Consider the following 57,671-nt stretch of genomic DNA (forward strand, 5'->3'; position numbering starts at 1 on the left):
TCATAATATTTTTTCACTTAATGATAAAATAAGAAATAAATGAAATTTATAATTAAAAATATTTTATTAATATTATTATTTTAAAATTTGGTATTCGCATTTTATCGGTTCTTAGAAGATGAAATTTATTAATTTATAGAGTTATATATCAGTCAAGATGCTATACATAGCTTCACGCTATTCAAGTACAAATTAAAGCAGATTTCTTTAGGAGCCTTATCCTTATAAATAAAGGCTGTGAGGGGGTCTTACCTGAATCATTTATTGCCCTTAAGAAAAGCAAATAAACAATACATTAGATTGTAAATACAAGATATCCAATCAAGAGACTCACAAAGTAAGAATACGAACAGGCCATATAGCTGGCATGCTAAGAAACCTTGCGAAACACTATTAAATATTAATCAAAGAAGGGAAAAATTGGGTTAGAGGTTTAATTTAATTGCCCGCCTTCACAATATTGAACTGAATAAAAATAATTTATGAAAGATATCCAATTGCTTAATTCTTAATAAAAACAGGCCAACCTGTAAAACCTTACAGGTGTAATAAAAAACACTCGCACATAAAATATAATGTGAATTTATATTTTAAACAAAAAGTATATTCATTTTTATTAAAAGCCCCAGCTAGAAGTGTCATTTCTGAATTAGCGAGTTTAAAGGGTGAATTATAATTAATCGGAGTAAGTTATGGCTGTAATGGGTACGGATAATATCATTGCAACTTTGGAATCCCACGCAAACTCAAATGGAGCTAGGGTTGCTTTCGAGTATTTAGGGCGCCAATCCGGTGGGATTCAATCTCTGACGTATGCAGAGCTGAACGAGCAAGTTCAACGTCAGGCCCAAATCTTAATGAATCTTGTCGATAGCGGTGATCGCGCCGTGTTGCTGTTTGAGCCTGGATTGGACTTTATCGTATCGTTCTTTGCCTGTTTAAAAGCTAAAATTATCGCAGTACCTGTCAGCTTGCCTTTTAACCGCAACGGTTTTTCTAATATTTTGAATATTATGAATGACTGTGAGCCAAAGATAGTACTCACAACCAAAAAGATTCTTGAGCTATCGGGTCTTATCACATTAAAAGCCCAAAACGAAAGTTTAATATTGCATGCTGTTGATGCCCAATTGCAGCGTGACTTAGTGGAAAAGGATTTTCCACATATTACTGAAGACGATATCTGCTTCCTTCAATACACTTCAGGGTCAACTGGTTGGCCTAAAGGGGTAATCGTCACCCATAAAAACATCATGGCAAATGAAGTCATGATTGCTGAAGCTTTTGGTACACAGGCCGATGATATCGGTCTTACATGGCTACCTGTTTATCATGACATGGGATTGATCGGATCAGTTTTGCAGACTGTGTATGTAGGTCTGACCTGCTATGTAATGTCACCGCTGGATTTTATTCGTAAGCCACTTAAGTGGCTGCAATTTATTAGCGAAAAAGGTGTCACGATTAGTGGTGGACCAAATTTTGCCTATGAATTGTGTCTGCATCGCATTTCGGATGAGGACGCAGCAGCGCTTGATCTGAGTCGTGTGCGTGTGATGTTTAACGGTGCCGAGCCAATCAAAGCCCATGTTATGCAAAGCTTCATGGAGAAGTTCAATACTCAGTCGAAATTGAGAATGGATACTTTCTTGCCGTGCTATGGCTTGGCAGAAGTTACGCTCTTAGTCAGTGGTGTGACTGGTCCTCTTAATGCTATTTCAATTGATCGTGAAAAGTTGAATGCCAATTTGGTGCAGACCAGTCAAGATCAGACAGCCGTGCAAATAGTAAGCTGTGGCAAGATTTCCGCACACATTGATTGTCGTATTGTTAATCCACATACCCGCAAAGAGGTAGGGGCTGATGAAGTCGGTGAAATCTGGCTAGCAGGTGAGAGTGTCACTGCGGGTTACTGGCAGAAGCCTGAGATTAACCAGGAAACCTTTGCTGCAACCATCCTTGATAAGGCAGATAAGCCTAGTCAAGTGCACTACTTGAGAACTGGTGATATGGGCTTTGTTAAAAACGGAGACCTGTATGTGACTGGTCGCCTTAAGGATGTGATCATCATCCGTGGCAAAAATTATTACCCTCAAGATATCGAGTGTTCTGTTGAAACAGCACATCCTGCTGTTCGTAAAGGCTGTGTCGCAGCAGTGAATTTCGGTAATTCTGACGGTGTCACGGTTGTGCTTGAGATTAAAAAGAAGTCGATAGACAAGACACTTAATTTTGAAACCATCAGAACTCAGGTTAAAGAACAAGTCGCGGCTGATATCGGTTTGCCTGTAGAAGGTGTTTATTTGCTGCATCAAGGTCGGATCAACAAGACCACTAGCGGAAAAATTAGAAGAAGAAAAATTAAAGAGCAGATCGAGCGCGGTCAACTGATCTGTTTAACCCATCCAAACCGTAGAACGGTGATGGCTCGAAACTATGTCAAAAATGGCTTAGAAATCATCCGTGATCGTGAGCAGCGGGGGCAACTGATTCGTTATAGCTCCAATCTACTCAACTCAATGATCAAGGAACGAGAAGTGCGCGCGCTCATTTTTAATCGATTGAAAAGTGCTTTGTTTTAATCCTTACCCTTTAATCATTTGAGCAAAAACTCATGTCACTTACATCTAATTTGCGGCAGTTTCAATCTGCTGCTCGTCTGGAGCAAATTTTAGGCTCCGTACATGATACCAATAATGATTTTTCTTGGTCCGCTGCCATTGAGCGTGATGAGAAGGAACAATACCCTCAGCGTGCTGTTGATTTTCTGAATGCCGTGGGCATGAACCGTTTTTATGTACCTTCAGAGCTTGGAGGTCGTATGGAAATTGGTGAAGAGTTGCTATATCTGCATCGTGTGCTGGCACGACGTGATCTAACCATCAATTCGACCTATAGCACGAATGCTTGGTCTGTGATTGTATGGATTGGCGGTAATGCGAACCAATGCCAAAACATTGCTAGTCGAATTTTGAGTGGTGCTGCACCAGCGCTGGCTTATAGTGAGAAAGCGCATGGAGCTGACCTTTTATCTAGTGAAGTAACTGCGCAAGCTACTGAAAGCAAGTACGTCTTGAATGGCGAAAAATGGTCAATCAATCGCGCTACTCTAGGTGACTCTTTAAGTCTGATTGCTAAAACGTCGGATGATCGTGGACCACGTAGTCTGAGTGCATTCTGGCTTGATAAACGTCATATGGTTTCTAAGGGAACTTATAGTCTGAACCGTCTGCCAACAGTGGGTATGCGTGGGTTAGATATCAGTGGTATCGGCTTTAATAATGCTGAAATTCACAAAGATGCTCTGATCGGTGAAGAAGGTCAGGGCTTAGAGCTTGGACTCAAGACGCTACAGGTGACGCGTGCATATTGCAGCAGCTTCTCTTTAGGTGCGGGCGATACGATGCTGCGCATCGCGACTGAGTTTGCTATTGAGCGTGAGTTATATAACAAAAAAGTAATAAGCATTCCGCTGGTGCGTGAGCAACTGGCTACAGCCTATGCCTATCTATTGGCGGCTGAGGTGTTGTCACTCGTTGGTGCGCGTGGGTTACATGTTTGTATCAATCAGTTCAGCACATGGTCACCGATCATTAAGGTACTGGTGCCTGAGTATGTAGAGTCACTCGCTAAGATCACTTCTTCAGTGCTTGGGTCACGTTTTTTCTTAAGAAATGCATATGCTGATGGAATGTACCAGAAAGCTTTCAGAGATCATCTGATTGTTAGTGTGTTTGACGGCAGTAGCACCGTCTGTCTAGACAGCCTGAGTTTTCAGCTCAAATCTGCCAATAAAGGCCGTAGCAAAAAAGTAAATCATCTCGACCAAGCCGAAGCTAAAGCACGCTATCACCAGTTATATGACTTACAGGTGAAGACGGATGCTATTGATTTTCGTGAGCTTGAGATTTTCAACCGCGATGGTGACTTGGTGATGGAGTCACTGGGAACGATCATCGAGATGCTCAACGATGCGGACGTTACAGAGGGAATGACTGCTGAGATTCTGTCCCCGTTACGTGAACGTGCTGATCAACTTCTTATCGAGCAGCGCACGCTAGATCAAAAAATTCAGGATTATTTCTCAAATTCAGAAGCGGCCAAAGAGTTTGAAACATTACGTTTCAGCTTGGCCCGTGACTATGCCGAGTTATTTGCTCGCATTGCTGTGCTGGGTTTTTGGATATTTAACCGTCATGGCTTAAGACCTGCTTTACAGGATGGTGCGTGGCTGATCATTTTCCTAAATGCTGCTGAAGGGCAGGCATCCCCTCCAATGACATCACTACGTGAAAGCACATTGGCAGATCTGCTAGACCGAATTTCAACCAACCATATGTTATCTGTCATCGATTTTGCACTGGCACCACGTGATGCCAAACCGGTTAAAGAGGAGATTACCCCATGAATAAAGATAAAGCTTACTGGAGCGCAATTATTCGTACGCTAGTAGCCAAAGAAATGCGCGTAGAGCCTGAGACGATTAATCCAGATCAAAAATTTACCAGTTACGGTCTTGATTCGATCGTTGCTTTGTCTGTGTCTGGGGATTTAGAAGATCTGACAAAACTAGAGCTTGAACCGACATTACTATGGGATTACCCGACAATTAATGCGTTGGCTGAATATCTTGTTTCTGAGTTGCAACAGGGAGTTGCTTCGTGAATAACCTTGTACGACTAGAACCAGAAGTTCTGTCACGTCATGCGATTTCTGCAGAACAGCTTGGCATCTGGTATATCCAGCGCCTTGAGTCGACCTGCAGTGCCTACAATATGGTGGTGGCCTTTGATGTGAAGGTCAACCAACCATTAGGCAATAAGCCGATGGAGATTCTAGAAGCGGTAATGCATGATTATCCGCTGCTACGTGTAAGTATGCCTGCCAATGATCAGGGTATTGAGCAACTTATCTGGGATCGAATCTATCCTAATATCGTCTTCTCTGATGCTCGCCATGTCGATGCATCTGATTTGACACAATTGGTCGAGCAGGATACTAAACAGCCATTTGACCTGACTCAACCACCGCTGTGGCGTATTCATTGTTATGAACGTGGTGAAAATCACTATGTGATTGCAGTCGTGATTCATCATGCCCTCATGGATTTCTGGTCGATTGGTCTCTTACTGCGTGATGTCGGCAAACGTTTTGGACTAGTTACAGAGTCAGACGTAGTGAACGGAATCGAGTTCGCACAGTATGCCGATAAGCAGCAGAGTACTGCGATTGATGATGCTGATGAGAGTCTACTTTTCTGGAGAAAAGCGTTACAACATGCACCACACGTGCATAGCATTCCGCTTGATTATCCTCGTCCGGCTGTGCAGCAACACAAAGGTAGCTCACTGGTGTTCCGTGTGCCTGAATCAGTGTCGTCTGGACTTGTGAACTTAGCGAAAGATTATGAGATCACGCTGTTTGGACTCGTACTATCTGGCTTCTATATCCTGCTACACAAGCTATCAAATGAAAATGAACTCGTTATTGCCACACCTGTAGCTGGTCGACTTGAACGCTCGTTGCGCAATGCGCTGGGGCAGTTTGTCAATACGATTGCTATTCACATGGATATCGATGCTGACCAGACTTTACGTCAATTTACACAGCAGGTTCAGGAACAATTAAGACAGAGCCTCAAGCATCAAAAAGTTGCCTTTTCCAGAGTAGTTGAAGCTGTTTCACCAAAGCGTGATGGCAGTATTAACCCATTAGCTCAGGTGGGAATGTTCTGGGAACGTCTAGGTGGCATGGATGAGTTTAAAGAACTACTCTTGCCAATACAGACCCCAGCGACTTTGGTCGGCCAAGACCTGACCTTAGGAAGTTTTCCAGTTCGCCAGCAAGAAGGTCAATTAGATCTTACGCTGGAAATGGGCGGTGAATATCAAGGCGAACTGGTTGGTGTATTGAAATATAACTCCGAGCTATTTTCTGCACAGTCTGCCGAGAATATGGTGCAACTGCTGCAAGCTGTACTATCAGAGATGGTGGCTCATCCTGAACGTAAGATCGTTGAGTTAGATATTGCGCCTGATTATAAAAATGGCATTCAGTTCGATGCCCTACGTGGACAGGCGACTGATTATCCTCAACATGATCTATTAGGAATGCTTTTAAAGCAGATTGATGAGCGTGGTGACAATCATGCTTTGACCTCGAAGGATCATGCGGTTAGCTATCGTGAGTTAGGTCAACATATCGCTGGTATTGCTGAATATTTGCGTGCGCATGGCGTTACCCGTGGCGATCGTGTAGGTCTGATGTTAGATCGTACAGCTTTATTGCCAGCAGCAATCCTCGGGATCTGGGCGGCAGGAGCAGCTTATGTACCGCTAGATCCTAATTTCCCAAGTGAACGTTTGCACAACATCATCGAAGATGCTGAACCTAAAGTTATCTTAACTCAAACCGAGTTGATGGATGCTCTTAACATTTCTGTACCGCGTTTAGATATCAATCAAGCTGGCGTTGTGCCATTAGAGCAAGTGCGCGAGACGCTGGTCTTTGGTGAAACCGCTTATGTGATGTACACCTCAGGCTCGACAGGTAAGCCTAAAGGTGTGCGTATTGGGCATCCTTCAATCATCAATTTCTTGCTATCTATGAATGATAGGTTGCAAGTAACGACTGAGACTCAGTTGTTAGCAATCACCACTTACGCATTTGATATCTCGATTCTTGAGTTGCTCATTCCGCTGATGTACGGCGGTGTAGTACATGTTTGCCCACGTGAGGTATCACAAGACGGCAATCAATTGGTGGAATATCTAAATACTAAATCTATCAATGTTTTGCAGGCAACACCGGCTTCTTGGAAAATGCTCTTAGATAGCGAGTGGAGCGGCAATGCAGGGTTGACTGCACTCTGTGGAGGCGAAGCACTAGATACTATTCTTGCAGAAAAACTGCTGGGTAAAGTCGGCTGTCTTTGGAATGTCTATGGACCGACCGAAACTACAGTGTGGTCTAGTGCAGCTCGTATCACCGATGCAAAGTGTATTGATTTAGGTGAACCACTAGCGAATACCCAGCTTTATGTGCTTGATGAACAGCAACGTTTAGTCCCACCGGGCGTCATGGGAGAGCTTTGGATTGGAGGAGATGGTCTAGCAGTTGATTACTGGCATCGACCTGAACTGACAGATGCTCAATTTAGAACTTTGCCATCTCTACCAAATGCTGGTCGACTCTATCGTACCGGAGATAAAGTTTGTCTGCGTACGGATGGAAGTTTGACTCATCATGGACGTCTAGATTTCCAAGTCAAGATTCGTGGATTCCGTATTGAACTAGGTGAAATCGAGAATGTTATCAAACAGATCGACGGTATCACCGATGCAGTTGTACTGGTTAAGAGCACAGCCAGCAACGACCAGAAACTGGTGGCTTATTTAACCGGCCATGAGATTGATATTGCTAGTTTGAAAAAGACGATGCAAATCCATCTACCAGCTTACATGGTACCAAATACGTTTATGACGTTGGATGAATTTCCAATGACGGCCAACAATAAGTTGGATCGTAAAGCGTTTCCTGAGCCTGTATTTGAACAAAGTAACGATTATGTTGCACCACGTGATCCGATTGAAATTGAACTCTGTACTACTTTTGAGCAGATTTTATCGGTTAAACGGGTTGGTATACATGATGACTTCTTTGACTTGGGTGGACATTCGTTACTTGCTGTGAAGCTTGTTAATCACCTTAAAAAAGCATTTGGCACCGAACTATCAGTTGCTTTGTTGGCCCAATATTCCACTGTGGAGAGTTTGGGTGAGATCATTCGTGAAAATAAAGAAATTAAGCCTTCTATTGTAATTGAACTACGCCGTGGAACTTACGAGCAACCACTGTGGTTGTTCCATCCAATTGGTGGTAGCACCTTCTGTTATATGGAGCTTTCGCGCCATCTCAATCCGAAACGTACCTTGCGTGCTATTCAGTCTCCTGGACTGATTGAGGCAGATGCTGCAGAAGTGGCAATCGAAGATATGGCAACCCTCTATATTGCTGAAATGCAAAAGATGCAGCCTGAGGGACCTTATTTCCTCGGTGGATGGTGCTTTGGCGGTGCGATCGCATACGAGATCAGTCATCAGTTGCGTCAAATGGGGCAGCAGGTCACAGGTATTGTCATGATCGATACCCGAGCTCCAATTCCAGAGAATGTGCCTGAAGATGCTGATGATGCGATGCTTTTATCTTGGTTTGCCCGTGATTTGGCTGCGCCTTATGGCAAGAAGTTGACGATCCCAGCGCAATACTTGCGTGAATTGAGTCCAGATCACATGTTTGATCATGTGCTTAAAGAAGCTAAGGCTATTAATGTCCTACCTTTAGATGCAGATCCATCAGATTTCCGACTTTACTTTGATACCTATTTAGCGAATGGCATCGCACTCCAGACCTATTTCCCAGAGCCTGAAGAGTTTCCGATTCTTTTTGTGAAAGCCAAAGATGAACCAGAAGATTTTGGGGAAAGCTTAGGTTGGGATCAATTGGTCAAAGACACCTTTAAAAAGGTGGATCTGCCTGGCGATCATTCATCAATTATGTACGCTGAGAATGTCGTGGCTGTTGCCCAGACAATTGATCAGATGTATCCAATTCCCGCATAAGAAATACAAGAAGGTAGAACCACTATGGTGACCATAGAACATGCTTTCCTCATACCGGCCGAGATTGACAAGGTGTTTAACTATCTTGCAAACCCGGCCAATGATGCAGGTTGGCAATTGTCGTGTAAGCATTCTGAACTGCTAGACAATACTCCACGTGTGGGCAGCAAGTATGAAATCGGTTTTAGCTTTATTGGACGTGAGATGTCCTTTAAAGGTGAAATTACACATCTAGTACCGAATGAATTGTATGCGTTTAAAGTAGTGGAAGGACCCTTTCACTACACTGGGACTTACCGTTTCAAACCACATGCAGAAGGTACCTGGATTGAATGGGTGTTTGAGGCAGAGCCAGGCAGCTTTTTTGGTGTATTGCCCCCAGCACTGCTAAAAAAGATGGTTCTTGCTCAGTTTAAAAAAGATGTTGCTAATCTTGAAGCATTGGCTCAGAAGGGTGAAGCCTATAAGTCGGTTGGCAACAATGGTAAGCAAACGCATGAGACCAATAGTAAACCACTTCGTAAAACTCATCAGATGATGGAACAATACGCGCGTTGGATTCTCAGACATCGCCGTATTGTACTGACTGTGGTGATGCTTTTAACGATTGCCTTGGCATATCTCGCATCTGGCGTAAAAATTATTATTGATCCAGATGCGCTTGCCCCCAAGGGACATCCTTATATCACCTCGACCAAGCTGATTGAAAAGAAATTCGGTTCCAAGTACATGGTCGTGATTGGTATTACACCAAAGCAGGGTGATATTTATCAGCCGCAAGTGTTAGAGAAAGTCAAACGCATTACCGAAGAAGTTGATAATGCTCCGGGCGTGGTTCGATCTACTCTAATGAGTCTGGCTGCACGTCAGGCCAAAGGGATCACCGCTAATTCGGATGGATTTGATGCCAAGAAACTACTGCCGAATAGTTCTGTGACCGAGAGTGATGTCGATCACCTGAAAAAACTGCTGGCACTGAATCCGATCTATATGAATTCGGTAGTATCTAAAGATCAGAAAACTGCTGCTATTTTGCTTGAGCTTGAGGAAAGTCCAGAGGGCTTCCAAAAGATGATGGGCCCGATCAACAAAATCGTAGCGGCTGAACAGTCTAAGGATATGACCATCAGTGTTGGTGGTAATCCAGTCTATTTAGATAAGGCCGAAGATTACTCTAAGCGTATCAACATCTTGTTCCCAATTGCCGTGTTGGTGATTGGATTATTGCACTTCGAAGCATTCCGCAGTAAACAAGGTTTGATCCTGCCATTAGTTACAGCATTATTGTCTGTAGCATGGGGTATGGGCATGATGGGGCTGTTTAAACAGCCAATGGATATTTTTAACTCTCCTACACCAATTCTGATTCTGGCCATCGCGGCAGGGCATGCCGTGCAGTTGCTCAAGCGATACTATGAAGATTTTGATCGCCTGATTGCCCAAGGGATGGAGCCTAAAGCTGCAAATAGCGAAGCCGTGGTGCAGTCTATGGTTCGTGTTGGTCCGGTTATGATACTGGCTGGCGGAATTGCAGCGGCTGGATTCTTCTCTCTGTTGACTTTCAATATTCCGACCATCCGTTCATTCGGTATTTTTACAGGAATCGGGATCATCAGTACGCTGATCATTGAGATGACTTTTATTCCTGTACTTCGCTCAATGTTACCACCGCCTTCGGTTACCAAGGTTGCACGCAAAGGTTTACCGATCTGGGACTGGATTCCAAAACGCATTGGTGATGTGATTTTGTCAGTTCGTCCGCGAATGATGCTAATGACTGTGATTGCAGTACTGGGCGTTTTTCTTGCTCTCGGCACGAGTCGTATTGTGGTGGATAACGATAGTCGCAACTTCTTCTCGCGCGATCTACCAATGCAGCAAGACGACAGATTCTTGAATCAGTCTCTTGGTGGCACAAACAGTCTCTACATCATGGTCGATACCAAAGTTCGTGATGGTATTGAAAACCCAGAAATCCTAAAAGCGATTGATAATACAGAGAAGTTCGCGAATTCAATTCCAGAAGTTGGTAAAACCATCTCTATCGTGGACTATATCAAAAGAATGAATCAGGCAATGAATGCCGATCAGCCACAGGCATTTCAGGTTCCAGCAACTAAAGATGTGGTTGCTCAGTATCTGCTGTTGTATTCAATGTCTGGTGAGCCGACTGATTTTGAATCTTACATTGATACAACTCAGCGCTATGCCAAGATCACGATTCTGTTAAAAACAGGTAGTAATCACCGTATTAAAGAAATCCTTGAGTCGCTAAAAACATATATGGCGGGTCAATTGGGTGATAAAGCTGTTGTGAGTTTCGGTGGTGATGTGACTCAGACCATTGCTTTAACTGAAACGATGGTTCACGGCAAGCTGATGAATATTCTACAGATTTCATTTGCCGTATTCTTTATCTCTGCGCTAGTTTTCCGTTCGTTCTCTGCTGGACTCATTGTCCTGACACCACTTCTATTCTCGATTCTTGCGATCTTTGGTGTGATGGGCTGGCTCGATATTCCGCTCAATATTCCGAACTCTCTGATCTCAGCCATGGCGGTTGGTATTGGTGCAGATTACGCCATTTACTTCCTCTATCGCTTGCGAGAAATCTTGAGTGAAGAGGGCAGTGATATCAAAGATGCTATTCGTAAAACTTTAAGTACTGCTGGTAAGGCTTCGCTTTTTGTTGCGACTGCTGTTGCTGGTGGGTATGGCGTATTGTCCCTATCGCAAGGCTTCCATGTGCATCAATGGCTAGCGATGTTTATTGTGATTGCGATGCTTTTCAGTGTATTTGCAACCTTAATTATGGTACCTACAATGATTCTAATGTTGAAACCTCGTTTTATCTTTCCCTCAAATAAGAAGAACATTACCGTTGCACAAACTGTTGTGACAAGTCTCTTGTTGGGTACGGCGCTCACAATGTCGATGCCTAAAACATCTCATGCAGATGAGGTTCAAGACATTGTTAGCCGTAGTGATGATGCCTCTAAGTTCTTGTCTTCAAGTGCTAGTGCTAAATTTGTGCTGACATCTAAAAGCGGCGAGCAACGCGTACGTTTGACTAAAAATATGACTAAGCTTGCTGGAAATACTCAGAACAATATGCGTTTGACTGAATTCATCTCACCAGCAGATGTACAGGGAACCACGACGCTGTTGATTGAGAATGCAAAAGGCAGTGATAGCATGTTTGTCTATTTGCCTGCATTGAAAAAAGTACGTCGTTTGGCATCAGCGAATAAGGGCGATGCTTTTATTGGTACGGATTTTAGTTATGGTGATGTACTTGGCTATAAGCTAAGTGACTGGAAGTACACTAAACTGGCAGATGGCAAATTTAATGGTAAAGATTGCTACACGATTGAAGCAACGCCAATCAATAATACTGTGAAGAGTGACTTTGGTTATAGCAAACGTCGCATGTGCATCCTCAAAGACAACTTTGTTACAGCAACCATCGACATTTGGGATACTGCAGGTAAACCGTTAAAGCATATTGAGTTCACGGATATCCGCCCTTACGGCAAAGTGAAACCAAGATGGCAGGCCATGAAATCTATGGCGAAAAATCTGCAAACTCAGCATATGACACAAGTGATCGTCAATGATTTTGTAGCAGAAAAAACCTTATCCGATAAGCTTTTCTCACCGCAGAGTCTTGAAAAATGACACAAGGTGCCTATTGGGTATTTGCATGCTGCAGTAGCTTTATGCTACTGCAGCATGCTCATGCAGATGACAGCGAAATTAGTTTTGTGAGCCAGAACTCAGCCAGACTCGATGTGTGGTCATCAGATCGTGATTTAAGTTCGTTAAAAAACATTGGACAAGCAAGCTTCTGGTCCAATGGTACCCTCAAGTTTAATCCAGAGTTTAAGATCCATTACGACATAAATATTGGAGACGAAACGGACCATACTGTAAACCCAGATCAGGTGAGTAAGGTAAATCGCAACTTACGTGAGTTGTATGCCTCTTATAACTGGGATCAGACAGTCTATGTCGATGTTGGTCGCCAGATTGTGGTTTGGGGGAGAGCTGATGGGATTAATCCGACAGATAATCTATCACCCCGTGACTATACGCGCCTAGTGCCCGATGAAACAGATCAACGTCTTGGAAATGATGCAATCAAATTGACATATATTCCTGAATCAGGAACCAATAAATGGACAGCATTGTGGTATCCGCGTAGCCGTTCAGATGTGATTCCATTGCGCCAGATTTCTGGTGTCCAGTATGAAATAGATAAGAAGAGTCGTCCTGCATTTGCAATGCGCTGGGATTATTCTGTAGATGGTCTCGATGTTGGCGCATCGTATTTCTCAGGTTTGGATCACATGCCCGATCTGTCAATTCTTTCTGCATCTCCAACAGGGGAGGCAACATTGCAGCTGAAAAATAATCCTATTTCCGTCTATGGATTTGATTTCAGTTATAACCATAACGATATCGTATGGCGTGGTGAAGCGGCATATACCCACACTGACTCGAATGGTAGTGAAGATCTTACGCACAAAAAAAATAATCTGACCGTGGTCATGGGTCCAGAATTAGCATTGAAGAATTCCACGCTAAGTTTGGTTGGCGTATATAAACATACGGAGGACTTTAGATCTGCCGACAGCTTAATAAATCCAGTATTGAGAGAAGTTTACCGTTATCAGCAAACGATCAGTGACCAATATGAGCAGGATCAGTATGGAGCTATGCTGCGCTATGCACTTAACCTACTGAATGATAATCTGAAATTAGAAGTAACAGGATTCTACTTTGCACCAGAGCCTAATGAATTGTTGAGAGTACGTATTAATTACAGCCTTGATGATCACTGGCAATTGAATGTAGGTGGAGATCGCTTCTGGGGTAGACATGATACGGTGTTAGGACAATTTAGAGATAACAGTCTGGTGTATGCCCAGGTTCGATATAATTTTTAAGATAATTCGCTCCAAAACAATGCTGGGAGTGCCCAGTCCCTAATAAGGTGATTTATGGATAATTTAAATAACGCAAAAAAAGATAATTTTTCACGGAAGACCATATTAGTAACAGGTGCAGCAGGTTTTATTGGTAGCAGACTGATCGTTGATCTTCTGCATGAAGGTCATCAGGTGATTGCTGCGCTGCGTAATGCCGCAACCAAGAAAGATAAGCTGTTAGGTTTCATTGCAACAGAAGGGCTGGTCGATCCGTCTATTTCGTTTGTCGAATATGATTTAAGCCGCGATTTTAAGCTGGACTCTCTGCTAGCGGATGCTCAGGCAAAGATCCATGTGATTTATCATCTTGCCGCATCCTTTAATTGGGGCATTAGTAAAGCTGAAGCTGAGCGTACCAATATTAAGTCAGGACTTGCCTTAATTGAATGGGCTGCAACATTGAAGCAGCTTGAGCGATTTATCTGGATTGGTGGATATCGTGTGGCTGCTCCGCCGCAAGAGTCAGCTGATGAGTTGTATTGCAAACATGGTGGCTATGAAGCTTCAAAAATTTTGGGTTATCAAGCTTTCATTGAAGCGTGTAAGCGTTTAAATGTGCCATGGACTGCAATAAATCCAGCGACAGTCATTGATGGTTTTTATAACTATGGCGATATGCAATATATCGGTATTGCTGACATGATTGATAAGCTCTATCAGGGACGTCTGCTGGCATTGCCAGGTGGTCGTGACACATTCCTGCCACTATGCAATATGCAGTATATCGTGAGCTTTTTGATCCGAACGATGTCTTATCCTGAGACTATTGCTCAGGAGTATATGTTGCTTGATCCTTCGACGCCGAAATTTCATCGTCTCGTTCACCTCGCTGCCGAGCATTTGGGAGTCAGCACACCACATTTGCAAGTACCCAAAGGCCTATTAAAGAAATTACCTGAGGTACTGCTTGACGGTTCCAAAGAGCAACTCTCTTTCATTTCTACCGAGCACTACAATGTCGCTGGGGCAGAGGTGATGGCAGCGAAAATGGGCATTGCGGACCTGATCAATATCACTCCTTATTTTTCTCGTTGGATTGATCGTTTGGTGCTTACACGCTTTGGTCGTATGCAAGTATTAACACCTAGTCATTTCAGCTATCAGAATCGATATTGGACAGAAATCTATAATAAACAGATGGTTAGTTCTGATACCTCATCTGCATTATTTTTACATGGGATTCCATTCGATAGTGCATGTTGGTCTCCAATCATCAATAAAATCACATACGATCAGGTCGCTATGATGGATCTGCCGGGACTTGGGCGTTCAGGCAGTTATGAGATGATGGAAGACAACAACCATCAATTTATTGATGCCGCTGCAAAGCTTTTAGCACCAAATAGTGTTGTTATTGCGCATTCGTTAGGATGTCTTTTTGCATTGAATCTTGCAAAGAAATATCCAGATAAAGTTGCACGCCTCATCCTCATATCACCTTATTTTGTTCAGGCGCAAGCCGCTAAAATGTTTCAGATACAAGCTATATCTAATCTGATTTTCCGTTTTGTGCCAAAAGATATGATTGCTAAAGACCTACATCCAGATGGACAACAAAATCCGTCTGTTGGTTATGCGATGGATTCATTACGTCGAGTGTCGGTAGCCAAGCATATTAGTGAGTATATGCACCGTATTAGTTTGCCGCAGCAGCGAGCAACTCAGACAGCTTTGTTAAATGAACTTAGTTCTAAAGTTGAAATCATTGTGGGAGATAAAGATCCAATTGTTACCACAATAAGCGCAGATATCCCTATACATATTATCGCTGGCGCAGGCCATAATCCACACATTACACATGTAGATGCGGTTTCTGACTATCTCGCACCTGTTCTAATGAAATACAACAGCACTACCGCTTCCTAATGTCTGATCGTGCCCAAGTGCAGGTTTATGTCTGCCCAGTTTCACGGGTACCAAAAAACCATATGGTATTGAGTCATTATCTCGGCTTTCTCAGTTCGGCAGAGAAGCTGAGATATGATCAATATCATCCTAAGGCGGCTCGCCTTTTCTTGATCTCTCGAGTATTAGTGAAGACTGTCTTGGCGGATAAGCTAGGCATCTCACCTCATCAAGTTAATATTCAATTACATCCCAACGGCAAGCCTTTTGTACAAGGCAGCAAGGCTGTGTATTTTAATCTTACTCACTCAGCGGACGTTATTATCCTCGCTGTGACTGAAGAAGGGGAAATAGGAGTGGATATTGAACAAGTGGATCGTGAGTTCGAGTGGATGCGTGTTGATAGTGTGTTAGCACCGACCGAAATTGAATGGATTAAAGAGAATGAACTCACTGATCCATTCAGTGTATACCAGCGATTTTTTCAAATATGGACCTTAAAAGAGGCTTATATCAAATGTACTGGCGAAGGAATGAGCCGTCATTTAAAGAAGCTCAACTTTCATGTGTTGCCTAAGCATATACAGTTTCTCGACTCAACCAATGATGCTCAAAAGACAGAACAGTATTATTTTGAAAGCTATATATATGATTCTAACTTCATCTTTTCTATCTGTTTACAACAAAGTTGTAGCCTAGAGCGCTTTAACTTGGACTGTTTTCAATTATTACCTTTTATATCTACGCATCGAATAACTCCAACGCCTTGTAAATATAGCTAGATTGAATCGTTATAACTGACAATTTAAAAATATGAATCTAGTAATGAAATATTTAGCTTTGAGCTGGGCCATTCTCAATGAATTATGCTGTCAATAGATAGACCATAAAAAAATTATGAATCAATGAAAAGAAAAAAGCCCCAGTCTTTCGACTAGGGCTTTTTAAATTTGGAGCGGGAAACGAGACTCGAACTCGCGACCCCAACCTTGGCAAGGTTATGCTCTACCAACTGAGCTATTCCCGCATATATAAGCAGTTTTTACGAAAACTTTCTCAAAAAAAACCAATTTGGAGCGGGAAACGAGACTCGAACTCGCGACCCCAACCTTGGCAAGGTTATGCTCTACCAACTGAGCTATTCCCGCGTGCCGCTTATAATACATTAAGCGAAACATGGGTCAACAACTTTATGCAAATAAATATGCTGATTGCATAAAATAAAAACAGAAATGAGCAATTAGATGTATTTTTATCGTTAAGTTGCCGAATAAATAGACATTTTGTTTGGAGTCAAAGCATACAAGAGCAACTTTTGTTTGTGTGTAGACAGGGTATACTAGGTTCAAATATACGAATAATCGTAAAGGAAAAGCTATGAGCCTTGAACAACAATTGATTGAACGGTTACAAACCCTTGCACCTAGCCATTTGGAAGTTATTAATGAGTCGGCTGGACATGGTGGTTATTTCCCAGGTAAAGAGTCACATTTTAAAGTGATTGTAGTGAGTGAAGAATTTAACGGATTACGTTTAGTTCAACGTCATCAAAAAGTTTATGCCTTAGCTTCAGACTTAATGAATCCAGGTCAAATTCACGCTTTAGCAATTCATGCCTATTTACCAAGTGAGTGGCAAGGACAAGCACCTGCTAGCCCAGAATGTGCACATGCACCTAAAAGCTAAGGGCTAATTTCATGGATGCACATTTACTCACTAAAATTATTCATATGACTGCCGTGGCTGCCGCACTTATGGTTTTTGTCTTACGTGCTTCAACTCTGTTTGTAGGCGTGCAAGGGGAGCAACCAAACCCAGCGGGACGTAAAATATTAGTTGCCTTACAACATTTGTCGTTTACCGTAGTTTTTATTACGGGCGCAATTTTATTGGTCATGAAAGACTTTCAGGTACAGCCGTGGTTTTACGCTAAAATTATTCTATTTTTAGTCTTGTTATCTTCTCTGATGAAAGCCTTTAAAAAAGATGACACTCTTTTATTGGCACAACGTAGGGCGGGTTTAATCATTAGTGTGATCGCATTTATTGCTATTATTATTTTAGTGATTGTGAAACCTGTTTTTGCTTAATTGTTCTACATTCTTTGCCTTTTTGCTTAAGCTCTAGGTTAAACTGCGTACAGTAAAAAAATATGCAGAGGGAAACATGTTAACTCGTGTGGTGTTTAACCAAAAAGGCGGTGTAGGGAAATCAAGTATTACTGTAAATTTGGCCGCAATTAGTGCCAAACATGGCTTAAGGACATTGGTCATTGATCTCGATCCTCAAGCCAACTCTAGTCAGTACCTTTTAGGAGATGACGCAACCTATTCTGCTGAAAAATCAATTTTAGAACCAAATATTGAAAATTTCTTTGATGATGTGTTGGGAAACAATCAACAAAAGGGTTTAATCGGTAATGCATTAGGTTCGATTTTGAAAGCCCCACGAAATAAAGATATTGATAGCTTTGTACACTCAACTCCCTTTGCAAAATTAGATGTGCTTCCTGCTAGCCCAACACTTGGTGCTCTTGAGCATGCACTTGAAAGTAAACATAAAATTTATAAATTACGTGATTCAATTCAAAATTTAATTGGACGATATGATCGTATCTATATAGATACACCACCTGCATTTAACTTTTTTACTTTATCGGCACTCATAGCAGCAGATAAAGTCTTAATTCCCTTCGATTGTGATGTCTTTTCAAAGCGCGCGTTACAAACATTGATTGAAAATGTTCTCGAAACGCAAGATGATCATAATGATCGCTTGGAAATTGAAGGAATTGTCGTCAACCAATTTCAAGCTCAAGCAAAATTACCTCGGGAAGTGGTTCAGCAGTTGAAAGATGAAGGGTTGCCTGTACTTAATAGCATGTTACCGCCTTCGGTTTTAATGAAAGAATCACATCAGAAAAATTTACCTTTGGCTCATTTGGCACCAGAACATAAATTGACTCAAGCTTATGAGACATTGTTTGGTGAAATTGAGCCAAAACGATAAGAGAAAAATGATGAAAGGCTTATATATTGCGCCTTTGGTGGCAGCCACTTTATTACTCGGCGCTTGTGCTACGACGGTAAAACCGACTTACGTGTCTCCGACTCAATATCAATCTTTGGGCTGTCAGCAGCTACAAAGTGAATATAACCGTATCCAACAATATATCGATAATGGCGTACAAACTCCGAAAAGTACCGGTATGGGTGTTGGACTTGGACTCGGCGGTGGCTGGGGACGAGGCGGTTGGGGATTCGGTCCATCTATCTCTGTAAATATGGGACAATCTTCTTCAACGAAAAATACCGAACTTTCACGTGTTTTAGGTCAGCAAGAAGCAATTGTTCAGGCTGCTCAGTTTAAAAATTGCCCAATTATTGTTCGAAAAAAGACGAATTAATAGACAATTTTGCATCACAATATGCTAATTAAGGCATATTGTGATGAATAAAGTTTAGCAAAATGTTTCATAATAAAATTAATATAAATCAATGCATTTTAAATTTTAAAGCTTAATAAATTCTGTATTTTCTATAATCAAAAGCCCTCACAAACTTGCTATATTTTGCCTATTTCGTTTAAGGTGGCCCCATCTTGGATATTGTGGAAATTTTATGATTGAGAGTTGGTTTTTTGTATTGGCAATGTTGGCTGTTTTGCTCATTCCGGGGCCGACAAATGCTTTACTTGCAACCGCTGCTCATTCTCAAGGTTTATCTAAAGCATTCTGGCTTATCCCAATGGAATGGTTAGGCTATGCCTACGGTATTAGCTTTTGGGCTGTATTTATTCATTTAGCTGCTCCAATTTGGCCAGCACTACTGCTCATTTTGCATATCACGAGTGTATTTTATGTATTCTGGCTTGCTTTTCACTTATGGAAGAACACCCATTTACAACAGTTCAGTCAAAGTCATCGTAATATTCGGCCACGTCAATTATTCTTATCAACCTTAAAGAATCCTAAAGCTTTGCTATTTGCAGCCGGTATCTTTCCTGTTGAAGCATGGAATTCGCCTGAAAATTTTCTTATTGTATTTGGTGTTTTTACATTAATCCTGATTCCGGCAGCAAGTTTCTGGATGCTTTTTGGACGAGCGTTGTTAGCGGGTCCAATCAAAAAAATAAAAGCCGATCATTTATATAAAGGATCGGCCATGTTGCTCATTTTATGTATGCTTCCGGTGGTATTCCGTTTCTTCTAATTAGTCTTGAACATTGGCTTTTCGGTTTTTGAGTTTTTCACGTATAAATCCGATGATGCCTGGTAAAACACTAATAATAATGATGCCGAAAATAAGATGGGTAAAGTTATCTTTAACGATTGGCATATTTCCAAATAAATAGCCTAAAGTTACAAAAGAAGCGACCCAACACAATGCTCCAATCAGGTTATAAGTTAGGAAAAACTTATAGTTCATGCTACCAGCCCCAGCAACAAAAGGCGCAAAGGTGCGGGCAAATGGAACGAAGCGAGCAAAAATAATCGTCTTGCCGCCATGGCGAGCAAAGAATTCTTGAGTTTTAACTAAGTGCTGTTTATTAATGAATCGGGAATTCATTTCAAACACACGTGGACCGATAAAACGTCCAATATGGTAGTTTACTGTGTCACCTAAAACGGCAGCAATGAAGAGTAGAGTGCCCAGTACCCATGGATCCATCGCACCTGTAGATGCTGCTAAAGCACCAGCTGCAAATAGCAAACTATCTCCCGGCAAGAACGGCATAACCACTAAACCGGTTTCAATAAAAATAATTAAAAATAGAATGCCATAAATCCACGTTCCGTAATTTATAATAAATTCGGCGAGATGTTGATCAACGTGTAGAATAAAATCAATAAGTTCCATGATAAGAGCAAGTGGTAAACCGTGCTCAAATCCTAGCAGTGAGCCTATAGAAAGTCAGTATAAAGCATCAAAAAAATACAAATTGATCATCTCGTTTATGCAACGATATATATGGATTTTGAGTATTTAATTATCAATGTCCCAAACCTAGAATGAGCTCATCAATAAATAAGCATTTAAATAAAGGTGGCAATATGTTTAATCCAAATGTAGTGGTCAAAAATATCGTAACGCAATCAGGCGCAGACAGTTTCATTAGCCTTATTGCGCGTCTTCTTATCGCCTATATCTTCCTTGTTGCAGGTTGGGGGAAAATTACTGGTTATGCAGCAACTGCTGGATATATGGAAGCAATGGGGGTTCCAGCAGGAATTCTTCCTTTAGTGATCTTGGTTGAGTTTGGTGGTGGTTTAGCCTTGTTATTTGGTTTCCAAGCACGCTTTGCGGCTTTTGGACTTGGAATCTTTAGTATTCTTACTGCATTTTTATTCCACCAAGGTGGTGCTGATGCAGCGGCGCAATATAACAATGGCATCCATTTCATGAAGAACCTTGCAATGGCAGGTGGTTTATTCTTCCTGATGCTTCATGGCGCTGGACGTATTAGTTTGGATCATGCAATCGAGAAATAATATTCAAGACAAAATAAAAACCGGATGATCAACTCATCCGGTTTTTTTTATTTCTAGGGACGTAAAATTAGAGCATGAACTGGATTTGTAATTCCCCAACAACAAAACCAAGTACTGCACCTACTGCAATGAGTGCCCACTCATCTTCTTTAAACGCAGGGCGCAACATACCTTCAAATTCAGATGGTGTTAATTTTTGCATACGTTCAATTAAAGTACTGCGAATATTCATAGCATCTTCTGCATAAGATTCTACGTATTTCATCGTCTCTGGAAGCCGTTGCATAATACGTTCAGCAACTTGCGATTTCATATCTTGATATTTTTCTCCGCCAATTGCGTAAACAACAAGTGGACGAATTACACCTGCTTGCATATCAATTTCTTGTTTGACATGACGGTTAACCAGATCAATAACACGTGCAGAATGTGTACCAGAAAATAATTCTTCCATCATGTGGCGAGAAGTTAAAAGCTGTTTGGAAATTAACGCTGCGTAGTCAGCGGCAACTTCATTTTGACGTTTAATAAACAAACCTTGCCACGTATAGCCCAATATTTTCTTAGGGTATAGTGGTCGAAACATCATTTGTAATGCAATCCAGTCACTGAAAAAACCCACAAAGCCGCCAAACATTGGCAGCATCCAAGGATATTTACCTTGCGTGATAATCCAGCAAAGCATCTGAATCACACCAATACCGAAGCCAAATACAAATCCGACATTACTAAAAAATTTAAATTCTTGTTTGCCCACTCGTTTAAAAATATTGTTGAGTAGGCGTTTGTCTTTAAGCAAGTTGCTGATAACAAGATGTTTAATATCAAAATATCGGTTCACATCACGTTGTACTTCACTCATGATGTGTTCAACAATCTCGGGTGCTTTTGATTGCACACGACGAATGAGTCTTTGACGCGCAAACTCTGGCATGCCTTCCCATAATCCCGGCTGATACTCTTGCGCAACATCACGGGTAATATCTTCAGCTGCGGCAAGCAGTGGTTTTTCTATTTCTTTGGCAATACGTTTAGGATCTAGGCGTGCAAAAATTTCTTCAGGTTTAATGAGTTTGGCTGTCATGAGCTCAACAGCAATTGTTGCCATTTTCTCGGCTTTGCGTGGCACGATGCCTTGCCAACCTAGAAATGGTTTAATGCCTTTAAACTCAAGTGGCGAAAACATCATCTGAATGGCGATTACCTTGGTGATGTAGCCAATTAAACCACTCATAAAAGGAATAGAGATATACAACCAAAAATGTTGCTGGAAATCTGCAATCATAGTTTGAAGCATTGTTGTTCCTTAGATTTCTATTGATTTTGATAGGGGGCAACAAGCCATAAAAATGGATAATTGTTTAAGCACAGACAAATATCGCTTATGGTATTTACCTTTCCATGGTAATGCCTGTTTTATCGGCTCATCTTAACATCAAATTCATGGTGATGTTGCATAGAATGTGATGAATTTATCAATACGTATGAAGTTTTTAAGACTAATCCAGATGTTTGATAAATATAAGTAAATATTGATTTATGTCAAAGAATTCAACGATAGAAATGATTCAGAAATGAAAAAAATAAGATATATGATGATTTGCGGTGCGCCGAAGCGTGAAAAATGTTAAAATGGCGCGCTTAATTCTTTTGCCATTTAGTGGTTTGTCATGACTACCAATACTCAAATTACTGAAGATCGTATCCTGATTCTGGATTTCGGCTCTCAATATAGCCAGCTCATTGCACGTCGTGTACGTGAAGCCGGTGTTTACTCTGAAATGTATGCTTTTGATATGTCTGAAGAAGACGTTCGCGCTTTTAAGCCAAATGGCATTATTTTGTCAGGTGGACCTGAGAGTGTGCATGAAGAAGGCAGCCCACGTGCACCACAAGTAGTGTTTGAGTTGGGTGTTCCAGTATTGGGTATTTGCTATGGCTTGCAAACCATGTCTGAACAGTTAGGCGGTAAAGTTGAGCCGGGTATTGTACATGAGTTTGGTTATGCCGAAGTTGATATCGTTAAACGTGACCAACTGATTGGCAACTTACAAGATCGTGAAGACCAACTTCATGTCTGGATGAGCCATGGCGACAAAGTGAGCCAGATTCCAGAAGGTTTTAGCATTACTGCAAGCACACCAAGTTGTCCTGTTGCTGCTGTAAGTGACGAAACACGCCGTTTCTATGGTGTGCAATTCCACCCAGAAGTAACGCACACGGCAAAAGGTGAAGAATTACTTGCAAATTTTGTTCATAAAATTTGTGGATGTGGTGGCCTTTGGACACCTGAACACATCATCGACTTACGTGTAGAACAACTACGTGAACAGATCGGTGATGAAAAAGTTCTTTTAGGTCTTTCTGGTGGTGTTGACTCATCTGTAGTTGCTGCGCTTTTACACAAAGCAATTGGTGACCAGTTAACATGCGTATTCGTTGATAACGGTTTACTTCGTTTAAACGAAGGTGACCAAGTAATGCAAATGTTTGCTGAAAATATGGGTATTCGTGTTATTCGTGCAGATGCTGAACAACGTTTCCTAACTGCATTGGCTGGTGAAGTTGATCCAGAGAAAAAACGTAAAATCATTGGTCGTGAGTTTATTGAAGTTTTTGCTGAAGAAGCACGTAAACTTGATGGCGTGAAATTCTTGGCTCAAGGTACGATTTACCCAGATGTAATCGAATCTGCTGCAAGTAAACAAGGTAAAGCACACGTTATTAAATCTCACCACAACGTGGGTGGCTTACCAGACGATTTAGAGTTTGAGTTAGTTGAACCTTTACGTGACTTGTTTAAAGATGAAGTTCGTAAATTAGGTACGACACTTGGCTTGCCACACAGCATGATTTACCGTCATCCATTCCCGGGCCCTGGTTTAGGTGTTCGTATTTTGGGTGAAGTGAAAAAAGAATATGCGGATATTCTTCGTCTTGCTGATGATATCTTTATGCAAGAGCTTCGCGACAGCGGCTGGTATGACAAAACTGCTCAAGCCTTTGCCGTATTCCAACCTGTTAAGTCAGTTGGTGTAGTCGGTGATGGTCGTCGTTATGCATGGGTAATCGCACTTCGTGCAGTTGAAACAGTTGACTTTATGACAGCTCGTTTTGCACATTTACCATACGAACTAGTTGATAAAATCTCAACACGTATTATGAATGAAATTAAAGATGTATCACGTGTTGTATACGACGTGTCATCTAAACCACCAGCAACGATTGAGTGGGAATAATCTTTCCTTGTTAGTTGGTAAAGAAAAGGACGCGTTAGCGTCCTTTTTTATTACTTAACTTTTAAAAACTAAAATTAATTTTAATAACTATCAAAATGATAAATCTATTCTTATTGCTTATACTTGATAAAAGATATATTAAGATATATCTTAATAAATATAAATTGATCATTTTTAGGTTTTAAAAGATGAAACAACAATCAGAACATCATCATGCTGAACACAATGAGCATCACCGAGAACATCACCGTTCGGGGCGCCGTGGAAGACTTTTTGAAGCTGGACGCATGAAACTTTTAGTACTTTATCTCATTCAGCAAAGCCCAAAGCATGGCTATGAAATCATTAAAGAAATAAGTGATTTGGTGGGTGATGGCTATACGCCAAGTGCAGGAACAATTTATCCAACGCTAACCGGTCTTGAAGAAATGAACTTAATTAATTTGTTAGACATAGAGCGTAAACAATATCGAATCACAGAAGTCGGAGAAGCCTACTTAACTGAACAACATGATAAGTTGAATGAGCTATTGGAAAAATTACGCCTTAGACGTGAAATTCACAGTAATGATGAATTAATCGAAATTCATCGTGCAATGGAAAACTTAAAGACTGCCTTACGTTTGAAGTTGAACTCGGCAGGTTTACAGCAAGAGCATATTTATCAAATTGCCGAAAAAATTGATCAAGCTGCGGTTGCGATTGGGCGCCTATAAATCGACCTTAAACAGGTTGAAATTATTCAAAGTCATTAATTTTAAATAGAGAATTTATAGATGAAACAACATCAATATCATGTCACTGTACAACATCTAAAAAATGCGAAAGGAGAAGCCTCGACCTATACTGAACGTCTTGAGTTCTATGCGGGAAATCATGACGATATCTTTGAAATTGTCGAACGCTTAAAAAAAGCAGATTTTTTTGATGATGAAACTACAAAATCCTTTGGAGTTGGGCTAAAACTTTTTAGCGAAGTCATGTTGGAAAATCGAGACCATCCGCTATTTCAAGAGTTTTTCCCACAATTTGGGCAATTTATGAAAAACTTAAAACAGCTCGTTAAAACTCAATCATCTTAAGCTGCTCAATGCAGCTTTATTATTTTCTATAATTAAAAAAATGATTGTCTCATTCATAACACCCTGTGTATTACTAAAAGACTATATTGAATAATGAGTGTATTGTTAAGATTATTAGAACAACTCATTGCAAAAGCATAGGTAAAAGAGAGTAATATCATGAGCAATAATAATGATTACGATATTTCTGATTCAAAGGATTGCGAGAAATTTGCCAATCAGTTCATTCAGGAATTTCCAATTCGCTCTGCTGAAATTGGACAGGGGACAGTCATTAAGCGGGCTTTACCTAGCCGACAAAAACGAATGATTGGAGCATGGTGTTTCTTAGATCATGCAGGCCCAGTCACCTTTCCTGCGGGTGATGGTTTAGATGTGGGTCCTCATCCTCATATTGGTTTGCAAACTTTCACTTGGATGATTGAAGGGACCATGATGCATACCGATAGCTTGGGTTCAAAACAACTTATTCGTCCTAAGCAAGTGAACTTAATGACAGCAGGTCATGGTATTTCACATACAGAAGTTGCACCTGATACAGAAACTCAAATGCACGCTGCGCAGCTTTGGATTGCTTTGCCAGATCAAAAGCGCAATATGGATCCGAAATTTGAACATTATCCAGAGCTACCTGTTGTTGAGAAAGACGGACTAGAATTTACCGTGCTTGTGGGTGAATATTTGGCAACTACTTCTCCAGTAGTGGTTCATACGCCGTTAGTGGGTGTCGACTTAATTGCTACCGAAGATACTAAAACCCGTATTCCATTAAATCCTAATTATGAATATGGCTTTATGGCATTAGAAGGTGTTGCCCATGTAAATGGTCATGAGTTAACTGCTGACAACATGGTGGTTTTGGATACTGGACTGAGTGAAATTGAGATTGAAGTAAAAAAAGGCAATCGGATTTTATTGATTGGTGGTGAACCGTTTGAAACGCCAATTTTACTCTGGTGGAATTTTGTTGCACGCACTATGGATGATTTAAAAGAAGCGCGCGAGCAATGGATTAACCATGATGCACGTTTTGGTGAAATTCCAGATTATGTTGGTGCACGTTTAGAAGCCCCTGTTCTTCCAGATCAAATGAGAGCATCAAAATGACAGCAGTAATCGCAAGCAGTAAAGCAAAGCCCCTTGCTGAACAATGGAAGGGCGAAATCACCAGTGGACGTCATCAATATTTTTGTGATGAGCCTGAAAAACTTGAAGGGCAAGACCAAGGCCCAGCACCCTATGATTTGCTCACCGGAAGTTTAGCTGCATGTACGCTTATTACTTTAAGAATGTATGCGAAGCATAAGGGTTATGATTTGGGTGAGTTCTCGGTTGAAATTGATTTTCATACCAATAGAGAGCATGAAGAACATATTGAACGTCGTATTGTTTTTAAAGACTTACCAGATGAAGAACTTCAGCAAAAAATCTTAACGGTAAGTAGTAAAACGCCAGTTACTAAAACTTTGTTACGTAGTTTAGACATTCATACTGTGCTTGTTACAGTGTAAAAATGCTATTTTGTGGAGGTGGATGATTTTATATCCATTCCACAAATGGAATAAAACAGCATGTTCACATGCTGTTTTTTATGTAAAAAGAAAAATAAAAGCAGGCAATAACATGATTAGTGTACACCACCTGGAATGTTCGCGATCGTTTCGAATCTTATGGGCTTTAGAAGAGTTAAGCTTAGATTATGATATTCATTATTATCAACGCTTACCTAACTATTCCGCTCCAGAAACATTGAAATGTATTCATCCTTTAGGTAAAGCTCCGATTTTGACTGATGATGAGCAAGTCATTGCAGAATCTGCTGTGATTTTGGAATATTTACAGCAGCGTTATGATCAGAAGCAGCAATTTAAACCTACACAGCCCCAAGATTTACAGCAGTATATTTATTGGATGCACTATGCTGAAGGTTCACTTATGCCATTATTAGTCATGACTTTGGTCATGAATAGCGTAAATAAGCATGTGCCATGGTTAATTCAACCCGTAGCAAAAAGAATCACAGAAGGGGTGAAGGCAAATTTTGTTCGCCCACGTATGAAAGATCATATTAGTTTTTTAGAAAACTATTTGGCAGAGCATGAATATTTCGCAGGCGATTTTTCATTTGCTGATATTCAAATGAGTTTCCCACTGGAAGCTTTGCAATCACGTTTGCAAGGGAAATACCCTAATATTCAGGCTTTTTTACATCGTATTCAGCAAAGACCCGCATTTCAGAAAGCGAAACAAAAGGGAATGGGTACTAATGAAAGGAATTGTGCTGATATTTAAAAGAAAAGGAACAATTATTTGTTCCTTTTTTATTTGCCGGTTACTTGCGTTTGATCACGATAGAATCAATGCCACTGTGTTGTAATGTTTGTTGAGCGGCTAATGCAGCATCTTGGGAGTCATAAGGACCTGAAATAACACGGTACCATATTTGCCCATTTTCACTACTTTTGACTACATCTGCAGATAAGCCATTCAAAATGATTTCTGCACGGCGAGCGTCAGCCTGATCGGGGTCGTTATAGCTGCGAACCTGTAAAATATAGGTAGGCTGCTGAGGAGCAGTGGCTGATGGGTTAGCATCAATTCCTGCACTTTCTGAAGCCGCTGGTTGAGCTGCACTTGGTGCCTCAACAATCATGGCTGTACCTTGATTTTTGCTCTCAGGAATTGCTTGTTCCGGAATAGGGGTTACTTGTTGTTGAGGTAATAGATCGTAGAAACGATAGTCTTTATTGGTATCTTCTTCTTGATAGTGTTCAGAGGTAATCTGATTTTTTGCGGGAACAGGTTGCCAAGGTTTCCAAAGCATAAGCACTACAGCGATACATAAGACCGCCAAAATAGCGACAAGTGTCCCTAACCATTTAGGAATTAGGGGCTTTTTAGGCTTGTTAGGTCTTTCAGATACACCGCGTTGCGTTTTGCCAAACACGTGGATTATTCCTCTGTATTTTGATTGTTTTAATTCGAGTTTGAGTCTCGTATTACGATGCTGAAACAGTGGTTCGTATCAGCTATTTTAACTCTACAAACCACTGCTTACTATATATTGCATGACCTTTATTTACTGTCATGCAATATAATTTTTACATAGATTCTGGTGCAGATACACCAAGCAATTCTAAACCATTGCGCAACACTTGTTGTACATTGATTGAAAGTAATAAACGTGCTTGTGTAAGCTCGGCATCATCGCTTAATACTTTATGTTCATTGTACCAACCGTGGAACAAGGCAGCTAACTCTTTCAAGTAGTTACCAACCTGGTGTGGTTCATAAGCATTTGCAGCTCGCAACACTGCATCTGGATAAGCTGCTAATTTAGCAAGAATCTCAGTTTCCGCATCAAGAGACAAGCGTTCCGCATGTGGGCGAGCAGTGTTTACATCGAATTCTAAGTTTGTGCTTGCTGCTTTTTCTAACATGCGGCAAATACGTGCATGTGCATATTGGATGTAATACACAGCATTGTCTTTACTTTGTGACACAGCAAGGTCAAGGTCGAAATCGATGTGTTGTTCACTCTTACGCATTACGTAGTAGAAACGAGCCGCGTCATTGCCCACTTCTTTACGCAAGTCACGTAAAGTCACGAACTGCCCTGAACGAGATGACATTTGAACCATCTCGCCACCACGCCATAGACTTACGAACTGAACTAAAAGTACAGTTAATTTTTTAGAGTCGTAACCCATCGCATCAATTGCCGCTTTTACGCGAGAAATATAACCGTGGTGGTCAGAACCCCAAATGTCGATTAGGTCCGTATAACCACGTTGTAATTTATTCAAGTGATATGCAATGTCTGATGCAAAGTATGTAGTTTGACCATTACGACGTTTAACAACACGGTCTTTTTCATCACCAAATTCAGTTGATTTAAACCAGATGTTGCCATCTTTTTCATAAAGAAAGCCACGTTGATCAAGTGTTTCTAATGCTTCATCAATTTTTGCATTAAGAGATGCTTCACTAAACCATTGATTGAAAGTTACACCGAAGTCAGCAAGGTCATCTTTAATGTCATCTAAAATGGCATGAAGAGCAGCTTGGTGGAATACACGGTAGCCTTCACCTAACAACTGTTGTGAGTTGGCAATAAGGCCATCAATATGTTTTTCTTTGTCGCCAGATAAAACGACTTTATTGCCGTCGCTATCTAATTCTTCTGCATATTGTACGTCTTCTGGCACATCTTTATAGACATCAGCCACTTCACGAAGGTAGGCATCGCCATCTTTATCAATAATAGTCTGTGCGATTTCTTTAACGTAATCGCCTTGATAAGCATTTTTTGGAAATACAAGGTTTTGACCAAGTAATTCTAAATAACGTAAATAAGTAGAAGTCGCCAAAATATCCATTTGACGGCCAGCATCATTCACATAGTATTCACGGTCAACTTTAGCACCTGTTGCTTCAAGTAACGTGGCAACAGTCATACCATATGCAGCACCACGGCCATGTCCTACATGTAGACTAGACGTTGGGTTGGCAGAAACAAATTCAACTTGGATCTTTTTCGCCGCATTAGCTTGGCTGCGACCAAAGATTTCTTTTTGTGCTTGAATCTGATCAAGAATAGCAAAGCGCTGGTCTGCATTTAAAAAGAAGTTAATAAAACCAGGTCCTGCGATTTCAGCTTTGCTGATATCTGCAACTTCTGGTAATGCAGTTAGAACTTTCTCAGCTAAATCACGTGGTTTCATACCAGCAGCTTTCGAGCCGATCATGGCAATATTAGAAGCAAAGTCGCCATGGCTTCGGTCTTTGGTGCGTGTTAAGTTGCTTGTGTTTTTCCAGTCGGAAGGAAGCACCCCTTCTTGTTGAAGAGTTTGCACTGCATGGTCGAGAGCTGCTTGTATTGCCGTATTCATATCAATCGAAAATAGATGTCGCAGAAAAACGTCAAATATAGCAAATTTCCTAGGAGTTAGGGGAGTGGATTTAATATTCGAGTAATTCTTTTTGTGCCACTTACCGAGTATTATTTTTTAAATGAATATTGCAGGGTGGACTGTCTCATTATTCTAAAAACAAATAAATACAAGCCTTCTGTGATTTTCTAATCAGTAAATGACACTAAAAACCTACCATTATTTCTTGGAGAAATATATGGTAGTATTAAAATATATGGTTTAGGCCGCTAAAATTAAAATAATAAAAGTTTTTTTAAAAGCATAAAATTATTAAGATATTGATATTTATTGTTTAATTTTATACATGTTTTAACTAAATAGTCTTTAATTTTACCATCACGGTTTAAAATATCTATTTTGAACGAATTAGGCTTAAGCTTATACGCACAAAGAGTTTTAGAGACCATACAAAAACGTGTTTTTCTCTACTCTAAGCTGGAAAATGAGATAGGCAATGATATCAGGACACCCAAGTAAACACCCCCTTTATATCCCATATGCAGGTTTTACACTTTTAGAGTTACCACTTTTAAATAAAGGTTCTGCTTTCACTGAAGAAGAAAGAAGTAACTTTAACTTACACGGTTTACTCCCCCATATTATTGAAACTATTGAAGAGCAGAGCCAGCGCTCTTATCAACAATATTGCGCTTTCACTGATGATATCAATCGACATATCTATCTGCGTAATATCCAAGATACCAATGAAACTTTGTTCTATCATCTAATCGAAAATCATCTTGAAGAAATGATGCCGATTATTTACACCCCAACAGTAGGTGAGGCATGTCAGCGTTTCTCTGATATCTATCGTCGTCATCGTGGTGTTTTTATTTCATATCCAGATCGTGATGTGATTGATGATATTTTGCAGAACGTAAATAAAAATAATGTAAAAGTCATCGTGATTACTGATGGTGAACGTATCTTAGGTCTTGGTGACCAAGGTATTGGCGGAATGGGGATTCCTATTGGAAAACTTTCGCTTTACACAGCTTGTGGTGGGATTAGTCCAGCTTATACATTACCAATCACAATTGATGTAGGGACGAACAATCCACAACTGTTAAATGATCCGATCTATATGGGCTGGCGTCAGCCGCGTATTAGCGGCGATGAATATTACGCATTTGTAGATATGGTGATTGATGCTGTGAAGCGTCGTTGGCCAAAAGCATTAATCCAGTTTGAAGATTTCGCACAAAAAAATGCGATGCCACTTTTAGAAAAATATCGCGATAAAATTTGCTGTTTTAACGATGATATTCAAGGAACAGCAGCAGTATCGGTTGGTAGTTTAATTGCTGCGAGTCGTGCAGCGGGTAAGCAATTAAAAGATCAAAAAATTGCTTTCTTAGGTGCAGGTTCGGCGGGTTGTGGTATCGCGGAGCAAATTGTTGCTCAAATGGTTGCTGAAGGTCTAACCGATGCAGAAGCGCGTGCTCGCGTTTATATGGTAGACCGTTTTGGTTTGATCACTGAGAATCAGCCAAACTTGCTCGACTTCCAACGTAAGTTGGCGCAAAAAGCTGAGGTAGTTGATCAGTGGGGCAATATTGAAGAAGTGATTTCACTGCTTGATGTTGTTAAAAATGCTAAGCCTACAGTGTTAATTGGTGTTTCTGGTCAGCCTGGTTTGTTCACCGAAGAAATCATTAAGACCTTAGCGGCAAACTGTGAACGCCCAATAGTCATGCCATTGTCAAACCCAACTTCACGTGTTGAAGCTGTACCAGCTGATATTGTGGAGTGGACTGAAGGTAAAGCATTAATTGCAACAGGTAGTCCTTTTGCTCCTGTGAATCATCACGGCAAACTTTACAATATTTCACAGTGTAATAACTCATACATTTTCCCAGGCATTGGCTTAGGTGTAGTGGCATCGGGTGCTAAACGCGTTACTGAAAATATGTTAATGGCGTCAAGTAGTGCTTTAGCAAATTGCTCTCCATTGCTTAAAGATCCACAAGCTGATTTGTTGCCGCCGTTGGGTGAAATTCAACAAGTTTCTAGAGTTATTGCATTCGAAGTTGCGAAAGCAGCTATGGCTGATGGTGTAGCTGTAACGATTAGTGATGATTTGTTGAAACAGAAAATTGATCAATCATTCTGGAAACCTGAATACCGCAAATATAAGCGTATTCCTTTCTAAGAATTAGAATCTAAAAAGAGGAGCTTTATGCTCCTCTTTTTATTTTTAGTCTTCTATAGAATTTCTTCTAGCAATTCTTCACTTGGTGCAAAGTAATAAGCACCATCAAGTGGTGTCACGAAGTGCAATAAACGATCATGAATACCATCTCCACTTGTGCCGAACATACGCTTTAACATGGCATCAATAATGCTGAGATCTTTTGTGTAAGCAATGAAAAATAAGCCCTGATCGCCTCGACCATCGCCATAAGGTAGGCTATGGCGCAAGATTTCCATTTCTTCGCCTTCATCATCCTCAACAACAGTGCGGGCAACATGGGCATTTTCTGGCTTAACGTCATCATCTAATTCAATAGATTCAAGTTTGGTGCGACCTATGACATTTTCTTGCGCATCAACTTTCAATTTTTTCCATTTTTCTAAATCATGAGCATAGCGCTGCGCGAAAATGAAACTACCATCGGCAAATACTCCAGCCTCTTCAGGTAGAAGAGCTGTTTCTGCACGATCATCTGGGAACTGAGGGTTTTCAGTACCGTCTATAAAACCTGTAATATCTCGTCCATCGAAATAACGGAAGCAAACACGCTCATCAAGAACTTCGACTTTATCTTTAATACCTTCAAAAAATGCTTGGCTTAATGCAAAACAAATATCAGAGCGCATGCTGGCAATATGAATGAGTACATCTGCTGGCACAGCTGGCATGTTGAATGCGCCTTGTTCTGGCTCAAGCTGTTTAAATCCTACAGGAATTTGCGAATAGAGCTGTTTCCATAGTTCAGGACCAAAAGCGACTGCTGTTTTAATTTGAGCATCAGAATGCTGAGTAATTAGACGGTCTCTTGCTTCAAATAAAGCCCCAATTTGTTTTTTTAATTCATCAATTGATAAGTCTTTTAAACGAAGAACAATGAAGCGAGCATGATCTGATGGCAATGGCAAAATGACGGATTGAGCAGTCATTGGAAGGTATCTCCTCAATTATAATTTAGTATGAGCTTTTAATTATTGTGCCTGATGCGAAGAGCCGTTAGTAGTCTATTTGTTGATTTTATTGTTTGAATTCTGACTAAGATAGCTTTATAAAACAGTATAATTCCACTTTTATAGTCTATTTTTTGTTATGTCTCTGCAAGTTTGGTTCGCTTATATGTTGGCCTGTTGGGTTATTAGTATCTCACCGGGTGCAGGAGCAATTGCTTCAATGTCGAGTGGTCTAAACTATGGTTTTAGGCATGGCTATTGGAATGCGATTGGTTTGCAAATCGCTTTGCTACTTCAAATTATGGTAGTTGCAGCAGGTGTGGGAGTTTTATTTGCAACGACACCTTTGGCTTTTCAGTTTGTTAAATGGTTTGGTGTGATTTATTTGTTATACCTTGCTTACTTACAGTGGACAGCACCTATAAAAGATATAGAAATCCAACAAGAAAAAAGAGATAAATCTGTATTCGCGCTATTGTTAAATGGCTTTGTGGTCAATATTAGTAATCCCAAAGCGATTGTATTTCTATTAGCTGTTTTACCCCAGTTTCTAGATTTGGGTAAGCCTCAATGGATACAGTACCTGATTATGGCTATAACAATGATTACGATTGATTTGATTGTAATGGCTGGATATACAGGGCTAGCATCAAAGGTTCTAAGATTACTTCGCTCTCCTAAGCAGCAAAAATATTTGAATCGGGGTTTTGCTGTAATGTTTAGTTGTGCGGCTTTATTATTAAGTACAGTTCATCAGGCGTCCTAATTTAGGCCGCCTGTGTCTGATTTTTTAGCTTTTGAGTTATGAAAATAACGGCGAAAGTTAAGGCCATGCATAAAACAATACTTAAGCCGGTAGAGATGTTGAGTGCTGCGCTTGACCATAATCCCACACTCACCCCAAGCTGAGCTAACACAAATGCCCAAACGACCATTTGCTTTGGTGAGTTTGCTAGTAGGCGAGCGCTTAAAGCTGGTATTACGAGTAATGCACCCATAAGCAAAGAACCTACCGCACGTAAGGCTAATACAGTAAATAAAGCCAATAACAGCATGAAAATAAGACGTTGCCAGTTCGCATTTACCCCTTCACTAATTGCAATGTCTGGATCAATTGCAAACTGTATTTGTGGCTGCCAAAAGCGATAAAGAATTGCGAGTGATAGTGCAATGATTAAAGTGAAAACAGGTAAGTCAGGCCAATCAATACTCAGTAAGTCACCAAATAAATAACTTAAAAGCTCAGGTCTTAAACTTGGAACATGTTGAATAAACAGAAGGCCACTACAAAGTAATGTCGCTGAACATAAGGCTAAGAGCGCATCATTGGGTAAGCGATTGTCATGTAGGGCCCATAAAATTGCGACCAGTAAAACCGCAGTGCCTGCAACACCAAGCCAAAGAGGAAGGCTTAAAGCACCTGCGATAGCAACCCCAAGTAGTGTTCCGTGTGCCATGGTGTCAGCAAAAAAAGACATGCGTCTCCAAAGCATTAGACAACCCAGAGGTGCGGTTAAAAACACCAATAAGGTTCCCATAATCCATGCGGGTAACAATAATTGTAACCATTCCATCATGGCTTAAGCTTCCGGTTCTGGGTGGATGTGAGGACGGTCATTATAAGGGCAGGGGTGTGCTGCATCACCGTGAGCACAATGATCATGATGATGTTGGTAGAAAACTCGTTGAGTTCCAAAGATCGCCTGATATTCAGGATGTTGTTGAATATTCTCGGGTAACCCACTACAGCAAATATGTTTATTTAAACACACTACGCGGTGTGTTCCTTCCATCACCCATTGTAAGTCATGAGAAACAATTAAGATTGCACAACCATATCGTTCTGGCAGACTACGGACATATTCATAAAGTTCAGCTTCTGACTGAATATCTAAACCTTGCATCGGTTCGTCAAGAACTAAAATATCTGGCTGACGAAGTAGAGCACGCGCTAGTAATACGCGTTGGCGCTCACCACCGGAAAGTTGTTGTACTTTTGATTGTTGTAACTTGGAGATGCCTGTGTCTTGAGTAATTTCCTGACGAAGGGCAGGGCTACACTTTTCTAAATCAAGTAGATCCTGAACACGCAAAGGTAGACTGTGTGAAGGATTAAATTTTTGTGGCACATACGCCATTTTGAGTTTTTTATAATTAACAATGCGTCCACTACTCGGTTGGAGAATACCAAGTAGAACTTTAATCAGTGTTGATTTGCCAGCACCATTTGGTCCAATTAAAGACACAATTTCATTTTGATGCAGAGCAAAATCAACTTTTTTTAAAATTTCCCGATTATCACGATGAACAGAAACCTGCTCAAGCTGAATTAATACAGGATTTAACGAGTTGTGCGGCACTGTTGGCATTTCCCCGAAATTTCAATAATGCTGTGTTGAGCCACGAACTCATCTGACGCTGCAAGTTGGTCAAGCTGGTGAGTTAAACCTTGAGAAGAGGCTTCTTTAACCATGTGGCATTCGGTGCAGATTAGGAATGCTGCTTGATGACCTTCGCGAGGGTGGCAACAGGGAATATAGGCATTAATAGAAGTTAGGCGATGGATCAAACCTTTTTCTAATAAAAAATCTAAAGTTCTATAAACAGTTGGAGGAGCAGCCGGACGATCAGTTTGGCTTTTTATACGTGCGAGTAAGTCATAGGCGCCCATTGGACCCGAAGCATTTAAAATGAGTTCCAAAACTTCTTTGCGCAAAGGCGTAAGTCGTGCGCCAGTCGCAGAACATAAATTTTCTGCTTCAGCTAAACGGTTTGCGACATTATGGTGATCATGCACACCATGCAAAGAATCATGATGTTCATGCGAGCAGGAACTCATAGAAATAACCTCGAATTTTTAACGGAATATTAGCATGAAGCGATGCTTCATTCGATTAATCTTAGGTATTTTTGTAACTTTGTTATATTATAACATGCTTCGAGCTAATTTAAATTGATGGTCTGTCATGTTCCGTTTTTTTGTTTTCAGTATGTTCTCTCTTTTGAGTACGTTAGGGTGGAGTCAGGGTTTGGTGGTTTCTACACACCCGATCTATCTGATTGCAAAAGAAGTCACTCAAGGTATTGAGGAACCACAACTCTTATTAAAGGGACAAACTGGGCATGACGTACAATTAACCCCAGCGCACCGTAAAGCAATTAATGATGCATCATTGGTCATTTGGTTGGGTAAGGCTCATGAAGCACCTCTAAATAAATTGTTAGGTAATAATAAGAAAGCAATTGCCTTATTAGATAGTGGCATAGTTTCTGTTTTACCCCTGCGTAGTACACGCGGTGTAGCGTTACCTAATACAGTAGATACTCATGTGTGGCTAGAACCAAACAATGCAGTTCGAATCGGTTTCTTTATTGCAGCTTTACGTTCTCAGCAGCATCCTGAAAATAAGGCTAAATATTGGAATAATGCTAATATCTTTGCTCGCAAAATGTTTCAGGCAGCACAAGCTTATGACAGCACAAGTAATGGTAAGCCATATTGGTCATATCATGATGCCTATCAATATTTAGAACGCTCTTTAAATTTAAAGTTCGCAGGCGCTTTGACAGATGATCCTCATGTTGCACCAACAGCAGCTCAAATTAAGTATCTTAATGATAATCGACCAAAAGATCAGATGTGTTTGTTAGCGGAAAGTTTTACCACTAAAAGTCAGTATCAAAAATTAGGTAACATTACTTTTCAACCCGTAGACGAGAGCATGAATAACGAGGATGATTTCGTCACTGCATGGAAGAAACTGGCTATAAAAACAGATAAATGTGTATTAAGTACGCAAAAGTAAGATAAAAAATAAACAAAGGCTGACTGTAGCGTCAGCACCACCTGTCATGAAAAACCCCGACTAAAGTCGGGAAAAGATTGCATGTTCAGGGGTGTAACTCTATAATGCCTGCGATTAAAAGCGATCATCAGCTAAACTTGTCAAGCATTTATGCTGTGAGTGGATAAATAATGAGCCAAACTAGTCGCTTGATTGACCGACGATTAGCAAAAGCTTTGGTCTTCTTACAAGCATGTATGATCCCTGTTTCCGCCTTAGTGGCGTGGAGCATAAAAGACATGACAGCAGCATTAAGTGCGGCACTTGGTGCACTGGTTTGCTGGCTTGCTATGAGTTATTTCTCGTGGCAATCCTTCAGGACAGCAGGTGCGAGAGCATCAAAACAAGTGCTGTCTAACATGTATAGGGGCATGTTAGGCAAATTTGCAATCATGATCGTTGGATTTATTTTGATTTTGAGCAATGTTAAACCTTTATCACCGTTAGCATTGCTGTTTGGTTTTATTCTCGTTCAGACAATGTCGTGGGTCGCTCCGTTTTGGGTGTCACGTCTACAAAAACGGGTGTAGAAACAAGAAGAATTGAAGATTTTTTGGAGGGTAGCGAGATATCGACAGTGCGCCGATGTTCGTTTCCCTTCTTTTTAGTAATTGACATTGACCAGGTGTGATTTATGGCTGCTGAAGAACATGCCCTCACTTCGACAGAGTATATCAAGCATCACTTGACCAATATGACCTATGGCAAAATGCCAGACGGTACATGGAAATTGGCTGAGACTGCTGAAGAAGCTCATTCGATGGGGTTCACTGCAATTCACTTGGATTCAATGGGTTGGTCAATTGGCCTTGGTGTTATTTTCTGTTTGATGTTCTGGATCGTTGCGAAAGCTGCTAATGCAGGTGTTCCAACTAAATTCCAGTCTGCAATTGAAATGATCATCGAGTTTGTTGACTCAAGTGTCCGTGATACTTTTCATGGCAAATCACGTTTAATCGCTCCGCTTGCACTCACTATTTTCGTGTGGATTTTCCTCATGAACTTAATGGACTTGATCCCAGTTGACTGGATTCCTCAAGTTGCAGCGTTTGTAGGTGCAAACGTATTTGGTATGGACCCTCACCACGTTTACTTCAAGATCGTTCCATCTACAGATCCAAACATTACTTTAGGTATGTCTTTATCTGTATTTGTACTTATCTTGTTCTACAGCATCCGCGAAAAGGGTGTTAGTGGTTTCGTTGGTGAATTGGCACTTAACCCATTTAACCCAAGTAATCCAGTTGCAAAAGCGTTGCTTATTCCAGTGAACTTGATTTTGGAATTGGTAACATTCCTTGCTCGTCCGATTTCATTAGCTCTCCGACTATTCGGTAACATGTATGCCGGTGAGTTGATCTTTATCCTAATTGCTTTATTGCCGTTCTGGATTCAATGGGCGTTGTCTGTGCCTTGGGCGATCTTCCACATTCTTGTAATCACGTTGCAGGCATTCATCTTTATGATGCTTACCATCGTTTACTTGAGCATGGCAAGCGAAAAACATTAATGGTATTGCCTAACTATCAAACGATGGTTGGGCTGAATTTTTTTAATTTAATTTGGTAATAACCTAACCTCTGAGGAATTTTTCATGGAACTCACTTTAGGTCTAGTTGCAATTGCATCTGCTATCTTGATCGCTTTCGGTGCTTTAGGTACTGCGATTGGTTTTGGTCTTTTGGGTGGTCGCTTTTTAGAAGCTGTTGCTCGTCAACCAGAATTGGCTCCACAACTTCAAACTCGTATGTTCTTAATCGCGGGTCTTCTTGATGCTGTGCCTATGATCGGTGTTGGTATTGGCTTGTTCTTCATCTTCGCTAATCCATTTGTAGGTTAATCATCTTAATTCCTAAATCCACTATTTGAGGAATTGCAATGAATATCAACCTCACATTGATTGGTCAAGCGATTGCGTTTGCATTCTTTGTTGCATTCTGCATGAAGTTTGTTTGGCCACCACTAATCAATGCGATTAGTGAGCGTCAGCGTAAAATTGCTGATGGCTTAAATGCAGCAGAAAAAGCGAAAGCTGATCTTGCCGATGCACAATCGCAAGTAAAGCAAGAGCTTGATGCAGCTAAAGCACAAGCGGCTCAATTGATCGAACAAGCGAACCGTCGTGCAGCACAATTGATCGAAGAAGCTCGTACTCAAGCTGCGGCTGAAGGTGAGCGTATTCGTCAACAGGCTAAAGAAGCTGTTGATCAAGATATCAATTCTGCTCGCGAAGAATTACGTCAACAAGTAGCTGCTTTGGCAGTAACTGGCGCAGAAAAAATCCTGAACCAGCAAGTTGACGCAGAAGCTCATAATGCCATGCTGTCTCAGCTGGCTGCTAAACTTTAAGAGAGGCGAATCATGGCTGAACTCTTGACGTTGGCACGTCCGTATGCCAAAGCAGCATTTGCTTATGCTTCTGAGCAAGGTGCAACAGACAATTGGTCGAATGCGTTACAAGTGCTCAGTGCTGCGGTGCAAGACGAAGCATTTTCCGCTTATTTAAATCGCCCTGAACTTACTCCTGTGGAGCAAGTGAAGCTTTTTGCTAAAGTTTTAGGTGAAGGTCAATCTCAAGCAGTGTCTAACTTTTTGACACTTCTTGCAGATAACGATCGTTTAATGTTGTTACCTGAAATTGAAGCAGAATATGAACAGCTTAAATCACAGAATAACAACAATGTGGATGTCGTGATTGAATCGGCTTTCCCATTAACTGCTGAACAAGAGCAATTGTTGAAATCTGCTTTAGAAAAGCGTTTCAACAGTACTGTAACTGTTTCAGTTGAAGTTAAACCTGAGCTTATTGCAGGTGTTGTAATTCGTGCAGGCGATCAAGTGATAGATGATTCTGCGCTTAACAAGCTTGAAAAAATGCGTACTCGTCTTCTTGCATAATGCAAATGATGAAGACTGAACTAATAAAAGATTGAGGAATAGCGCAATGCAACAACTGAATCCATCCGAGATCAGTGCGCTCATTAAACAGCGTATCAGCGATCTGGACACCAGCGCGACCGCTAAAAACGAAGGTACCATTGTTATGGTATCCGACGGTATCGTGCGCATTCACGGTCTTGCTGATGCAATGTACGGTGAAATGATCGAATTTGACGGCGGCTTATTTGGTATGGCACTGAACCTAGAACAGGATTCAGTGGGTGCCGTTGTCTTAGGTAACTACTTAAGCCTTCAAGAAGGTCAAAAAGCTCGTTGTACAGGTCGTGTACTTGAAGTTCCAGTTGGTCCGGAACTTCTTGGCCGTGTTGTCGACGCTTTGGGTAACCCAATTGATGGTAAAGGCCCAATTGATGCAAAATTAACTGATGCTGTTGAAAAAGTAGCACCAGGCGTAATTTGGCGTCAATCTGTAGACGAACCTGTTCAAACTGGTTACAAATCAGTTGATACCATGATTCCTGTGGGTCGTGGTCAGCGTGAGTTGATTATTGGTGACCGTCAAACTGGTAAAACAGCGATGGCGATCGATGCGATTATCGCTCAGAAAAACTCTGGCATTAAATGCGTATACGTTGCGATTGGTCAAAAACAATCAACAATTGCAAACGTTGTACGTAAGCTAGAAGAAACTGGCGCTATGGCGTATACAACTGTTGTCGCTGCTGCGGCTGCTGATCCTGCTGCAATGCAGTACTTGGCTCCGTACTCTGGCTGTACAATGGGTGAATACTTCCGTGACCGCGGTGAAGACGCTCTTATTATTTATGATGATTTGTCTAAGCAAGCAGTTGCTTACCGTCAAATTTCATTACTTTTACGTCGTCCACCAGGTCGTGAAGCGTATCCGGGTGACGTATTCTATCTTCACTCACGTCTTCTTGAACGTGCTTCTCGTGTATCTGCTGACTACGTTGAGAAATTCACTAATGGCGCAGTAACTGGTAAAACTGGTTCTTTAACTGCATTGCCAATTATTGAAACTCAAGCAGGTGATGTATCTGCATTCGTACCAACGAACGTAATTTCGATTACTGACGGTCAGATCTTCTTAGAAACATCATTATTCAACGCAGGTATTCGTCCTGCTGTGAACGCGGGTATCTCTGTATCTCGTGTTGGTGGTTCTGCTCAAACTAAGATCATCAAAAAATTGTCTGGTGGTATCCGTACTGCTTTAGCACAATACCGTGAATTGGCTGCGTTTGCTCAGTTCGCTTCTGACCTTGACGAAGCAACTCGTAAGCAACTTGAACATGGTCAACGTGTAACTGAGTTAATGAAGCAAAAGCAATATGCTCCTTACTCAATTGCTGACCAAGCTGTTTCTGTTTATGCATCTAACGAAGGCTATATGGCTGACGTAGAAGTTAAGAAAATCGTAGACTTTGATGCTGCGTTAATTTCTTACTTCCGCGCAGAATATGCTCCGTTGATGAAACAAATCGATGAAACTGGTGATTACAACAAAGACATCGAAGCAGCAATCAAAGCAGGTATTGAAAGCTTTAAAGCGACTCAAACTTACTAAGTTCAGTTTTAGTTAAGTTTGGTTCACGGATCAACCTTCGGAAGCTCGAAAGAGCTTTCGAATACTAGGTTAAGCGTATGGCAAATTTAAAAGAAATTCGCGCCAAAGTAGCTAGTATCAAGAGCACGCAAAAGATTACTCGCGCGATGCAAATGGTAGCTGCTTCTAAAATGCGTCGTGCGCAAGAGCGCATGGCTCAGGGCCGTCCGTATGCCGATAATATGCGCCGTGTAATTGCTCACTTGGTCCAAGCAAACCCTGAATACAAACACCGTTATATGGTTGATCGCCCAGTTAAGCGCGTTGGCTATATCGTAGTGTCTTCAGATCGTGGTTTGGCAGGTGGCTTGAACATTAACTTGTTCAAGAAAGTTGTGCAGCATGTCAAAGCACAACAACAGCAGTCAATTGAAGTTGAATTTGCTTTAATTGGTCAAAAAGCGGTTTCGTTTTTTAAGAATTACGGCGGTAAAGTGCTTGGTGCAACTACCCAACTTGGCGATGCGCCGAGTTTGGAACAGTTAACTGGCTCAGTACAAGTTATGCTTGATGCATTTGATAAGGGCGAATTAGATCGTATCTACCTCGTATCAAATGGCTTCGTTAATGCAATGACTCAGCAGCCTAAAGTAGAACAACTTGTTCCTTTAGCACCAGCAGAAGAAGGCGATGATCTCAACCGTACTTATGGTTGGGACTATATCTACGAACCAGAAGCAGAAGAATTGTTAAATGGTTTGTTGGTTCGCTATATCGAGTCTATGGTTTATCAAGGTGTGATTGAAAACGTTGCATGTGAGCAGTCAGCTCGTATGGTCGCGATGAAAGCAGCGACAGACAACGCAGGACAACTGATTAAAGACCTACAACTCATTTACAACAAGCTGCGTCAAGCCGCGATTACTCAGGAAATTTCTGAGATCGTTGGCGGTGCCGCTGCCGTTTAACATTATTAAGTTTGAATTGAGGAGACAGCAATGAGTAGCGGTCGTATCATTCAGATCATCGGCGCGGTTATCGACGTCGAGTTTGAGCGCAATAGCGTTCCTAAGATCTATGACGCTCTCCAAGTTGACGGTACTGAAACTACATTAGAAGTTCAGCAACAGCTTGGCGATGGTGTTGTTCGTACCATCGCAATGGGTTCTACAGAAGGTCTTAAACGTGGCCTTAACGTAACCAGCACAAATGCACCGATTTCTGTTCCAGTAGGTCCAGCTACGCTTGGTCGTATCATGGACGTTTTGGGTCGCCCGATTGATGAAGCAGGTCCTGTTGCGACTGAAGAGCGTTTGCCGATTCACCGTGAAGCACCTTCTTATGCTGAACAAGCAGCTTCTACTGATCTTTTAGAAACTGGTATTAAAGTAATTGACTTACTTTGCCCGTTTGCAAAAGGTGGTAAAGTTGGTTTATTCGGTGGTGCGGGTGTTGGTAAAACCGTTAACATGATGGAGTTGATCAACAACATCGCGAAAGCTCACTCAGGTTTATCTGTGTTTGCTGGTGTTGGTGAGCGTACTCGTGAAGGTAACGACTTCTATCACGAAATGAAAGATTCTAACGTTCTTGACAAAGTAGCAATGGTCTACGGTCAGATGAACGAGCCACCAGGTAACCGTTTACGCGTAGCGTTAACTGGTTTGACTATGGCTGAATATTTCCGTGATCAAAAAGACGAAAATGGTAAAGGTCGTGACGTATTATTATTCGTCGACAACATCTACCGTTATACACTTGCAGGTACTGAAGTATCAGCATTGTTAGGTCGTATGCCATCTGCGGTAGGTTACCAACCTACACTTGCAGAAGAAATGGGTGTTCTTCAAGAGCGTATTACATCTACTAAATCTGGTTCGATCACATCGATCCAAGCAGTATATGTACCTGCCGATGACTTAACAGATCCATCGCCTGCAACTACATTTGCTCACTTAGATGCAACAGTAGTATTGAGCCGTGACATCGCATCTTCTGGTATCTATCCAGCGATCGATCCACTTGACTCAACTTCACGTCAGTTAGACCCATTAGTTGTTGGTCAAGAGCATTATGAAATTGCTCGTTCTGTACAGAACGTATTGCAACGTTATAAAGAGCTTAAAGACATTATCGCAATCTTGGGTATGGATGAGTTAGCTGAAGAAGATAAATTGGTTGTTTACCGTGCGCGTAAAATCCAACGTTTCTTCTCTCAACCATTCCACGTAGCTGAAGTGTTTACTGGTGCTCCTGGTAAATTAGTACCACTTAAAGAAACGATTCGTGGCTTTAAAGGTCTATTAGCTGGTGAATACGATCACATCCCAGAACAAGCGTTCTATATGGTTGGTGGTATTGACGAAGTGATTGCTAAAGCTGAGAAACTCTAATTTAAGGAGATCATCTCATGGCGACTATGCAATGTGATGTCGTAAGTGTTAAAGAGTCTATTTACTCTGGCGCAGTAACGATGTTAATCGCGAAAGGTGCTGGTGGTGAGCTTGGTATTTTGCCAGGACACGCTCCACTTGTAACCTTGCTTCAACCGGGCCCGATTCGTGTTCAGTTGGAAAATGGTACAGAAGAAATCGTCTATGTATCTGGCGGTGTTTTAGAAGTTCAACCTCATGTTGTAACGGTTCTTGCAGATACTGCAATCCGTGCAGACAACTTGGATGAAGCTGCAATTTTAGAAGCACGTAAAAATGCTGAACAATTGCTTGCGAACCAAAAGAGTGATTTGGACTCAGCTGCTGCTTTGGCATCTCTATCAGAGATCTCAGGCCAGCTTGAAACAATCCGTAAAATCAAAAACCGCGCTCAATAAGACGCGGTTCGAGATTGAAAAAGCCACCGTAAGGTGGCTTTTTTTATAAGTTAATTTTTAAGATTCAGTTTTTGAGTCTGATTTTTCATCTCCAGCCATAATCATGGCAGCTAACTTAACCATATCCATTTGAATAGTATTCAGCTGTTTTTCAATTTGGTCAAAATTGATTTGATCTAATTTCCCATTTAATAACGGCATACTAAGAGCTTGTTGATTGGCATGGAGTAAACTTTGGCGGATATTCTCAATTTCCTGGCTTTTGATATCTAAGGTGAGAAGGGCTTGATTTAAACCTTGTAGTTGCTGTTTTAAAGTTGAAACAGTTGTTTTTAATTCACTTTGATTCTTATCTTGAATCGCTTGTTCAACATCAAGTTGAGTGTCTTTAAGCTGTTCAACATAATCTCCAGCTTTAAGCTGTAAATTAGCAGCATCTCGTACCATATAAAAAATATTGCCGCTTTTGAGTTCAGTTTTGCTTGGAGCAATATCTGATTCTTGTCGTTCAATAGCTTGATCAGATGCCTGTTCACTTATTTCAGTATTTTCTTGTTCAGTAGCATGATCTCGTGCTTGATCACACCCGAGTAAAAGCATGCCTGAGGCAAAAATTACAAAAGGAAGAAATGCACCCTGTAAAACTTTTTTCATAACTACAAACAACATCAAATAAAGCAAATAGGTACTATAGGCATAAAATATGGAGAAAGATTGTATTTTTGCAAACAAACAACACTTTGATCAGATAATAAAAAAGAGCGTAGAAAACGCTCTTTTTCACGTTTTTAAAACCGTTATTTTGCTAACTCTGCTTCAACTGCTTTAACAATTTGTTCATCATCAGCAGTTAGGTTTGGAGCAAAACGAGCCACTACTTCGCCATTTTTATTAATTAAGAATTTTTCGAAGTTCCATAAAACTTCTGGAGCTGGATTAGTTGGAATACCTAAACCTTCTAAGCGTTCACGGAAAGGTCCTTCACCAGTACGTTCTGGTTGAGCTGATGTCAAAGTTGCATACAGTGGATGCTTGTCTTCACCTGCAACAGATACTTTAGAAAATAAAGGGAAGTGAACATCGTAATTTAATGAACAGAATTGTTGAATTTCTTCATCAGAACCTGGTTCTTGTTCCTTAAAGTTGTTTGCAGGGAAACCTAAAATTTCAAGACCTTGATCTTTCTTGGCTTGATAAAGCTTTTCTAACCCTTCGTATTGTGGAGTTAAACCACATTTAGAAGCAGTATTTACAATAAGTAAAACTTTACCTTTGTATTGTTCGAGGTCAACCGTTTCGCCTGAAATGGCTTTTACTGGAATGTGATATACAGATTGTGTCATGAGTCTTTCCTGAAGATTGTAATTGATATCAAGTAACGCATTTGTTTTAACTGCTATTGATGGGCAGTGCAATAATATTCGTGTTCAAAAAAGAAAAAGTTTTTAAAGATAAACTAAATTCTAGTTATTTCTAATTTGTATAGGCGTTTGCCCTGTATAACGTTTAAAAAACTCGATAAAACTTGAGCTATGTTGATAACCTAAATCGTATGCTAAACGCTTAATGGATGTCCCTTGGCGGATCTGATGAATGGCATAAACAATTTTGGCTCGGTTACGCCATTCCGACAACGAAAGCTGAAGCTCTTGTTGACTCAAACGTAATAAGTGGCGATCACTGACCGAGAAATTTTGTAGCAACTGCTGTAAAGAGTGGTCAAAAAGTAATGGGTCTGAGAGTTTTTCTAGTATAGGCAATAAAACAGGATGTCGCGTTTGCGGTAAATAATGTGAATATGCAGGAGCTTGTTTAAGTTGATCAAATAAAACTTGTAAAAGATGCTCTAAATATTCAGGTTTTTCGGTTTGTTTTTGCTGTTCGAGAATTTGTAAAACTAAGGTTCGAAAGAAAGGCTGAATACTAAAACATTTACAGACGTCACCTAAAATAGAACAGAGGCTAGGGTGTAGTCGAATACAGATATAGTGAATTTCATGGTCGATATGAGTAGATTGATGAACTGTTTGAGGAGGAATCCAAAGCCCATAGCTTGGAGGAGATAAGTAGATTTGTTCCTCTACCTGCATTTCCAAAATGCCATTCAAACTGAAATTAAAATCTCCCCAGAGGGATGCATGAGGACGAACAATATCTTCTTTTTGGTATAGAAATTCATGAACTTCTATACTGTTCAATAAAGAAAATTGTTGGTCCTCATTTTTCATTTAGGTGCTCTGACTTATATTTTAATTTTCACAAGTAGCTTTAGGATTATTTAAACCTTTTGCTAAGGTAAATGTACTTAGTAATGCTAGGGCAACAAAACTTAATACGCCATAAATTAAAGTATTTTCATTGAAATGATCAACTACATATCCACCTAATAATGAACCTGTCGCAATCATCACTTGAAACATACCTACAAAAAGTGGCATACCCTTTTCAACTGCATTTGGTGCATGTACAAACATCCAAATATTTGCTGAGGTAGGGAAAGCGCCAAATGCGAAGCCCCATAAAGCTGTTAAGACAATAGCACCAAATTCATGAATGGCAAAAAGTGGGAATCCAAAAAACACAATTGCAAAGCAAGCGCTAACAAAGGCAAGTGTATATCGGACATTTAAATTCCCGCTATATCCTGCGAACGCATTTCCGAAAATACCTGCAATTCCATAGAGCAATAATAATGAACTAATTGTTGTACCGTTGAATCCTGCAATATTTTTGAAGAAAGGTGCTAAATAGCTATAGGCACAAAAATGAGCAAGTCCGATCAGTAAAACAATCAACATACCACTACGTGCTTTAGGGGTGCGTAATAATGCTGGTAAGTCTCTTATATGAATTGCGGAGTCTGGAACAAGTTTAGGTAAAAAGATTAATTGTAAGATTAAAACAACTAAGCCAATGCCTGCTGTAATTCCAAAAGCACTGCGCCAACCATAAAATTCACTTAACCATGTTCCAATCGGAACCCCTAAAACTGTCGCAAAAGTTACACCAGCCATCACTACAGCTGTTGCTTTCGCAATAGGAAGATGCGAGGGAGCTAATTTCCCACTTAAAGCAATTGCTGTCGCCCAGAATCCACCAATTGAAATACCTAAAATTAAGCGACTGAGCAATAAAATATGGAAGTTTTCTGCAAAGGCAGTAATGGTATTGGCAATGACCATAATCGCTGTCAGTAAAATGAGTACATAACGCCGATCAAGTTGTTTCACAGATACAGGTAATAGAGGGGCGGCAATTGCTGCCATAATGCCGGGTACAGTAATAATAAGACCTGCTGTACCGACAGAAATATTTAAATCTGTTGCAACACTATTTAAAACACCAACAGGTAAAAATTCACTTGTTACTAATGCAAACGCTGCAATCGCAACGGCCAAAATGGCAAACCAGCTCCCTTGAGGGGAGGTCGTGGGTCGCGCTTTAGAAATAGAAGATTGGTCCATAGGAAATCCTTACTTGGCTAAATTTAGAGTGAAGAAAGGCAATTTATTAATTAACTAACGATCATTATGAAAATAAAATAGTTGATAAAAAATCGAACGTCAATTAATTTAATAGCGATTGTTATAAAAATAGATGTGATCTTTATGACAAATAGGCATGAAACGAATTTAGCTGTTACAGAAGACGCGCTGAAAAAAAAGCGTGGACGTCCTAAATGCTTTGATGAACAACAGGTTTTGCAAAAAGCAATGTTGCTGTTTTGGGAGCATGGTTATGAAGCAACGTCTATTAGTGATTTAACACAAGCTTTGGAAATTACAGCACCTAGCTTATACAGTGCTTTCGGCGACAAAGAAGGGCTGTTTTACAGATGTGTTGATTACTATTTAGCTCATGAAGGATGTCCGATTGACACTATATTTGTAGAAGCAAAAACTGCAAAAATTGCTGTTGAGTTATATCTTTATGACATTGTTAAAAGATTGGTTCAGCCGAATAAGCCAGCAGGTTGTATGGTGGTCGTTGCTGCTATGAATTGCTCTGATGCAACTCAAGATGTACAGCAAAATCTATTAGATAAGCGCATAAAGACAAAAGAAAAATTATTAAAACGCCTTCAGCAAGGTGTAGAGCAGGGGGATTTATCTTCTCATGCTCCTTTACAGGAAATGACTGATTTTTATACCACTGTCATTCAAGGTCTGACTATTCAAGCGAGAGATGGTGCGAGTAGCGAGCAATTACATAAAGTGGTAGGTCATGCGGTGAAAGCTTGGACATTATTTTAGATTCTAGAAAAAGATGATGTCCTAAGTTCAATATCAATGTCGGAAATACGATATTTCAATTTATTAAGACATTCTTCAAAATAAAATCTCTTTTGTAGATGGTGTATTACTATGAGTCAGGTCATGAAATATCACAAATGGGCATTTATTTTTCCCATTTTGGCAGTACTGATTTGGTCTTTAAATATTGTAGTCACCCGCTATGTCTCGGATTATATTTCTCCGGTAAGTATCAGCTTCTATCGGTGGTTAATCGCTTTTATTATTTTGACTCCATTTATGTTTATGCCTGTGTGGAGACAAAGACGACTAGTAATACCATATTTACCTAAGTTGGCTGTGTTAAGTGCATTTGGGATGGTGCTTTATCAAGGACTTGCTTATACGGCTGCCCATTATACCAGTGCAACCAATATGGGAATTGTGAATGCATTTATTCCTATCTTTACAATCTTTGTTTCGCTTGCGATTTTAAAAGATGTGCCTAATCGATTTGCAGTTTTTGGCAGCATTTTATCTTTCGCAGGTTTGCTCTATGTTATGTCCCAAGGAAATATTAGCCATTTATTAAGTGGAGGCGGGCATCTTGGTGATGCATTGATGATTATTGCCGTATTCTTCTATGCATTTTATGGGGTTTTCCTTAAAAAATGGCAGCTTCCCCTTCCAATCATGACAAGCTTATATGTTCAGATTGGATTCTCTGTAATATTTCATCTGCCTTTAATTTTTTGGTTTGGACTAGATGCTTTAAATGCACAAAATGCGCCAAGTGCTATTTATGCAGGTGTATTTGCTTCACTGATTGCACCGTTAGTTTGGATGTTGGCTGTTCAACAATTGGGTCCCAATAGAACAAGTATTTTTATGAACTTGGTTCCTGTTTTTACAGCAGTTATTGCAAGCCTTTGGTTATCTGAGCAATGGACCATCTATCACACAATAGGTGGGATTGTTATCTTAATTGGTATCATTATGGCTCAGAAAAAAGTCAGTCCTAAAAAGAGCAGTTTAATGCAAGAGCAAAACTAAAGTCGTTAAAAAAAACTATGGCATATTTTTAAAAAAACTGATGAAAATATGCCATTTTTTTCTTAGTTAAAGTTTTTCTATATGATTTATAAATAGTTTATAAGAATAGATTGAAATATAAATATTAAAAAAGCCGAGTAAAAATATTAATATAATTTTAATTTATAAGTGAAAATTCGTAAATTCCCTACACTTTTCATGCTTTTTTTAGAGAAATAATATATTTCTCTCATTTGATCTCTTACTACATAATAGCGACCACTACGAAAGACGTGCTTTTTGTGCAAATTATCTTTCGTTGCAGAGATATCCAAACCCTCTGGATGCGGTATATACCCATCCTTTTTTATGCTCAGTTATCCCTATATAACTGAGCTTTTTTTTTGTCTGAAATTAGGCGCGAATAATCTCTCCAGTGAGAGCATTAATAATTCTACTTGGTTGCTGACTTTGGCCTAAATCACCATTGAGATAGTTTAATTGTGAACCAAAGTATTGGCAGGCATCTTGTAGTGAATGAGCAGGTTCTTGCCCACTTGGGTTAGCACTCGTCGAGACAATAAAACCATGAAAAGCATTGCATAATGCCACACACAAAGGATGTGTAGTGACTCGAACAGCAACAAGTGGATGTTCACCTTTAATCCAAGAAGGAATGTGTTCGCCAGCAGGCAATAGCCAAGTTGTAGCTCTTTCAGAAGGTTGATGATTCGTCCAACAATCAATAATTTCTTGTTGGGTTGTTTGAGGTAGAGAAGTTAGTAGGTGCTCAACTTGGCTAATATGACCTGCTAACAAAATCACTCCCTTTTCAATAGGCCTTTGCTTTAACTCAAGAATTTTTTGAAAAGCTTGTTCATTAAAAGGGTCGCAACCTAACCCCCAAACTGCCTCAGTTGGATATGCCAAAACTTGACCTTGTTGTAAACATTCGGCTGCTTCGGTAACTGAGGTGGTAATCATGGTAATACTCTTCCTTTCAATCAAACAGAATTGCTATTGTGCTCCAGCACTAAGAGCGACAACGTAAATACAGCCCTGATTGTTGCATACATAAACCAAGTAGTTCTAGTTCCATGAGTGAAGAGGTGAGTTCTGCCACAGGTTGAGAGTGGTGTATGACAAGCTGGTCAATATTTTGTCCGACCCAGTCTAAAGACTGATAAAGGTTAATTAAGTGCTCAGGAATTTCTGGGGCACAAGAAACCACGACCTCTTCAGTTGAGTTCTGTTGCTGACTTTGCCATTGAGTAGGTAAAGCAAGATCTTCAATAATTTGTTCAGGATGATCGACTAAAATGGCTCCCTCACGAATAAGTTGATGGCAGCCCTGATGAAACTCACTGTAAATATGACCAGGAATGGCAAATACGGTTTTACCTTGCTCGGCAGCTTTGTTCGCAGTAATGAGAGAACCACTTTTTAAAGTCGCTTCTACCACTAAAACACCTAAACTCAGGCCACTGACAATTCGGTTCCTACGAGGAAAATGTTGCTGTAATGGTGGCGTACCGGGCAAAAACTCAGTAATGATGGCGCCGTTTTGAGCCAAGATCTGTTCTGCAAGTTTTTTATTTTGAGCAGGGTAGGTACTGTCTAAACCGGTCCCTGTCACAGCAATCGTACGTTGATGTGCTGAAGCTCCTTGGTGAGCAGCTTCGTCAATCCCATATGCCAAACCACTACTTACATAAAATCCTTTTTCACTTAAGTAATAGGCAAAATCATAAGCAACCTGACGACCATGCGGGCTTGGTTTTCGACTACCGACAATCGCAATTTGTGGCTGTAACAAAGCCTGAGCTTGTCCTTTTCCAAAAATGATGGGTGGATGGTCTGTATAAGGTAGTAATTGAGTAGGATAGCCAGAGTCTTCGGACGTTAAAATAAAGTCAGTATATTGCTGGATCTGCTCAATTAGTTTTTCAAACTGAGCTTGACCCTGAGCAGTTTGAAATTCATCTACGCGTTTTAAGTGATTAGCATGTAACCCGAGATTGCGCCATTGAGATAACCCAGCAGGTTGGACCGCTTTTTCACAGCTACCAAAATAATTGACAATTTTTTTGAAGCTAACTAAGGAGTGTTGCACCAAATACCACACTTTAAGCGTGTGGTAATGGTGTGAAGAAAGTTGAGTAAGCATTGTAAAGGGTATATCCAGCGTTAATCATCAAAACGAGGTGGCTGAATACTTGAACCAACTTTAATAGGTAGGTCACTTTCTAATACGTAGGCATAGCTAAGCTGATCAAAGGTTCTGAAAACCATCAGACTACCAATCTGTTGTCCTGGTAACTGTATTGGTTCTTTGGTTTTAGGGTCTCGGATGGTCTCGCCTTTTTGAGTAATATCAAAAACTTGACCTACTTGAATCCCTTGTGCTGTACCTCGGTCCAAAGTCACCACACTATTTTTTGCAGCGCTGCCAATTGAACCCATTACACGAATGATCTTGCCAGCATCTGTAACTTGAGTGGCGTCTACTGGATAAAATAAAGTAGGTAATGTTGCTTCTTCTTCCGGCATAACCCGATCACCACGGCGTACTTCGGAATTGTAGCTATCAGTTAACTCAAGCGTTGTTATGTCTTTTTCAGAAGAGATCGCAATCCCTGAAGCAACTTGTTGCAGTTCAATACCTAGACTATGCTTTTTACCTTTACTGTCTGTGAAATAATAAGGTTCGCCTTCACGGTAGACTGCATAACGTTGACCATTAACTAAACCTTGTCCACGCGCATAAATGGTTTGGCCTCTTGCCGCAAGCACGCGTTGATCAGCAGTACCCACTACATAAGGAGTGTGTTCAATTGCGTCGGCTGGCAAAATTGTGCTGTGTTCTAACCACTGTTTAATATGTTCAAGCGGAATAACGGGCACGTTATCGTTAAGCGATTCCACACGAACTTGAGGCTGTAAGTTTGTCATTTGGCCTGTGTAGCGACGAATAATGCCAATGCAACCATCTCCCTCATCTTTACCGATCAATGGTCGACCCGCTAAACTGCATAACAACAATCGGTCACCAGGGTAAATCCAGTGTGGATTTTTGACATGTTGATTATTTGCCCAGATCTCTGGCCAGCGCCAAGGTTTACTTAGGAAATGACCGGAAATATCCCACAGCGTATCTCCGCGTTTTACAATGTAGACATGTGGTGCATTACTTTTTAGAGAGGGTGGATTATGGTTCGGACTAGCAGCATGAACCTCTGCTACTGTACCCATTGCAACCCCTGTAAAAAGTGCGAAAGCAAGTAAATGCTTTTTTATCCCCAAAGCATGAAATTCAACCATGCCGTTAAAAACCTTTTTCATTATGATAATTCCTAAAAATTATGCGTGCAGATGCGTTATAATAGGCGGCTAACACACAATTTTTCGATGAAGTATTTCCTTCATTTGGTTTTTCAATCAATGGCATAAGTGAGGACGTCAGTATGGCCTTATTACCTATTTTAAGTTTTCCTGATCCCCGTCTTCGTACCATTGCTAAGCCTGTTGAAGAAGTTACTGATGAAATTCGTCAACTTGCAGCAGATATGCTTGAAACCATGTATGCCGCACCAGGTATTGGTTTAGCAGCTTCACAAGTAGATCGTCATATTCAGTTAATCGTTATAGATTTATCTGAAGCTAAAGATGAACCCTTGGTTTTTATTAACCCCAAAATCACTCCACTGACAGAAGATAAGCAGCAGTACGAAGAAGGCTGCCTATCGGTGCCACAAATATACGACAAAGTTGAGCGCCCGTCACGTGTGAAAATTGAGGCAATTAACCTTGAAGGTCAAGCATTTGAGATAGAAGCTGATGGACTTCTCGCTGTTTGTATCCAACATGAAATGGATCACTTAAATGGCAAATTATTTGTGGATTATTTGTCGCCACTTAAACGTCAGCGTGCTCGAGAAAAAGTCGAAAAAGTTGTTCGTCAACGTGAGCGTGAAAAAGTTGCAGTAAAACGTTAAAAATTTCTATTCTTGAAACATTAATATAGTGTGGATGTGATTTTTGGTTTTTCGTAGTGGTTTACTGCTTGCATGTGCAGCAGTATTTTTACAGGTTGCGGTATTTCTACAGCCGCTATTACCGAAGCAATATCAAATTGCTCCGGTCTGTGAAACTATTACTCGTGCTTTGCTTAAACCTAAAGCACAAATGGAAACCATGTCACATGCCATGCATCATTCACATCACGACCACCATATCGAACAAGCACAAGTACCTGAACATCATGACCACCATGATGCAAATCACCAGTGCCAATATTGTACCGTCTATGCCAATCTGGTTTTACCTCCCGAATTTGGCGTAAAAGAGGTGCTTGTTCGTATACAAGTTCGCTTAGTCGCTTATCAACAAGCATTTAGACATGTTTATTTTGCGCTACAGCGACTCTTCTTACTCCCGCAAGGGCGTGCACCACCTCTATTTGCATAAATAAAAGCAATTTTTTTTGGGGTCTTTATTGACTTCGATATCACTTTATTTATGTTTTAGAGCGTATAAAAAATGCCACATTCTAAATTTTTACTACAACCTTTATGGGTTGCGATGCTTGCTGTCTCTTATTCGGGTTTGGTTTTTGCTGATTCAGAAAAGAATGATGCCGATACCAAAACACTTCATTCATTAGCACCTATTGTTGTTACAGCACAACAAGGTAATGATGCAAATGGCTTGATTGTACATGCAGACCCGAAACAGCCAATTCAGCCAGTACCTGCTACAGATGGGGCAGACTATCTACAAAGTATTATGGGTTTTAACTCGATACAAAGCGGTGGAACCAATGGTGATGTGACATTCCGAGGCATGTTTGGTTCACGCATCAAAATTTTGACAGATGGAACGGAAAACCTAGGTGCATGTCCAAACCGTATGGATGCTCCAACTTCTTATATCTCTCCAGAAAGTTATGACCGTATTTCTGTCATTAAAGGTCCGCAAACTGTTCAATATGCCAATACAGGTTCGGCAGCAACAGTCCTGTTTGAACGTCAGCCTGAGAAACTCACCTCTGAAAAACCTTATCGTGGACAAGCGAGTGTTTTACTAGGCTCATATGGACGTATTGATCATAATGTTGAAGCGGCCGTTGGCGATGAGAAAAAATATATCCGTTTAAATGCCAACCGTTCAGAATCGAATAGTTATCAAGACGGTGATGGTAATACCGTGCCATCAGCATGGAAGAAGTGGAATGCTGATGTAGCGCTTGGCCTTACTCCAGATGAAGACACATGGATTGAACTCACAGGTGGAAAATCTGATGGTGAGTCGCTTTATGCTGGACGTTCAATGGACGGATCTCAATTTGCGCGAGAAAGCTTAGGTCTGCGGTTCGAAAAGAAAAATATCACTGATGTCATTAAGAAAATTGAAGGGCAGGTGAACTACAGCTATAACGACCATATTATGGATAACTTTAGCTTGCGCACACCGCCATTAGTTGAAATGAACCATGGTGGTATGACCATGCTCATGCCAAACGCGATGGCAATGGAAGTGACACGCCGTACACTCAATTCACGTTTGGCCATGACCTCTGAATGGAATAAGTGGAGCCTAATCACAGGTGTAGATTCTCAATTTAATAAACATGGCGGTAGCATGTCATCGCCAAATATGCCTTCAATGAATATTCCATATCGTCAAGATATGCGTTTTCAATCATACGGTGCTTTTGGTGAACTTGGTTATCAATGGAACGATCTCAACAAACTGGTCACAGGTGTGCGTTTAGATCGAGTCACAGTTGAAGATGAACGCGCCGATTCTCAGTCAAAAGGCTTTAATACTAAACTTGAAAAGACTTTACCGAGTACATTCGTTCGCTGGGAAAATCAACATCCTGAACATGACCTAAAAAGCTATATCGGTTTAGGTTATGTAGAGCGTATGCCTGATTATTGGGAGCTTTTCTCGCCTAAACACGGTAATGCTGGCTCAACCAATACTTTTAACGGTGTGAATCCTGAGAAAACATTACAGTTGGATATGGGCTTCCAGCAGCAACATGGCGCTTTAAATACATGGGCTTCTGCTTATGCAGGCTTAGTAGATGACTACATTTTAATGAGTTATCACCATCACCCAAGTGCTGGAATGGATGGACATGACATGAGTCATGATATTACTGCGGGCGCTAAAAATGTCGATGCAACCATCGCAGGCGCGGAAGCAGGTATTGGATATCAATTTACTGACCATATTCAGGCAGATTTGAGTGCGATGTATGCATGGGGTAAAAACACCACAGATGACAAACCGCTACCTCAAATTTCCCCTTTAGAAGGTCGTTTAAATGTTCGCTATGTGGCTGATAAATATAACTTGGGTCTGTTGTGGCGAGCTGTTGCTGAGCAAAACCGTGTGAGTCTCCATCAAGGTAACATCGTGGGGTATGACCTCAAACCAAGTAAAGGTTTTTCAACTCTTTCTTTAAACGGAAGTTACAACCTTCGTAAAGATATTGATGTCTCTGTTGGTATCGATAACGTACTAGATAAAACCTATACCGAACACTTAAACAAAGCGGGTAGTGCAGGTTTTGGATTTGCGAGTGAAGAGCAATTCAACAATATCGGAAGAAATTACTGGGTTCGTATGAGCATGAAGTTTTAATAAGCTATAGCGAATGAAATGAACTGAAAATATTAATTGAATGAGAGAAATGAAATGACAAATAAATTATCGCCTGAACAATCGTGGTGGGGATGGAAGTCACTTATTGTGGCTTGTATCTTGAGCTTATTGTTTATGATTATTTTTTACGTGGCGATCAACAATGAGCCTGACTACATGCCAAGTCAAAAAAATAAGCAAATGGTGGAAACACCTGAGCAAATGAATCACGCTGAAATGCACATGCATAGTTCATCAGCTCAATAAGTGTCTTAATATTTGAAAAAGGAAGTCTGGTTAACAGGCTTCCTTTTGTTATTTTTAGGTTCTAAGAATTATTGATGCATACTTGCTAAGGTTTTTGCCTTACCTTGATTCTGATAAAGCGTTAAGCCAAGCTTTTGTATATTGCGACCTGATTTAGATAAAAACTTTTCAACTTTTGGTGAAAGCTTGGCACCACTATAAAGTAGTGAATTGCGCACAATCAAATAATAAGCAAACCATGAAGCAGACTGCTGAGGCAATCCAAGTAGTTTCATTCTTTTCTTACCAATAAAAAATTGGGTAAGTTCTAAATGTTGGCGGTAGGCAAGCTTCTGCTGCAAAGAGCGTAAATGCAGATATTTTCTCTCAAAAGGCTCTTTAGATAAGCTTGAACCTAGTTCAACACTGCTGTGATCAGAGCGAGGATGGGCAAACTGCATCCAGTAAAGTAACCGCCAACCTTCGGTTTCAGATTGAATAAGCCATTTTTCATCAATACCCATCAACCAGCCAACATAACGCCAAAAATGTAAAAAACTCTTAGCTTCTTGTTGCGTTGGCCATATACCTAAAGCTCTAATACCAAGTAAAACTACACTGCTAAAAGCCAAATTAGTCATTGCTAGATCAAATTGATTAAGTGGAATTCCCCAAACTTCACTATCCCAACGATCAGACTTTTTTAATTGTCGGCGAACAAGTGCGTGAATAAAGCGAACATAAATCGTTGACGTGAAACCTGAGCTTAAACGAGAAAGTCCCTGAGGTTCAGTAATATCAACCCACCATTTTGTGGTTTCTGCTAAACGAGTACCCGCCTGTTTTTTCAATGCGCCAGTTAAAATTAGAGGCTGATTAAATCCCGGATATAAGTATCCTGCCATTAAAGATAAATCTCTAAGGATAAAACCGTTATTTATTCCTAAACGATGAGTAAATTTAACAGCCTCATCAATTTGGCGCTGGTCTAACCATTCAGGCTTTTGTTCAATGTAATTA

General features: G+C 40.6%; 54 protein-coding genes and 2 tRNA genes (1 of these 56 running past the window's edge). 38 read left to right on the forward strand and 18 right to left on the reverse strand.

Going from position 1 to position 57,671, the window contains the following annotated elements:
• Positions 1-692: 692 nt before the first annotated feature.
• The 8 genes from I7H67_RS16700 to I7H67_RS16735 are packed head-to-tail and all read left to right on the forward strand — an operon-like array spanning position 693 to position 16,239.
• Positions 693-2,582 carry a fatty acyl-AMP ligase gene (locus tag I7H67_RS16700; protein WP_198308376.1) on the forward strand — a complete coding sequence of 630 codons (1,890 nt, stop codon included), beginning with the start codon at positions 693-695 and terminating at the stop codon, positions 2,580-2,582.
• Between the two features lie 50 nt (positions 2,583-2,632).
• Positions 2,633-4,408: an acyl-CoA dehydrogenase gene (locus I7H67_RS16705; RefSeq protein ID WP_198308400.1), complete on the forward strand. Its 1,776-nt coding sequence runs from the start codon at positions 2,633-2,635 to the stop codon at positions 4,406-4,408.
• On the forward strand, positions 4,405-4,665 hold the full coding sequence (locus I7H67_RS16710; protein WP_004795344.1) for an acyl carrier protein: 261 nt from the start codon (positions 4,405-4,407) through the stop codon (positions 4,663-4,665). The genes I7H67_RS16705 and I7H67_RS16710 overlap by 4 nt, the downstream gene beginning before the upstream one ends.
• Entirely contained in the window at positions 4,662-8,621 is a 3,960-nt protein-coding gene (locus I7H67_RS16715; RefSeq protein WP_198308377.1) for a non-ribosomal peptide synthetase, read from the forward strand. The genes I7H67_RS16710 and I7H67_RS16715 overlap by 4 nt, the downstream gene beginning before the upstream one ends.
• A gap of 24 nt (positions 8,622-8,645) precedes the next feature.
• Positions 8,646-12,299 (forward strand): outer membrane lipoprotein-sorting protein, encoded by a 3,654-nt coding sequence (locus tag I7H67_RS16720; RefSeq protein WP_198308378.1) that lies wholly within the window; start codon positions 8,646-8,648, stop codon positions 12,297-12,299.
• On the forward strand, positions 12,296-13,570 hold the full coding sequence (locus I7H67_RS16725; RefSeq protein WP_198308379.1) for a DUF1302 family protein: 1,275 nt from the start codon (positions 12,296-12,298) through the stop codon (positions 13,568-13,570). The genes I7H67_RS16720 and I7H67_RS16725 overlap by 4 nt, the downstream gene beginning before the upstream one ends.
• A gap of 54 nt (positions 13,571-13,624) precedes the next feature.
• Positions 13,625-15,478, forward strand: coding sequence for an alpha/beta fold hydrolase (locus I7H67_RS16730; protein WP_198308380.1), 1,854 nt, complete (start codon positions 13,625-13,627; stop codon positions 15,476-15,478).
• Positions 15,478-16,239 carry a 4'-phosphopantetheinyl transferase family protein gene (locus I7H67_RS16735; RefSeq protein WP_198308381.1) on the forward strand — a complete coding sequence of 254 codons (762 nt, stop codon included), beginning with the start codon at positions 15,478-15,480 and terminating at the stop codon, positions 16,237-16,239. The genes I7H67_RS16730 and I7H67_RS16735 overlap by 1 nt, the downstream gene beginning before the upstream one ends.
• A gap of 169 nt (positions 16,240-16,408) precedes the next feature.
• Here I7H67_RS16735 and I7H67_RS16740 read toward each other — a convergent pair.
• Positions 16,409-16,484, reverse strand: a tRNA-Gly gene (locus tag I7H67_RS16740).
• Between the two features lie 45 nt (positions 16,485-16,529).
• Positions 16,530-16,605 (reverse strand) — tRNA-Gly (locus tag I7H67_RS16745).
• Positions 16,606-16,834: 229 nt separating this feature from the next.
• Between I7H67_RS16745 and I7H67_RS16750 the strand changes: the two genes are divergently transcribed.
• From I7H67_RS16750 to I7H67_RS16770, 5 genes are all read left to right on the forward strand, one after another.
• Positions 16,835-17,143, forward strand: coding sequence for a BolA family protein (locus I7H67_RS16750; protein ID WP_000051228.1), 309 nt, complete (start codon positions 16,835-16,837; stop codon positions 17,141-17,143).
• A gap of 11 nt (positions 17,144-17,154) precedes the next feature.
• On the forward strand, positions 17,155-17,547 hold the full coding sequence (locus I7H67_RS16755) for a SirB2 family protein (protein ID WP_198308382.1): 393 nt from the start codon (positions 17,155-17,157) through the stop codon (positions 17,545-17,547).
• A 76-nt stretch (positions 17,548-17,623) separates the two neighbouring features.
• Positions 17,624-18,466, forward strand: coding sequence for a ParA family protein (locus I7H67_RS16760; protein WP_005037493.1), 843 nt, complete (start codon positions 17,624-17,626; stop codon positions 18,464-18,466).
• Positions 18,467-18,476: 10 nt separating this feature from the next.
• Positions 18,477-18,863, forward strand: coding sequence for a hypothetical protein (locus tag I7H67_RS16765; protein WP_004795328.1), 387 nt, complete (start codon positions 18,477-18,479; stop codon positions 18,861-18,863).
• Between the two features lie 214 nt (positions 18,864-19,077).
• Positions 19,078-19,668, forward strand: coding sequence for a LysE family translocator (locus tag I7H67_RS16770; RefSeq protein ID WP_198308383.1), 591 nt, complete (start codon positions 19,078-19,080; stop codon positions 19,666-19,668).
• Here the strand turns inward: I7H67_RS16770 and I7H67_RS16775 are convergent, their stop codons facing one another.
• Positions 19,669-20,316 carry a DedA family protein gene (locus I7H67_RS16775; protein WP_198308384.1) on the reverse strand — a complete coding sequence of 216 codons (648 nt, stop codon included), beginning with the start codon at positions 20,314-20,316 and terminating at the stop codon, positions 19,669-19,671.
• A gap of 194 nt (positions 20,317-20,510) precedes the next feature.
• On the opposite strand from I7H67_RS16775, the gene I7H67_RS16780 reads away from it, so the two are divergent.
• Positions 20,511-20,948, forward strand: a complete 438-nt coding sequence (locus tag I7H67_RS16780; RefSeq protein WP_004795325.1) for a DoxX family protein — start codon at positions 20,511-20,513, stop codon at positions 20,946-20,948.
• 67 nt (positions 20,949-21,015) lie between these two features.
• Here I7H67_RS16780 and I7H67_RS16785 read toward each other — a convergent pair whose 3' ends face one another.
• Positions 21,016-22,233, reverse strand: coding sequence for a DUF445 domain-containing protein (locus I7H67_RS16785; protein ID WP_171056882.1), 1,218 nt, complete (start codon positions 22,231-22,233; stop codon positions 21,016-21,018).
• A 385-nt stretch (positions 22,234-22,618) separates the two neighbouring features.
• Between I7H67_RS16785 and guaA the strand changes: the two genes are divergently transcribed.
• The 6 genes from guaA to I7H67_RS16815 all read left to right on the forward strand — a co-directional run bounded on the left by guaA (position 22,619) and on the right by I7H67_RS16815 (position 27,561).
• Positions 22,619-24,187 (forward strand): glutamine-hydrolyzing GMP synthase, encoded by a 1,569-nt coding sequence (guaA, locus tag I7H67_RS16790; protein ID WP_198308385.1) that lies wholly within the window; start codon positions 22,619-22,621, stop codon positions 24,185-24,187.
• A 188-nt stretch (positions 24,188-24,375) separates the two neighbouring features.
• Positions 24,376-24,903 (forward strand): PadR family transcriptional regulator, encoded by a 528-nt coding sequence (locus I7H67_RS16795; RefSeq protein WP_198308386.1) that lies wholly within the window; start codon positions 24,376-24,378, stop codon positions 24,901-24,903.
• Positions 24,904-24,963: 60 nt separating this feature from the next.
• Complete coding sequence (locus I7H67_RS16800; RefSeq protein WP_016144037.1) at positions 24,964-25,269, forward strand: DUF3861 domain-containing protein; 306 nt, start codon at positions 24,964-24,966, stop codon at positions 25,267-25,269.
• A 159-nt stretch (positions 25,270-25,428) separates the two neighbouring features.
• Complete coding sequence (locus I7H67_RS16805; protein WP_049838240.1) at positions 25,429-26,376, forward strand: pirin family protein; 948 nt, start codon at positions 25,429-25,431, stop codon at positions 26,374-26,376.
• On the forward strand, positions 26,373-26,780 hold the full coding sequence (locus tag I7H67_RS16810) for an OsmC family protein (protein ID WP_198308387.1): 408 nt from the start codon (positions 26,373-26,375) through the stop codon (positions 26,778-26,780). Before I7H67_RS16805 ends, I7H67_RS16810 begins: the two co-directional genes overlap by 4 nt.
• Before the next feature lie 112 nt (positions 26,781-26,892).
• Positions 26,893-27,561, forward strand: coding sequence for a glutathione S-transferase family protein (locus tag I7H67_RS16815; protein ID WP_035332057.1), 669 nt, complete (start codon positions 26,893-26,895; stop codon positions 27,559-27,561).
• Positions 27,562-27,601: 40 nt separating this feature from the next.
• On the opposite strand, the gene I7H67_RS16820 is transcribed toward I7H67_RS16815, so the two are convergent.
• Positions 27,602-28,216, reverse strand: a complete 615-nt coding sequence (locus I7H67_RS16820; RefSeq protein WP_013199189.1) for an SPOR domain-containing protein — start codon at positions 28,214-28,216, stop codon at positions 27,602-27,604.
• A 154-nt stretch (positions 28,217-28,370) separates the two neighbouring features.
• Positions 28,371-30,161, reverse strand: a complete 1,791-nt coding sequence (gene argS, locus I7H67_RS16825; protein ID WP_198308388.1) for an arginine--tRNA ligase — start codon at positions 30,159-30,161, stop codon at positions 28,371-28,373.
• A 496-nt stretch (positions 30,162-30,657) separates the two neighbouring features.
• Between argS and I7H67_RS16830 the strand changes: the two genes are divergently transcribed.
• Positions 30,658-32,355, forward strand: a complete 1,698-nt coding sequence (locus I7H67_RS16830; protein WP_013199187.1) for an NAD-dependent malic enzyme — start codon at positions 30,658-30,660, stop codon at positions 32,353-32,355.
• A 53-nt stretch (positions 32,356-32,408) separates the two neighbouring features.
• On the opposite strand, the gene I7H67_RS16835 is transcribed toward I7H67_RS16830, so the two are convergent.
• Positions 32,409-33,323 (reverse strand): Dyp-type peroxidase, encoded by a 915-nt coding sequence (locus I7H67_RS16835; RefSeq protein ID WP_198308389.1) that lies wholly within the window; start codon positions 33,321-33,323, stop codon positions 32,409-32,411.
• Positions 33,324-33,483: 160 nt separating this feature from the next.
• Between I7H67_RS16835 and I7H67_RS16840 the strand changes: the two genes are divergently transcribed.
• Positions 33,484-34,110 (forward strand): LysE family transporter, encoded by a 627-nt coding sequence (locus tag I7H67_RS16840; RefSeq protein ID WP_049838245.1) that lies wholly within the window; start codon positions 33,484-33,486, stop codon positions 34,108-34,110.
• A gap of 1 nt (position 34,111) precedes the next feature.
• Here the strand turns inward: I7H67_RS16840 and znuB are convergent, their stop codons facing one another.
• The 3 genes from znuB to I7H67_RS16855 are packed head-to-tail and all read right to left on the reverse strand — an operon-like array spanning position 34,112 to position 36,183.
• A complete protein-coding gene (znuB, locus tag I7H67_RS16845) occupies positions 34,112-34,921 on the reverse strand; it encodes a zinc ABC transporter permease subunit ZnuB (protein ID WP_004795302.1) in 810 nt (269 codons plus the stop codon).
• 3 nt (positions 34,922-34,924) lie between these two features.
• Complete coding sequence (gene znuC / locus I7H67_RS16850) at positions 34,925-35,713, reverse strand: zinc ABC transporter ATP-binding protein ZnuC (protein ID WP_198308390.1); 789 nt, start codon at positions 35,711-35,713, stop codon at positions 34,925-34,927.
• Positions 35,686-36,183, reverse strand: coding sequence for a transcriptional repressor (locus tag I7H67_RS16855; protein ID WP_005309148.1), 498 nt, complete (start codon positions 36,181-36,183; stop codon positions 35,686-35,688). Before I7H67_RS16855 ends, znuC begins: the two co-directional genes overlap by 28 nt.
• Before the next feature lie 127 nt (positions 36,184-36,310).
• On the opposite strand from I7H67_RS16855, the gene I7H67_RS16860 reads away from it, so the two are divergent.
• The 10 genes from I7H67_RS16860 (at position 36,311) to I7H67_RS16905 (ending at position 44,487) form a co-directional block, all read left to right on the forward strand.
• Positions 36,311-37,150, forward strand: coding sequence for a metal ABC transporter solute-binding protein, Zn/Mn family (locus tag I7H67_RS16860; RefSeq protein WP_198308391.1), 840 nt, complete (start codon positions 36,311-36,313; stop codon positions 37,148-37,150).
• A gap of 170 nt (positions 37,151-37,320) precedes the next feature.
• Positions 37,321-37,719, forward strand: a complete 399-nt coding sequence (locus tag I7H67_RS16865; RefSeq protein WP_004795299.1) for an ATP synthase subunit I — start codon at positions 37,321-37,323, stop codon at positions 37,717-37,719.
• Positions 37,720-37,823: 104 nt separating this feature from the next.
• Entirely contained in the window at positions 37,824-38,699 is an 876-nt protein-coding gene (atpB, locus tag I7H67_RS16870) for a F0F1 ATP synthase subunit A (protein ID WP_004795298.1), read from the forward strand.
• An 84-nt stretch (positions 38,700-38,783) separates the two neighbouring features.
• On the forward strand, positions 38,784-39,029 hold the full coding sequence (gene atpE / locus I7H67_RS16875; RefSeq protein WP_000424060.1) for a F0F1 ATP synthase subunit C: 246 nt from the start codon (positions 38,784-38,786) through the stop codon (positions 39,027-39,029).
• A gap of 38 nt (positions 39,030-39,067) precedes the next feature.
• Positions 39,068-39,538, forward strand: coding sequence for a F0F1 ATP synthase subunit B (locus I7H67_RS16880; protein WP_004795296.1), 471 nt, complete (start codon positions 39,068-39,070; stop codon positions 39,536-39,538).
• A 12-nt stretch (positions 39,539-39,550) separates the two neighbouring features.
• Positions 39,551-40,087 carry a F0F1 ATP synthase subunit delta gene (locus I7H67_RS16885; protein ID WP_004795294.1) on the forward strand — a complete coding sequence of 179 codons (537 nt, stop codon included), beginning with the start codon at positions 39,551-39,553 and terminating at the stop codon, positions 40,085-40,087.
• 46 nt (positions 40,088-40,133) lie between these two features.
• Positions 40,134-41,678 (forward strand): F0F1 ATP synthase subunit alpha, encoded by a 1,545-nt coding sequence (gene atpA / locus I7H67_RS16890; protein ID WP_004795293.1) that lies wholly within the window; start codon positions 40,134-40,136, stop codon positions 41,676-41,678.
• 77 nt (positions 41,679-41,755) lie between these two features.
• Positions 41,756-42,625 (forward strand): F0F1 ATP synthase subunit gamma, encoded by an 870-nt coding sequence (gene atpG / locus I7H67_RS16895; RefSeq protein WP_002114131.1) that lies wholly within the window; start codon positions 41,756-41,758, stop codon positions 42,623-42,625.
• Positions 42,626-42,655: 30 nt separating this feature from the next.
• Entirely contained in the window at positions 42,656-44,050 is a 1,395-nt protein-coding gene (gene atpD, locus I7H67_RS16900) for a F0F1 ATP synthase subunit beta (RefSeq protein WP_004795290.1), read from the forward strand.
• A 17-nt stretch (positions 44,051-44,067) separates the two neighbouring features.
• Positions 44,068-44,487, forward strand: a complete 420-nt coding sequence (locus I7H67_RS16905; protein ID WP_004795288.1) for a F0F1 ATP synthase subunit epsilon — start codon at positions 44,068-44,070, stop codon at positions 44,485-44,487.
• 57 nt (positions 44,488-44,544) lie between these two features.
• On the opposite strand, the gene I7H67_RS16910 is transcribed toward I7H67_RS16905, so the two are convergent.
• The 4 genes from I7H67_RS16910 to I7H67_RS16925 form a co-directional block, all read right to left on the reverse strand.
• The gene (locus I7H67_RS16910) at positions 44,545-45,141 is read right to left on the reverse strand and encodes a hypothetical protein (protein WP_081402319.1); all 597 of its coding nucleotides are present in this window, start codon (positions 45,139-45,141) and stop codon (positions 44,545-44,547) included.
• A 143-nt stretch (positions 45,142-45,284) separates the two neighbouring features.
• Positions 45,285-45,830 carry a glutathione peroxidase gene (locus tag I7H67_RS16915; protein WP_004795283.1) on the reverse strand — a complete coding sequence of 182 codons (546 nt, stop codon included), beginning with the start codon at positions 45,828-45,830 and terminating at the stop codon, positions 45,285-45,287.
• 120 nt (positions 45,831-45,950) lie between these two features.
• A complete protein-coding gene (locus I7H67_RS16920; RefSeq protein WP_107882124.1) occupies positions 45,951-46,715 on the reverse strand; it encodes an AraC family transcriptional regulator in 765 nt (254 codons plus the stop codon).
• Positions 46,716-46,736: 21 nt separating this feature from the next.
• Positions 46,737-47,951: an MFS transporter gene (locus I7H67_RS16925; RefSeq protein WP_198308392.1), complete on the reverse strand. Its 1,215-nt coding sequence runs from the start codon at positions 47,949-47,951 to the stop codon at positions 46,737-46,739.
• A gap of 135 nt (positions 47,952-48,086) precedes the next feature.
• Here I7H67_RS16925 and I7H67_RS16930 point away from each other — a divergent pair, with 135 nt between their 5' ends.
• Complete coding sequence (locus I7H67_RS16930; protein ID WP_151767486.1) at positions 48,087-48,740, forward strand: TetR/AcrR family transcriptional regulator; 654 nt, start codon at positions 48,087-48,089, stop codon at positions 48,738-48,740.
• Positions 48,741-48,851: 111 nt separating this feature from the next.
• Positions 48,852-49,772, forward strand: coding sequence for a DMT family transporter (locus I7H67_RS16935; RefSeq protein ID WP_198308393.1), 921 nt, complete (start codon positions 48,852-48,854; stop codon positions 49,770-49,772).
• A gap of 393 nt (positions 49,773-50,165) precedes the next feature.
• Here the strand turns inward: I7H67_RS16935 and I7H67_RS16940 are convergent, their stop codons facing one another.
• Genes I7H67_RS16940 through I7H67_RS16950 form a run of 3 tightly spaced genes read right to left on the reverse strand, consistent with a single transcriptional unit; the run spans position 50,166 to position 53,093 of the window.
• Positions 50,166-50,735, reverse strand: coding sequence for an L-threonylcarbamoyladenylate synthase (locus I7H67_RS16940; protein WP_013199176.1), 570 nt, complete (start codon positions 50,733-50,735; stop codon positions 50,166-50,168).
• Positions 50,736-50,784: 49 nt separating this feature from the next.
• Positions 50,785-51,918: a DNA-processing protein DprA gene (gene dprA / locus I7H67_RS16945; protein ID WP_198308394.1), complete on the reverse strand. Its 1,134-nt coding sequence runs from the start codon at positions 51,916-51,918 to the stop codon at positions 50,785-50,787.
• 20 nt (positions 51,919-51,938) lie between these two features.
• Positions 51,939-53,093 carry a LysM peptidoglycan-binding domain-containing protein gene (locus tag I7H67_RS16950; protein ID WP_198308395.1) on the reverse strand — a complete coding sequence of 385 codons (1,155 nt, stop codon included), beginning with the start codon at positions 53,091-53,093 and terminating at the stop codon, positions 51,939-51,941.
• Between the two features lie 122 nt (positions 53,094-53,215).
• Between I7H67_RS16950 and def the strand changes: the two genes are divergently transcribed.
• The 4 genes from def to I7H67_RS16970 all read left to right on the forward strand — a co-directional run bounded on the left by def (position 53,216) and on the right by I7H67_RS16970 (position 56,672).
• A complete protein-coding gene (gene def, locus I7H67_RS16955; protein ID WP_004795267.1) occupies positions 53,216-53,746 on the forward strand; it encodes a peptide deformylase in 531 nt (176 codons plus the stop codon).
• Between the two features lie 43 nt (positions 53,747-53,789).
• Positions 53,790-54,218, forward strand: coding sequence for a DUF2946 family protein (locus tag I7H67_RS16960; RefSeq protein ID WP_198308396.1), 429 nt, complete (start codon positions 53,790-53,792; stop codon positions 54,216-54,218).
• Between the two features lie 72 nt (positions 54,219-54,290).
• A complete protein-coding gene (locus I7H67_RS16965) occupies positions 54,291-56,405 on the forward strand; it encodes a TonB-dependent copper receptor (RefSeq protein ID WP_198308397.1) in 2,115 nt (704 codons plus the stop codon).
• A 54-nt stretch (positions 56,406-56,459) separates the two neighbouring features.
• The gene (locus tag I7H67_RS16970; protein ID WP_005309173.1) at positions 56,460-56,672 is read left to right on the forward strand and encodes a hypothetical protein; all 213 of its coding nucleotides are present in this window, start codon (positions 56,460-56,462) and stop codon (positions 56,670-56,672) included.
• 68 nt (positions 56,673-56,740) lie between these two features.
• On the opposite strand, the gene I7H67_RS16975 is transcribed toward I7H67_RS16970, so the two are convergent.
• Positions 56,741-57,671 carry the 3' portion of an oxygenase MpaB family protein gene (locus I7H67_RS16975; protein WP_198308398.1) on the reverse strand. The gene runs 284 nt beyond the window's last position, so 931 of the gene's 1,215 nt are visible here — the last part of the coding sequence; the start codon falls outside the window, past its right edge; its stop codon occupies positions 56,741-56,743.

Source organism: Acinetobacter sp. ACIN00229 (genome assembly GCF_016106645.1).
In the GTDB taxonomy this organism is placed as follows: Bacteria; Pseudomonadota; Gammaproteobacteria; order Pseudomonadales; family Moraxellaceae; genus Acinetobacter; species Acinetobacter oleivorans.

What these genes read in the sequence shown, in the direction of transcription:
- I7H67_RS16700 (WP_198308376.1), top strand. Translation starts at nt 693, where the DNA reads ATGGCTGTAATGGGTACGGATAATATCATTGCAACTTTGGAATCCCAC.
- I7H67_RS16710 (WP_004795344.1), top strand. Translation starts at nt 4,405, where the DNA reads ATGAATAAAGATAAAGCTTACTGGAGCGCAATTATTCGTACGCTAGTA.
- I7H67_RS16720 (WP_198308378.1), top strand. Translation starts at nt 8,646, where the DNA reads ATGGTGACCATAGAACATGCTTTCCTCATACCGGCCGAGATTGACAAG.
- I7H67_RS16725 (WP_198308379.1), top strand. Translation starts at nt 12,296, where the DNA reads ATGACACAAGGTGCCTATTGGGTATTTGCATGCTGCAGTAGCTTTATG.
- I7H67_RS16730 (WP_198308380.1), top strand. Translation starts at nt 13,625, where the DNA reads ATGGATAATTTAAATAACGCAAAAAAAGATAATTTTTCACGGAAGACC.
- I7H67_RS16735 (WP_198308381.1), top strand. Translation starts at nt 15,478, where the DNA reads ATGTCTGATCGTGCCCAAGTGCAGGTTTATGTCTGCCCAGTTTCACGG.
- I7H67_RS16750 (WP_000051228.1), top strand. Translation starts at nt 16,835, where the DNA reads ATGAGCCTTGAACAACAATTGATTGAACGGTTACAAACCCTTGCACCT.
- I7H67_RS16755 (WP_198308382.1), top strand. Translation starts at nt 17,155, where the DNA reads ATGGATGCACATTTACTCACTAAAATTATTCATATGACTGCCGTGGCT.
- I7H67_RS16760 (WP_005037493.1), top strand. Translation starts at nt 17,624, where the DNA reads ATGTTAACTCGTGTGGTGTTTAACCAAAAAGGCGGTGTAGGGAAATCA.
- I7H67_RS16765 (WP_004795328.1), top strand. Translation starts at nt 18,477, where the DNA reads ATGAAAGGCTTATATATTGCGCCTTTGGTGGCAGCCACTTTATTACTC.
- I7H67_RS16770 (WP_198308383.1), top strand. Translation starts at nt 19,078, where the DNA reads ATGATTGAGAGTTGGTTTTTTGTATTGGCAATGTTGGCTGTTTTGCTC.
- I7H67_RS16775 (WP_198308384.1), bottom strand. Translation starts at nt 20,316, where the DNA reads ATGGAACTTATTGATTTTATTCTACACGTTGATCAACATCTCGCCGAA.
- I7H67_RS16780 (WP_004795325.1), top strand. Translation starts at nt 20,511, where the DNA reads ATGTTTAATCCAAATGTAGTGGTCAAAAATATCGTAACGCAATCAGGC.
- I7H67_RS16785 (WP_171056882.1), bottom strand. Translation starts at nt 22,233, where the DNA reads ATGATTGCAGATTTCCAGCAACATTTTTGGTTGTATATCTCTATTCCT.
- guaA (WP_198308385.1), top strand. Translation starts at nt 22,619, where the DNA reads ATGACTACCAATACTCAAATTACTGAAGATCGTATCCTGATTCTGGAT.
- I7H67_RS16795 (WP_198308386.1), top strand. Translation starts at nt 24,376, where the DNA reads ATGAAACAACAATCAGAACATCATCATGCTGAACACAATGAGCATCAC.
- I7H67_RS16800 (WP_016144037.1), top strand. Translation starts at nt 24,964, where the DNA reads ATGAAACAACATCAATATCATGTCACTGTACAACATCTAAAAAATGCG.
- I7H67_RS16805 (WP_049838240.1), top strand. Translation starts at nt 25,429, where the DNA reads ATGAGCAATAATAATGATTACGATATTTCTGATTCAAAGGATTGCGAG.
- I7H67_RS16810 (WP_198308387.1), top strand. Translation starts at nt 26,373, where the DNA reads ATGACAGCAGTAATCGCAAGCAGTAAAGCAAAGCCCCTTGCTGAACAA.
- I7H67_RS16815 (WP_035332057.1), top strand. Translation starts at nt 26,893, where the DNA reads ATGATTAGTGTACACCACCTGGAATGTTCGCGATCGTTTCGAATCTTA.
- argS (WP_198308388.1), bottom strand. Translation starts at nt 30,161, where the DNA reads ATGAATACGGCAATACAAGCAGCTCTCGACCATGCAGTGCAAACTCTT.
- I7H67_RS16830 (WP_013199187.1), top strand. Translation starts at nt 30,658, where the DNA reads ATGATATCAGGACACCCAAGTAAACACCCCCTTTATATCCCATATGCA.
- I7H67_RS16835 (WP_198308389.1), bottom strand. Translation starts at nt 33,323, where the DNA reads ATGACTGCTCAATCCGTCATTTTGCCATTGCCATCAGATCATGCTCGC.
- I7H67_RS16840 (WP_049838245.1), top strand. Translation starts at nt 33,484, where the DNA reads ATGTCTCTGCAAGTTTGGTTCGCTTATATGTTGGCCTGTTGGGTTATT.
- znuB (WP_004795302.1), bottom strand. Translation starts at nt 34,921, where the DNA reads ATGATGGAATGGTTACAATTATTGTTACCCGCATGGATTATGGGAACC.
- znuC (WP_198308390.1), bottom strand. Translation starts at nt 35,713, where the DNA reads ATGCCAACAGTGCCGCACAACTCGTTAAATCCTGTATTAATTCAGCTT.
- I7H67_RS16855 (WP_005309148.1), bottom strand. Translation starts at nt 36,183, where the DNA reads ATGAGTTCCTGCTCGCATGAACATCATGATTCTTTGCATGGTGTGCAT.
- I7H67_RS16860 (WP_198308391.1), top strand. Translation starts at nt 36,311, where the DNA reads ATGTTCCGTTTTTTTGTTTTCAGTATGTTCTCTCTTTTGAGTACGTTA.
- I7H67_RS16865 (WP_004795299.1), top strand. Translation starts at nt 37,321, where the DNA reads ATGAGCCAAACTAGTCGCTTGATTGACCGACGATTAGCAAAAGCTTTG.
- atpB (WP_004795298.1), top strand. Translation starts at nt 37,824, where the DNA reads ATGGCTGCTGAAGAACATGCCCTCACTTCGACAGAGTATATCAAGCAT.
- atpE (WP_000424060.1), top strand. Translation starts at nt 38,784, where the DNA reads ATGGAACTCACTTTAGGTCTAGTTGCAATTGCATCTGCTATCTTGATC.
- I7H67_RS16880 (WP_004795296.1), top strand. Translation starts at nt 39,068, where the DNA reads ATGAATATCAACCTCACATTGATTGGTCAAGCGATTGCGTTTGCATTC.
- I7H67_RS16885 (WP_004795294.1), top strand. Translation starts at nt 39,551, where the DNA reads ATGGCTGAACTCTTGACGTTGGCACGTCCGTATGCCAAAGCAGCATTT.
- atpA (WP_004795293.1), top strand. Translation starts at nt 40,134, where the DNA reads ATGCAACAACTGAATCCATCCGAGATCAGTGCGCTCATTAAACAGCGT.
- atpG (WP_002114131.1), top strand. Translation starts at nt 41,756, where the DNA reads ATGGCAAATTTAAAAGAAATTCGCGCCAAAGTAGCTAGTATCAAGAGC.
- atpD (WP_004795290.1), top strand. Translation starts at nt 42,656, where the DNA reads ATGAGTAGCGGTCGTATCATTCAGATCATCGGCGCGGTTATCGACGTC.
- I7H67_RS16905 (WP_004795288.1), top strand. Translation starts at nt 44,068, where the DNA reads ATGGCGACTATGCAATGTGATGTCGTAAGTGTTAAAGAGTCTATTTAC.
- I7H67_RS16910 (WP_081402319.1), bottom strand. Translation starts at nt 45,141, where the DNA reads ATGAAAAAAGTTTTACAGGGTGCATTTCTTCCTTTTGTAATTTTTGCC.
- I7H67_RS16915 (WP_004795283.1), bottom strand. Translation starts at nt 45,830, where the DNA reads ATGACACAATCTGTATATCACATTCCAGTAAAAGCCATTTCAGGCGAA.
- I7H67_RS16920 (WP_107882124.1), bottom strand. Translation starts at nt 46,715, where the DNA reads ATGAAAAATGAGGACCAACAATTTTCTTTATTGAACAGTATAGAAGTT.
- I7H67_RS16925 (WP_198308392.1), bottom strand. Translation starts at nt 47,951, where the DNA reads ATGGACCAATCTTCTATTTCTAAAGCGCGACCCACGACCTCCCCTCAA.
- I7H67_RS16935 (WP_198308393.1), top strand. Translation starts at nt 48,852, where the DNA reads ATGAGTCAGGTCATGAAATATCACAAATGGGCATTTATTTTTCCCATT.
- I7H67_RS16940 (WP_013199176.1), bottom strand. Translation starts at nt 50,735, where the DNA reads ATGATTACCACCTCAGTTACCGAAGCAGCCGAATGTTTACAACAAGGT.
- dprA (WP_198308394.1), bottom strand. Translation starts at nt 51,918, where the DNA reads ATGCTTACTCAACTTTCTTCACACCATTACCACACGCTTAAAGTGTGG.
- I7H67_RS16950 (WP_198308395.1), bottom strand. Translation starts at nt 53,093, where the DNA reads ATGAAAAAGGTTTTTAACGGCATGGTTGAATTTCATGCTTTGGGGATA.
- def (WP_004795267.1), top strand. Translation starts at nt 53,216, where the DNA reads ATGGCCTTATTACCTATTTTAAGTTTTCCTGATCCCCGTCTTCGTACC.
- I7H67_RS16965 (WP_198308397.1), top strand. Translation starts at nt 54,291, where the DNA reads ATGCCACATTCTAAATTTTTACTACAACCTTTATGGGTTGCGATGCTT.
- I7H67_RS16970 (WP_005309173.1), top strand. Translation starts at nt 56,460, where the DNA reads ATGACAAATAAATTATCGCCTGAACAATCGTGGTGGGGATGGAAGTCA.